This is a genomic window from Desulfonatronum zhilinae (genome assembly GCF_900182865.1).
In the GTDB taxonomy this organism is placed as follows: Bacteria; Desulfobacterota; Desulfovibrionia; order Desulfovibrionales; family Desulfonatronaceae; genus Desulfonatronum; species Desulfonatronum lacustre.
The window spans coordinates 115343-173013 of the sequence record NZ_FXUJ01000001.1; the positions used below are offsets into that span (position 1 = coordinate 115343).

Below are 57671 nucleotides of genomic sequence, written 5' to 3' on the forward strand. Positions count from 1 at the left end.
TTCAGGCTGGTCCTTTTTGCTCAGGATGTAGGATTCCAGCACGAGATAGTCCATTTCCGTGCGCATGAAGCAGCGGTAGGCGTCCTCCGGGGTGCAGACGATGGGTTCGCCTCGGACATTGAACGAGGTGTTGATGATGATCCCGTATCCGGTCAGATCCTCGAAGGCCTTGATGATGGCGTGGTAGGCCGGGTTGGTCTCCTTGTTCACGGTCTGGACCCGTGCCGAGTGGTCCACATGGGTGATGGCCGGAACGTCGGAGCGGGTCTGGTTGATCTGGTCGTGCAGGTTCAGGGTCGTTTCCTTGGGTGTCTGGACCTGACGGTGCTTCTGGACCTGGGCCACCAGGAGCATGTACGGCGAGGGGCGATCCAGCTCGAAAAAGTCGCTGACCCGCTCTTCCAGACAGGACGGGGCGAAGGGGCGGAAGGACTCCCGGTACTTGATTTTCAGGTTCATGATGGATTGCATTTTGGGAGAGCGGGCGTCGCCGATGATGGAGCGGTTGCCCAGGGCCCGCGGGCCGAACTCCATTCGACCTTGGAGCAGGCCGACGACGTTTTCATCGGCGACCAGCTCAGCGATCCGCTTGGCCCGTTGCTCCGGGTCCGGAACGTGTTCCGCGGGATAGCCGTTGTCGGCGAGGAATTTTTCGACCACCGGGTCAGGGAACGACGGGCCGAAATACGAGCCGCGCATGGCGTCCCTGCCGGGCATCACCCGGCGCTTCCCGTTTTGGCCCATGTGCCAGACGGCCAGGGCCGCGCCCAGGGCCCCCCCCGCGTCGCCGGCGGCCGGCTGAATCCAGATGTCCTCGAAAATCCCTTCCCGCAGCAATCTGCCGTTGGCCACGCAGTTCAGGGCCACTCCCCCGGCCATGCAGGCGTACTTGCATCCCGTCGCCTCCCGGGCGTACCGGGCCATGCGCAGGACGATCTCCTCGGTGACCATCTGGATGGAGCTGGCCAGGTCCATTTCCCGCTTGGTGATCTCGCTTTCCGGACTGCGCGGCGGGCCGCCGAACAGGACGTCGAAGCGCTTGTTGGTCATGGTCAGGCCGTCCAGGTAGCCGAAGTAGTCCAGATTCAGGCGAAAGGAGCCGTCTTCCTTGAGATCCAGCAGGTTGTCCAGAATTTTGTCCCGATAGACCGGCTCCCCGTAGGGAGCCAGACCCATCAGCTTGTACTCCCCGGAGTTGACCTTGAACCCGGTGTAGTAGGTGAAGGCCGAGTAGAGCAGCCCCAGGGAGTGAGGGAAGCTGAGTTCCTTGAGAATTTCGAGCCGGTTGCCGCTGCCCTTGCCAATGGTGCTGGTGGCCCACTCGCCCACCCCGTCCAGGGTGAGCACGGCGGCCTCTTCATAGGGCGACGGGAAAAAAGCGCTGGCCGCGTGGGATTCGTGGTGTTCCGGAAAGAAGATATTCTGACAGTCGCAGCCCAGGCGCTTTAACGCGGACTCGATCTGCATGGGGATCCAGAGCTTTTGCTTCAGCCACAATGGAATGGCCATCACGAAGGATTGGACGCCCTTGGGCGCGACGCCGAAGTAGGTCTCCAAAATACGCGAAAATTTGGTCACGGGTTTGTCGTAAAACGCCACCCCGTCCAGACCGCAGCCTCGAATACCTGCCTCTTCCAGGCAGTACTTGACCGCGTTGAACGGAAAATCAGAGTCATGCTTGATCCGGGTGAAGCGCTCTTCCTGAGCCGCGGCGATGATCTCGCCGTCCCGAATCAGGGCCGCGGCGGAATCGTGGTAAAAGGCGCTGATGCCGAGAATCGCAGCCATTAGTATTGCCTCTTGAAGTGGGTTGCGTCGAAGGGGGCCTTCCGGTCTTCCCAATAGCTTTCGGCCTCGGGTTTCCATTTGCGCTGGAGGGGGTCGCGCCCCAGGAACGTGATCACCAGGCGTCCGAAGGTAAAAACGATGTAAAACATGGGTACCAAGAGGATATACGTCAGGGCGGTGCCGACGAACTGACCCAGCCAGGCCCCGAAGCGCTCGAAGCCGTTGACGATGGTCGGAGAAAACAGGAATCCGAACAGCAGGAGACAGGCCAGAAACCAGATGATCCCGGCGATGATCCGATGGCCGAAGAGAAAATAGACGATGGTTCCGGCCAGGGTCATGATCAGAATTTGAATCAGGACGCGGACCCGGCGGTGACTTGCCGGGGCGTTGGGGTCAGCGGTTTTGCACGCCGCGCCGTGCCGTGCCGGGTCGTGTCGGGTGTCATTGGTCATGGTGGGCCTTGTGGCTCATCTCCCGGATGAGCGGAGTGAGGATGGTTGCGATTTCACGGGCATAGAACCGAGAGCCCGTGTCGGAAGCATGGATACCGTCGTACAGGTAGGTCAATGGATTGGCGGTATAATCGGCGTGCTCCTCAAGGCGTCGTTCCAAGTCCACGAGCGGAACATTCATGGACTCGGCAACGGTACGGATGACCTCGTTAAACCGTTTCTGGTTGAGACTGTCCGCCCAGTCGGGAGTCAACTCGGTGGTCGCCTCGGCCAGGGGCTGGGTCATCAGGACCGGCTGGGCACCGAAGCTTTGAACCATGGTCACGAAGACCTTCAGCCTGTCGGCGAACGGTTCCGTATCCACCGATGCCCCGGCGGAAGAGGTGACCATGCCCACCTGCCGGTGTCGCGGGACCAGCCAATATTCGACTTCGCGCAGCAAACCGAAAATATGCGACCTGGTGCTCAAGTTCAGCAGGAGCCACTTGGCTTGTCTGGGTGTGGTGACCACTTCGCCGCTTCGGGTGGCGTAGTTCGGGTCCTTGGCCAGCAGCCCATGATCGTTGATGGCGTGCATCAGCACCACGATTTCCGGCTTGTCCTGCACGACGTGGTTGAAATAGTTGTTGATGCTGTCATGGGACGTGTTCCCGGAACGGGAGGCGTTCAGGATGTTCGCGGATATGCCTTGTTCTTGCAGCACGTTGGAAACCAGCGCCGGAAAGCGCAGTTCGGGACGGACGTACCGGCATTCCGTGGTGGAGCCGCCGAGAAAGGCGATGGTGACGTCAGGGGCGGTAAACTGGTCCACGGGGAGGATGTAGCCGCGCTCGTCAGTCCGGAAGTCCACAAAGGGATCGTCGGGATCAAGCCATGCCCGATTCAACGTCCGATCAAGCAGGGGCGTCAGCAGTCTCAGGTCGACCACCTCCGCAGTATAGGTCTTCTGGTAGGGGTTCTTCCAGATAAGCCGCAGGGCGATTTCCATCACGCAGACGGCGATCAAAAAGGTGACCAGGCTCAACAACAGTTTTTTGGAAAATGCATGCATGAGGAAAGCTTTGACGGTTCAAGGATGTCAAACGTGAAGGAAATGATGGAGATCACTCCTGGTGTCCCGGTTTGGGGCGGTAGCGGACGATCCTGGCCGGGACTCCCATGGCCACGGCATAGTCGGGCAGGTCCTTGGAAACCACGGCCCCGGCGCCGATGACGCAGCCAGTGCCAACGCGGACCCCATCCGGAATGACCACCCCCGCTCCCATCCAGACGTCGTCTCCCACCTTTACGGGCCCCCGCGACGCCCAGCCCAGATCCATCATCGGAATGTCCGTTCTGTCTGTTTTGTAGTTTCCTCCGCCGATGAGGCAATGCGGGCCGATCAGACCGAATTTTCCCATTTCAACCCTGGAGATGGATGAAATGATCGTGTTGGCACCAATTTCCGTGCGCGAACCAATGGTGGTGGAGCCGATCTTGGCCTGGACCATGCAGTTGCGGGAAACGATCACCTCGTCACCAATGAAGATTCCTTCGCTATCCAAACCGGATGCGTCCAGCAGGGCGTTGTCGTCCACGGCGACCCTGTGGCCCAGGGTAATTTTACCGGGGTGGCGAATACTCACGCCACGCCCGATGATCAGGCCGCGGCCGACGGATCGAAACAAGCGGCGGTAAAACGTTCGGCGCAGGAAAAAACCCAGGCTGGATGGCATGTTGCAAAACAGCAGGTTGACGAGTTCGTAATAGGCCAGGGACAACGGACCCGCGTCGCCGAGAACCTTTCTGGCGTAGCAGCGCAGGGGGGAGGAAGACGCGTCGTTGAGCTGGGCCGCCAGGGTGGGCCGGACGGGAGGAGTCTGGGGAGTTGGGTTGGTCATTCTTTTTTGTGGTTGTTCATGCCGCAGAGGTGTCTTTCCTAAGCTTCGCTCGTGGCGAGGCGGTGGAGGGCGGACATGATACGAATTGATGAACCAAATGGAGATTCAGGGAGTGCTTCCGGGCACCTTGGGGCGGGTTGCCTGGAGCGTTCGCTTCGGGTAAGGAGCCGTGACTCAGACCGCCGCAAAGCGCCGTTACGTCGCCTTCCGTCTTCGCGGTGCATACCGGCGCACTTGTTTCGCCGCGCAAAGCAGAACGACATGCCAGAAAACGAATCAGAATACAAGATTCACGGCGGTCGTTTCCCGGAAACGCTGGATCATGCCTTCACCCCTCGCCCACCTTGCCGCCGGAGCGGCCGTCGCCTCCGTTTGCACTCGCAATGTCGGCGATCCGTTCTCCCGGCGATGGATCTGGGGATCTTCTCTTTTCTTTTCCCTTGCGCCGGACATGGACGCCATCCCCGGATTCCTTGCCGGAAACATGGCTCTTTATCATAATCAGATCACCCACAGTTTGTTTTTCGGGGTCGTCGCCTGCCTGCTCACGTCAGGAGTTTTTTGGTTGTTTTTCAGGCGGTTTCTTGACTGGTGGAGCTATCGGCGTATAGCTTCGTTGGCTTTGGTTTCCTACGGCCTGCACCTGGTCATGGACGCCGCGACCCACGGGCCCGGGGTGAAACTGCTGTGGCCGTTCACGGACGAGCGCTTTTCCGCGCCCGTGGCTATATTCTACGGAGTACGGCATTCCGATGGCCTTTTCTCCCTGCACCACCTGATAACCATCGGCACTGAATTGGCGATTATCGCGGGCTTTCTGCTTTTGGCCCATTTTCGCTTCCGACTGCTCCGTCGGGTTCTTGAGCCTATTTCCTTAAAATCATGACCAACTTCCAGGGTGTATCGGCCGCCGTGCAGGCTTGGCGGAAGGCCGTGAACATTAACGCACCGATTTATTTTCTTCCCGGTCCGAACCGGATCAACCTTTAAGATCGCGGACATCGCGGTCCCTGTTCACCGGGGTGCTTCCTCGCGCCGTGGTCGTCACACTGGAACCGCGTTACGTCGCTCAACGGGTGTTTGATATGAAATGCTTGTTCATTTACCGCACGGCGTCCCTGGACATCACCGATCCCATGGGCATCATGTGTTTGATCGCCAGCGTGAAACAGGGCGGCCACGAAGCGGACCTGATGCTGACCAACCTGGAAAAGGACCTGTTCAAGGCGGTCAAGGAATACCGGCCGGACGTGATCGGCTTTTCGCTGACCAGCGGCTCGGAAGACTATTACCTCGAACTGATCCGACGGCTGCGCAAGCACGTTTCCTTTCTGTCCATCGTCGGCGGCCCGCATCCGACCTTCTTTCCCGAAATCATCGAGAAACCCGAGGTGGACATAATCTGTCGGGGCGAGGGGGACGAGGCCATCGTGGATCTGCTGGACTGCCTTCAGAAGGGCGAGGACTACTCCGGAATCCGCAACCTGTGGGTCAAGAAGGGCGGCCAGGTGGTCAAGAACCCAATGCGTCCGCTGATTCAGGACTTGGACTCGCTACCTTATCCGGACCGGGACTCCTTTTTGAAGTACTACGCCTACGCCAACAGCAGCACGAAACACTTTCTCTCCAGTCGCGGATGCCCCTACGACTGCACCTACTGCTTCAACCACATGCTCAAACGGCTGTACAAGGAAGAGGCCGGGCCGGGGAAGTACTGCCGGCTGCGCAGCGTGGAAAACGTGATCCGCGAAGTGGAACATGTCCGGGACAACTATCCCTTGAAAATCGTCTACTTCCATGACGACCTGTTCATCATGAACAAGGGATGGCTCAAAGAGTTCTCCGCGGCCTACAAGGCCCGGATCGGCCTGCCCATGATCTGTTATGTCCGGGCCAATCTGGTGACCGAAGAAGTGGTCCGGTACTTGAGCGAGGCCAACTGCATCACCATCGCCATGGGCGTGGAAAGCGGCAACGAGACGATCCGCAAGAACGTGCTCAAGCGGAACATGACCGACGGGCAGATCCTCAACGCGGCCCGCCTGTTCCACAAGTACGGCATCTCCATCATGACCCAGAACATGGTCGGCTTGCCGGACGAGACCCTTGAAAATGCCTACGAGACCATTCAACTGAATATTCTGGTCAAACCTTCCTATGCCTGGGTCTCCATTTTTCAGCCCTACCCTCGTACGGAGATGCACGCCTATTGCATCGAAAAGGGCTATCTCGACCCGGCGCATCAACAGCACGCGTCCTATCAGGTGGAATCGCCCATCAACACAGGGATGACGAAACGAGAGTTCGAGAACCTGCACAAGTTTTTCGCCCTGGTCATCGAATTTCCCTTCCTGATGAACCTGTCCCGCAAGCTGATTCGCTGGCCCGGGAATATCGCTTTCAACGTGATCTACCGGGCGTTCAAAGGATATACGCACATTTTCCGCCTGAAGATGAGTAGCGGCGAGATCGGCTTTTTGGGATACCTTTGGGATCTCATGGGCTATAAAGTTCGGCGCATGCTCGGAAAAACGTATTAGCCCGCCAATCCACCCGGCAGCGTGCGTCGCTTCCTGTCTAAAACAACCAGCGAGCTTTTTGCCATGCACATTACCGCCCATCAGACGGATATGCTGACGCTTTCCTGCCGCCGCTACTGGTTCAAGCCCATGGCGGCTTTTTTTAATGCCCTGCAGTTGCGCGCCTATCAAGCGGCCAGCGTGGAACTCGCCTCCCCCGTGCTGGACGTGGGATGCAGTGACGGCGGGTTCGGCGTTTTGTTGAGCGATGCGTTCGGCAGGCCTGATCACCTGGTGGGCATCGAATTGCTCAAAGGCGCTCTGGACGCGGCCGGACCCGAGGCCCTATCCCTGTATCGAGAAATGCTCCACGGGAGCGCCACCAGCCTGCCGTTCCCGGACGATTCCTTCCAGACCGTCACGGCCAACGCCAGCCTGTTCGCCGTTCATCCTGGACTGGACGAGGCCATCGCCGAGTTCCATCGCGTCCTGCGGCCGGGAGGAACCTTCTACGCCTCGGTCTGCACGGATCGTTACGACCAACATTATTGGCTGACGCGTCTTTTCCGACGCGCCGGATCGGACTGTCTGGCCCGCCGCTACGCCGATTCCATGAACACCCGGATGATGCAGACCCACATGTTCAGCCCCAAGGAGTGGCAGTCGCAACTCGTCCGGGGGGGATTCGTCATTCGTCAATGCCACGGGTTTCTCTCCCTGGCCGATACACCGTTCTGGAGCTTTCTGGCCTGGACCCCACTGCGCGTCAACGGGGTGCTGCGATACATTTCGTATCCAACCTGGCGCAATCGCGTCGCGGCGTGTTACGAGCATCTGTTTCGCAAGCGTTTCGAGTCGACCCGGGCGCTGCTTCCTGCTGATGAAAGCGGGTATATTTTCATTGAGGCCAAGAAGCTCTGAATTTGAAATGTCATTGTAATCCATCTTGAAATGCGGCGATTGTTTTTTTAACTGAAGAGTGTTGCCGTTTGCCACCACTGAAGAAACGAAGAATGAGATTGTTCATGGACAACATTTGTCAAATACCACCGGGTACCCCGGTTCTCGTCACCGGTGCGACGGGGTTTACCGGGATCGTGCTCACTCGCAAGCTGGTCGAGGCTGGCGCGAAGGTCAGCGCGGTGGCCAGGAGCAGTTCCAATCTGGAACCGCTCAAGGATTTGGACGTTTCGTGGTTCAGGGGCGAGGTGTTCGATGAACGGATCATCGCCCAGGCCATGGCCGGGCAAGAGTATGTCTTTCATGTCGCGGCCGCTTTTCGACAGGCCCGCAGCTCATACCAGGATTATTGGAACGTCCATGTCGGGTCCACCCAAGTCCTGGCCCGCGAGGCTCTAAAAAATCCGCATTTCAAGCGCTTTGTCCATTTTTCCACCATCGGTGTCCATGGGCATATTGCCGAACCTCCAGCCACCGAGGACGCTCCGTTCGATCCGGACGACGAGTACCAGCAGACCAAGCTGGAGGCCGAACTGTGGCTCCGGGCCCATGCCGCGGAGCATAAACTGCCGTATACGGTGATCAGGCCCGCGGCCATTTACGGCCCCGGCGACCGCCGCTTGCTCAAGCTGTTCCGGATGGCCCTCAAGCCCGTGTTTCTTCTCCTGGGTAAGGGCAAGTGCATGTACCATCTGGTGCATGTGGATGACCTGACCAACGTGTCCCTGGTCTCGGCCACCCATCCGGACGCACTGGGCCAGGCCTTCATTGCCGGGGCCGAAGAACCCATCGCCGTGGCGGATATCGCCAGGATCGTCGCTGAACATTTCGGCAGAAAGCTGAGAGTTGTTCGCCTGCCCATCAGCCCCTTTTTCCTTGCCGCGGACATTTGCGAGCGCATCTGCCGCCCCCTGGGCATAGAGCCCCCGCTGTACCGCCGCCGGGTGGCTTTCTACTCCAAGGACAGACATTTCGACGTGACCAAGATTAAAACCATGCTCGGCTATGTGCCTCGACACGCCAATAAGGACGGCATTCTGGAAACGGCTCGCTGGTATGCGGAGCAGGGCTGGTTGAAGGCTTGAGTTGTTTCGGCATTGACTCTCCGTTCCTGGGGCATACTCCTGTGTCATCCAAGGAGGGTTTCGCACCATGACCAAATACATTTCTTTCACAATGCCATCGACCATTGTCGGGTTACTGATTCTGATACTTGTCGTGTCCTTCGGCTGTACACGGGAGGACCAGTCTGCCAATGCGAACAGTACCTCGGATGCACGTATTGACCGGATCGAGGATTTGACCGGCGCCCACACACGGGTCGTCTGGGTTCAGGATCTCGGCCAAGGTGGGAACCCTGGGGCCCAGGGCGACAACCTGCGCCTGATGGGTTTCGATTCACGGGACGGCCATGGTCAGCGGGTTATCCTGGATGGGCCGGCTAATTTCGCCAAGCCGTACATCACCCCGCGCGGCGATCGGGTGGTTTATACCGATCGTACCCGGGACGTCGTGATGATCGTCAACTGGGACGGCTCAGGGCTGCGCGAAGTGACTTCCGGCACGGGCTTGGCCGTGTGGATGGACCCCTTTACCGGTCACGAATGGCTGTACGTCGGAATCGGACAGGATGGGAACCGGGCCCCTACCAGGCAACGCATGGAGCGGGTCCGCCTGGATGATCCCGGAGTCCGGGATCTTGTCTGGGACCAGACCCCGGTGACCGAGGACCAGGTTCAGCTTTCCATCGACGGCAAGATGGCCGGAGGCACCTTTCCCTGGCCCCACGCCGGTGTGGCGCGACTGACCGAGGGGACCTGGGACAGGCTGGCCCAAGGCTGCTGGCCGTCCATCTCACCGGACGACCAGTACCTGTTCTGGGTCTTCGACGGATCGCACCGCAACCTGACCATGCAGCGATACGGCACAGAACTCCGCTGGCAGATGCCCATCAACACCGCTCCCGGCATCGACGGCTACGAGGTCTATCATCCGCGCTGGTCCAACCATCCCCGGTTTCTGGTGGTCACCGGGCCGTATATCAGCGGGGGCGGCGGCAACCGGATTCGTACCGGCGGGCCGGAGGTTTCCCTGCATATCGGCCGCTTCAGCGAGGATTTCACTACCGTGGAGGCTTGGCACCGTCTGACTGACGATACCTTGACGGACTACTACCCGGACGTCTGGGTGGCCTCCGGCCTGGAGATGATCCAGGCCTGGGCCGCCGGAGCCGAATCAACAGATGCTCCAATTGATGCTCCAACTGAAGCTCCAACAGATGCTCCGGCTCGAACCAATATCTCAGAGCACAGCGCTGCCGCATCCTCGCCAGCTCCAGACAACGGCCTTGTCTTTTGGTGGGAGAACGCCGCTCGTTCCAGCGTCCTCGACTCCAAAAGCAACCGGTACCGCGACGCCCACCTCGAACCGCGCGGCACGGCCAGGCTGACCAGGTATTTCGCCATGGACACGTCCCGGGGAGGGCACTTTATCCTGGAGCAGACAGACGACATTCTCTCAGCCCTTCGGAATACCAATCAACTGACCATTGAGGCCGTTATCACGCCGTCCTTGCCGGACCAGTCCGGACCGGCGAGGATCATCACCTTTTCCTCGGGACCAAGTGCTCGCAACGTCACCCTCGGCCAATCCGGAGACCGGCTGGTCCTGCGGCTCCGCACGGAACGGACCGGACCCAACGCCGTTCCGCCGGAGTTGGATTTGCTGCCGCTGACTGCCGGAGAACCGACCCACGTCGTCGTGACCTACGCGGACGGACTGGTAACCGCGTATGCCGACGGCCAACATGTCTTTTCCTCTGATGCCGTTCATGGCGGATTCGGCACATGGTCGCCGCAACATCTGTTGTTCGGAGACGAGTGGAGGGGAGGGCGGTTCTGGGCCGGACAACTGGAAGGCGTGGCCATTTACAATCAGGTCTTGACCCCGGAGAAAGCGGCCCAGCGTTACTCGGAAGCCCAAGCCCGCGTCGCGGATCGAGCTCCTGCCGAGGTGTTGGTTGCCCGGGTTCGACTCCTGGAAGCGCTGCCCGTGCCTACGGTGGAGGCGGTCGCGCCCTATCAACGGGCCTTGCTGGTGAACCGTTATGCCGTGGAGGAGGTTCTGGAAGGGGAGGCGCACGGACAGGAGATCCTCATCGCCCATTGGGTGATCATGGATGGCCGGGTCCTGGAAACCGCCCCCCGGCGGCAAGGCGATGTTTTCCAGCTCCGTCTGGAGTTTTTCGATGACCGGCCCGAGCTGGAAGGCGAGAAGATTTCCTTGGAAGGGCACGATTTTCTTTTGCCCCTGTATTACGATGTTCAGAGTTGAGGCACGGATGTCCCGTCACATCTCCCATTCACAACGGACGGCATTTTGAACAGTCCTTATCGGGATCATCTGAAACTCTTTTTCCGGGTTGCGTTAAGTCTGGGCCTCCTGGCGGCCTTGGCCTACACCATCGATCTTTCCGAAATGGCCCGGTTGATGGTCGGTTTGCGCTGGGAGATGTTCGCCGTATTGCTGCTCCTGGTACTTGGGGAGCGCCTGCTGAGCACCTGGAAATGGCAGGTTCTGCTCATCGCCCACGGCAGTGACCTCACCCTGTGGCAACTGTTCCGCATCCAGATGACTTCCGGCTGTTTCGGCTTGTTTTTGCCGTCTTCCGTCGGTGTCGACGTCCTGCGCATGGTGGCCATTTCCAAGTGCAGCACCAAGCCGGTGCAGGCCGTGGCCGCTTCGGCGGCGGACCGGGCCATTTCCGTCTTCATCCACCTCTTCCTGGGGGCAGTCGTTGCTCTTGTGGCCGCCGGCGAGTATCTGCCCTGGCCCATGGCCGTTGTCTTTCCCATCCTGTTTCTCGGTGTTACCGGCGTGGTCCTGATTCTTGCGCTCCCCACCTTGAACAAGTGGGTCGCGCCTTTGCTGCGCCGAACCGTCGGGGAGAAGATCACCGGCAAACTCAAGGAGTTCTATACCAGCCTTCTGGCTTACCAGGATCATAAACGGGCGCTCATCACCAACGTTGCCATCTTTGGGCTGATGATCGTTCTGCGCATCATTATCGTTTATACACAGGCCGTGGCCCTGGGCATTTCCGTCGATCCATTCCTCCTGGCGATGGTCCTTCCGTTGGTCTGGGTGGCCCTGATGCTGCCCATTTCCATCGGTGGGCTGGGTCTCCAGGAAGGGGCGTATTTTTTCTTTCTTCGCGGCATCGGCGTTGGCGGCCCTGCCGCCCTGGCCATTTCCATCCTGGAGCACGTCGTTGTCCGTGTCGCAAGCCTGCCCGGACTCTATTTCTATCTTCGCGGAGGATTGGTGGGTGGGAAAGTCGGGCGACCCATCCAGCGCTGAAACGTCCGTCCGTACCGGGCGCGCAGAATGCTCCCCAACGAAATTCGTCCCTCTCCAGGCAGTCTGCGCAGGAACTCGGCACTGATCCGCACGATGTGATCCGTGGGATCATTCATCCGGTTGCCGGTGGAAAGCGCCGGACAATTGGTCGGTCGGCCCGGCAGGACGCCCCACCAGAAGGATTGATACCCGACCTCTCGTCCGATTCTGAGCGCTTCTCCGGTCCCATCGTACATGGGGAAGGCCAGGTGTCTGACCCCGCTGCCCAGCCGCGCTTCCAGGATTTCCCTGGCCAGGCGTAAATCCTCGTCCATGTTCCGCGCGGGTCCGCGAGCCACGGTCTCGTTCATCCGCGCATCCGCTCCACACAGAGGCACCGGCTCCGGCCAGCGCGGAAAATACCGATGCTCCAGGCTGTGCGACTGGACGTCCACGAATCCGGAACGCCGCATCACCCGCAACTCCTTCCAGGTGCAAGGCCGGTGTTCATCGCCCACGACCTCTTCGGCCAGATCGTGAAATTTGGGCGCGGCAAAGGCCACGGCGCGACAGCCGTGACGCTCCAGGAGGGGCAGGGCGACCTGGAACAAGCTGCGCGAGCAGTCGTCAAACGTGAGCACCACGCTGGGACCGCTGAGGCTGAATTCTCCGCGCAGAAACGCGACAAGTTCGTCGGCGATCAGTGTCGCGTAGCCGTTTTGACGGAGATATTCGAGGTCTTGACGCAGCTCCGGGCCGACCACGTCGTGATAGCAGAAAACCGGGACCGCATCCGTTCTCTGCTTGGGGACGCGAGCCAGGACGAAATCCGGGACCGATCCCGTGGCGGCGCAGCGGATTTCCGGCCAGTTTTTTTCCCAGGTGGAACGAAGGCGGCGCAGCATGTCATCGGCCTCGGTGCGCGGACTTCAAGACCTGTCCGTAGACGGCGATCAAGTCCTGAACATGAGACTGGATTGAAAAGCGCTGGACGAACGTCCGCGCCTCCGCGACAACGGATGATCGCAAACCCTCGTCATCCAGAAGACGCCGGATTTGGCTCACCAGGGCCGCACCGTCCCGCTCCGGTGCCAGGACTCCGGTCCGGTCATGGCTGATCAGCTCCGGTATGCCGCCGACCCGGAACGCGGCCACCGGTCGCCCGGCGGCCATGGCCTCCAGGGCGCAGAAGGACAGCCCCTCCATCAAGGACGGAATCACCAACACGTCCACGGCCGCCAGGATGTCCGGGATGTCCGACCGCTGTCCCGTGAACCGCACGGACGCCGATGTGCCGCTCTTGTTCAGAATGGCCTCGCATTCCGCTTTGGTGGGTCCTTCACCGACGATCAGGACCTGGGCCTCGGGATGCGTTCGCAACAGTTCCGGCAGCCAGGGTAGAAAAAACGCCTGCCCCTTTTCCGGTGAAAGGCGGCCGATGACGGCCAGCACCGGAGCGGTTGTCGGCAGTCTGAACTCCATGCGGATGCGCTCCCGTGCGTCCGAGGCGGTATTTCGGTATTTTTCCAGATCGATCCCGTTGTAGAGCACCGTCACCCGATCCGGGGAAATACCGAACCGCTCCCGCGCCAGCTTGCCCACGGCTTCCGATATCACCAGGCACCGGTCCGTCCATTCGGCCATGGCTTGGTGGAGCAGTCGAAACATGGTCCCGGGTATGCTGGTATCGTGCAGGTGGGTAATGACCTTGCGTCCGCGGATGCGTCCGGCCGCCCGGCCCAGAAGAATCCCCTTCATTCCGGCAGCATGTACGATATCGCTTTGATCCCGGTTGATCATCCGCAGCAGGTCGAACAGAGCACAGGGGTCCCATTTGCCGCGGTTCAGGAAAACCGGCTGGACGCCCTTGTTTTCGAGAGCCTCGGCCACGGAGTGCCGTTCCCGCAAAAAACAGGCCTGGACATCGATTCCCTGGGCTGTGAGTTCAGGCAGCACCGTCAGGAAATACGTCGTCGCACCAGTTGTTATACCGTCGGCGTATCCAAGGTGGTCGCTCAAAAACAGCAGCCGCATGGGTGATCCTTTTCCTGTGGCGTTTAACCCAGACCTACCGCTTCCGGGTAAATTCGACATGGTCCACGGTCATGTCCGCGTTGCCGAAGTAGTCGAACAAGAGATTAACGGGGAGGTTGTTCGTCACGTCCAGATGAACGTATAGAGGTCGACCGGCGACCACAGGGTAGACCGGGCCCTGTTTCGCGTTCCAATCCGTTTCCACATGCAGCATGCCGAGTACAACGCCTTCGTCAGCCGAAGAATCAAAGGAAAAGCGCACATCGTATTCTCCTGGTGCAAAAGGCATTTTAGGCCCATAGAAAATAACCCGCCGCGGCTCGTACTCGCGGCGGAAAACCAAGTGCCCCGATCCTAGGTCAGTGAATCCGGCATGGAAAAAACTGGGCGCGGGTATCTTAAGGGACTCTCCCGGCTTCAGAAACAGCCACTTTCCAGCAGTCAACAAGGCAGAGTCAAGGTTCACCGCGCCCGCAACATGCTCCAGGCGAAGGCCAATTTCCGCATATGACGAGACCGGAGCGTAAATCGGAATCCATACCCAGTCGGATGATTGCACCGCCACAGTTTGAATGAACATTGTCTCGTCGTTTTCATGGACCTGTGCCTGAAGCTCTCCCTCTCCTCTGGCCCGGATCAACCAGCGTAGTTCAGGGGCAGGCGGCACCCCGGTCGGTGACAGATTCACCACCGCATCCGGTCGGTTCATAGCCAAATAAGCGCCTCCACTGGCGGCGAAGTCCTCAACATGTTCGGCGTTTTCTATCCTGGAGCGCTCCATCTCCCAATGTCGGGCCGATAAAAAGGCATTCCACGTCTTCACGAACGGGAATCGCACCAACGAGTCAGCGCTGTCCGAGCGTGGCTTTTCCAGCATTCTGAAGGCCCAAACAGCCCCATCCTGTTTCAGAAATTGTAGCCTGGGATGCTCCAAAAAGCCCCGGATGGCAAAGGTCACGGGAAATGGTGCCACCTTTTCCGGGTACATGTCTTCATGCAGGATTAAATGGCCGACGCCCCAGGACAAAAACGTGTCAATCTGCTCATCCTCGAGGTATCCTTGGTTGATATTGTAAAAGCGCAGGAATACGTTCTCGAAATAGGCACTGGAGAAGGCCGGACTGTATCCGTTGACGAGCCTCACGTGATGGGCCAAGGCGAAGTGTTGGTAAACCGAGGCTAAATGGCTGTCTCCAGGCCACAGGGTCACCACCACTGCGCGAGGCACCATGCCCTGGGCTTGGGCGTCCTCAACCACTGCCAAGTAGGCCCCTTGAGTTTCTTGAAGCCGAGTCAAAACGGGCGAACTGAGAACCGTATATCCTATTATTAATACGGCACTGAATGCGCACAGGCAAAACGTCCGCCACCATGGACCAAGCGGTGCGACGCGAATCAGGGCACTTAGGGATAGTGCACCGGCCACTGCCATGAACGTCGGCATCAGACAGAAAATTTTTCCGGCTTGGCGGATCATGGCGTACGGCGGAATCAATTCCCGAACGAGCCCGAAAAGGCCGCCATGTCTTAATCCATGCGGGCCTAAGGCTAGAATTGCCGCCAAGGCCGCTCCTGCCATCAACAGGCTCCAATAAAACAGCCTTTGTGACTCATGCCGCGGTCGTCGTGCCGCCAACACGAATGCTGCCAAGCCTCCAGCCGCCAACAGGCCAGCCAAGGGCCAGCCCAGATAGACCTGGGCGGAGGCAGTACTCGGTTTCCACTCGAAAAAACCATCCTTGGTTGGAGAAAACAGCCTTACCTCGCCGAGGCTTCTCCCTCCGGCCATATGCGTTTCTTCCAGCATCGCCGACTGGAACCGAACCACGAAGACGACCAGCACCGCCCCAACCGCCACGGGTAGCAATGCTTTGAACAGTGTCAGGAAACGGTGCGACCATCTCCCCGGAATGGACGATTTCATGGTCAGAGCCAGCAAGCACCAGGCGGGCGTGGCTAGAACGCTAAAGAAAAAGACGTGTACGTCGCCAACGTAAGCCAGCATGAGTGTCGCGGCGCTGAGCAAACCGCCTCGGATACTGCCGTCCCGGACGGCTTTGTCCAATCCCAGGAAAATGAACGGAACCCACATCATGGCAAAGCCGGTGGGGCTGGCGTCGAACTGGGTGATCCAGCGGTACGGGAGCACGATGGCGAAGACTCCGAATAGCGCCGCGATCCATTCGTCCTCCACGTAGCGGCGTACCAGCAGCCAAGTCCCCAGGACGGTGAACCATAGTGAAACAATTACCGCCAGATTCATCCCGAAGGCCTGTCCCAACAAAGAAGCCCCCAGGGCGTAAATCAGCGAGAAGGGCAGATAGTATCCGCCTGGGAAGTAACGCTCCTCGTCGTTCCCGACATTGAACTCATAGAGGTTGTAGAATATCGGCGTGGCTCCAGTGACCCATTCCTTGACCAGTTGGTAGTAGTAGAGCAACTGCAATGCGTCACTGGGCATCATGGGCTGGATATCACCGTCTCCGCCGTGGGAGGAAACGGTCACCGCGGAAGTCACATGGAGCGGCAAAGGCCAAGAGAGGGCCGCCCAGGCCAGTAAGGCCAGCATCAGGCTCAAGGGAAGCAATAGTCGTATCTTCATGATCTCCTCTCAACCATGTTTCACGGCTTTGCGGGGATCGCCCCCGTCCAGGTCTCGACGAGAAATCCCGTCCAGAGATTTCCCGCCGAATTGTCTGGAAAATTGATCTCGAATCCGATTCGTTGACCGGCACTGATTGACGGTGTGACCTTGCCCGTTTTATTGACAAGTTTTGCATCGAACACTTTGCCACCGTATATGCTAAAAATGACAGCGTACAGTCACGCAACTATTAATTGATAGCGCTGTAGCTTTTATATTTTTTTACTCTATATATGCTGTTAGCATTCGGAATAAGCGTCATTAAATCTAACAACAAGCAAAGAAAAATTATGATTTTTACTGCAAAAATTGTACAGCATCGTGATCTTCTTTTAAATCTTGTAAAAAGAGAGCTAAAAGGTCGATACAAGGATTCCGTGTTAGGTTTTTTGTGGAGTATCCTTAATCCTCTTTTTCTGGCAATAATTTACATGTTTTTTTTAAGGCTGCTTGTAGGTCGTGGAGTTCCAACTGAGGACGTGATCATCGGTGTTTTTGCTTGGCAATTTACCGCACAGAGCATATCCGGAGGCATGTCATGCATCACCGGAAATGCAACTCTCATAAAAAAAGTCTATTTCCCACGCGTTATTCTGCCGCTATCCGTTATTGCCGGAAATTTGATAAATTATGTACTGACAATATTTGTCCAATTATTTCTTTTGATTTTTGTGCTAGCTTGGAAAGGAAGTATGCTTGGGATAGGCTTGTTTGCAATGCCTCTAGTTGTCTTGTATCAAACATTGTTTATCTTAGGCATGGTTTTAGTTGTTTCATCGGCCAACGTATATTTCAGAGACATCCAACATCTCGTCAATCTACTTTTGACGGCTTGGTTCTTTATGACACCGGCAATTTATAATCTCACCTTCATTCAGCCTATTCTTGAACAGTTTCCTTTTTTGGGTAATCTCTATTTCTTAAATCCAATGGCTTCCATCATTACGATGTATCGGGCCCTGCTTTTGCCGGAAAGTGTTTTCTTCTGGTCCTGGGGGGTCGTTCTTGGTTTAGTTTGGCCAATAATTTTCCTCTATTTCGCGTACCGGATTTTTCAGTCCGCGCAACGTAATTTTGCTGATTACGTTTAATTTGAACATGTTGCCGCATTGGTAAGCATTTGTCACCGCAACTTCGTTCCATTGCAGCCGATACCTCGGAAGCTTTAGTGAGAGCGGTATACCTCGTCATGTGAGAACGGAATGCAAAAAACCTCTTGTTTGCCGAAGTTGTTCGCAGACTGTCTGGAGTTCAAGGTTGTCCGCTATTTTTTCGTCGGCGGTGCGGCAGCCGTCGTTGATCTTTCCTTGTTCTTCATTTTCGCGTGGCTTCTGGGATTTAACTACCTGCTCGTGGGGGCAGGCGCGTTCACTGTGGCCGCCATTTTCAACTATCTCTTATCCATTCGTTATGTCTTCGTAAGCGGTGTTCGGTTTCGTGGAAAAAAGGAGTTCGCCTGGGTTTACCTGGTCAGCGTCTTCGGTCTTCTGCTGAACCAGATCATCCTTTACATCGGCGTGGACATCTTGCACCGGGACATGATGTTGGCCAAAATCGCCGCCATTGGGCTTGTTTTCGGCTGGAACTATCTGGCCCGAAAACATTTCGTTTTCAAGACCGTTTGTCTGTAAAATCCGCTCTCCCCCCTAGCTATCGACGTTACCTCATTGATATTTCACGAATAGTTGACAGTGGCCATGAATTTACGGCTTCTCGGAGCTGTTCCGGTAGAACCGCCGTGGCCCCGATCTGTCCGACCACGACTCCGGCCGCGTAGTTGGCCAGGAGGCAAGCTTCCAGGGATTTCAGTCCTGCTGCCAAGGCCAATCCCAGCACGGCGATGACCGTATCCCCGGCGCCCGTCACGTCATAGACCTTCCTGGCGGCCGTGGGGATGTGGACGGCTTGAGAGGGAGAGCGGAACAGCAACATTCCCTTGGCTCCCAACGTGATCAGCAGCTCCCGGCTTTCCAGCTCCCGCATCAGACGTTTTCCCGCCGCGAAAACATCATCCAGACTGTCGCCCCCCGCGCCGTCGTGACGCACAAGGCTTTCGACCCCGGCTTCCCTGGTGTTCGGCGTGAGCAGGTCGACTCCGCGGTACACGGGATAATTCTTTGGTTTCGGATCGACGATGATCAGAGGCTTGTGGGCCATCGACTCACGGATCGTTCGCAGCCTGTCCATGACCGGCCCGGAAACCAAGCCTTTTCCATAATCGGAAACGATCAGCACCCTGCTCTTTTCGAGCGCCTCGTCGACGCCGTGCAGGAGGTCGTCCAAACCCTCCGTCGAAGGGAGGCAGACGGATTCCCGGTCAACCCGGACGATCTGTTGCTGTTGGGCGATGATCCGGGTCTTGCGGGTCGTGGGACGCTGACACTCTTGAATGCACTTGTCCTGGATTCCGTGTTCCCGAAACATCTCGCGCATCCGCTCACCGGAACCGTCGCTTCCCAAAAAACCGAACAGCTGGGCCTGCCCTCCCAAGGCGGTAATGTTTTTCGCGACGTTTCCAGCTCCGCCAAGCCGATATTCCTCGCTTTCAATCCGGACGACGGGCACCGGGGCCTCCGGCGAAATCCGCTCGACGGCGCCGAATATGTACTCATCCAGCATAACGTCGCCGACAATGACCACCGTGTTCCCGGCTAAGCGGTCGATGTTCGCGAGCAAGTCTTCCGGGTTGTAAAATGTGTTTGAAAACGACGCATTCATGGCAAGACACTCATAATGCCTCAACTCCCAGTTTTCCCAGTAACCTGACCAGTTCTTCCTTGGATCCATAGCGCATGGTCATGCTTCCCTTTTCTTCCGTTCCACGGAGCTTCACCCCTTTCAGCCCGATTTCACGGACGATCATCTCCTCGAATCTGGCCATTTGTTCGTTCTTTTCGCTCAGCGGTTTTGTTGGCGCTTGCCGGGCCTGGAACCCGAAGCGACCATGCTGTTTCCAGTAGGCGGCGTGACGTTCGCACTCGCGAACACTGAGGTCGTCGGCGACAATTTTGTCCCGTAGCGTTATTTGACTCTCCGGATTCGTGATCCCCGCCAGTACCCGCCCGTGTCCAGCCGTGTAGAATTTCTCTTGAATGTCCTTTTGGATATGTTCCGGGAGTTGCAATAAGCGGAGTAAGTTCGCGATATGGGGCCGACTGAGCCCTGTTCGCTCGGCGAGCTCGTTTTGCGTGGCTTGAAATTCAACTTGAAGCTGCTGGAGGGCTTGGGCTTGTTCCAACGCATTGAGGTCTTCGCGCTGGACGTTCTCGATCAGAGCCAGGGCCAGACTTTCCTTGTCCCCAAGCTCCCTGATGATCACCGGTATGTGTCGCAGCCCGGCGAGCTTGCTCGCTCTCCACCGCCGCTCCCCGGCCACCAGTTCATATTCGTCCGGATTTTTCCCAGGCCGAACGAGGATCGGCTGCAAAACCCCTTGCGCCTTGATTGATGCAGCCAGTTCCTCCAGGGATTCGGTTGAAAAGTATTTGCGCGGTTGATATCGGTTCGGCCTCAGGCTATCCACGTTGATCAACATCACGTCGCGTCCGTTCTGGTTTTCATTCCGCCCCGTGTCGCCCAGCAGCGCACCGAGTCCTTTACCCAACCCCCGTACAGCCATGAACCTCCTCCTTCCACCTTGACATCGCGCGAACAAGGATCATTTCATAAGCGCGGACATATTGCGCAACCTTGAACTGCATGAAACCATTAATAGATTCTTACCAAAAACAGGAGACAGCATGCCCTCTAACGACATTGTTCACGCCTTCGACGCCCAAGGCAAACCGCTTGGTGTCTTTATCCCGTTTGCCCTGTGGGAGCAACTGGACGAGAAGATACGAAGCACATTGGATCGCCCGGCTTCCAAACTTCAGGGATTCAAGGAGCCCATCAGCGACTGGGAGATGCTCGTCTCATGCTGGGATTTCCCCTATCCCGTTGATATGGACGTCCATTGTCGACTCTGCGACAATCAAACGCTGGACTGGAGACAGGATGCTCCACGGAAATTCTTGCTCAAGGCGGCCAACCTCGGAGGCTTGGTATCTTTTGAATGTTGCCAATGCCAAGCCCGGATACGCAAAAATCACTTCAAGGATGCCATTGACGTAAGCTGCACCCCGCCGGGCGCAAGATAATCCCCCTTGTCGCATTCAATCCGTACGGCAATGCCAACGGCCCGACACCCTGGCCCTCATCTTGAGGACCAGGGTGTCGGGCCGTTTTTCGTTTCCACGAAAAAAAATCGTAATATTTAGCAAAATTCTGATGAAAGGCAGAAACTGGCCAGGCCTGGCTTGCTTTGATTTTGCGGCCTCGCAAACCTGACTGAGCCAGGATTCGGTCTTCGTACCATTGCCGGAATTTGAAGCGCCGCATGCTGTTTATTCACGCAATGGCTCGATCTGCGAAGTCGGCGAAGGAGCTTACGAGACCGTAAATCAAGAAAGCAGGGCCTTGGCTGAGTAGTTACAGAGAGTTTTTCCTTAACCGTGCCCTGCGCCGTGTTTTCTTTTCTCTTCGAGCCGACCGAAGCATTCTTCCGAGAACTTGAGATATGCCTGCGAACCTTTGGACTTGATATCGTAACTGATCACCGGAAGGCCATGGCTGGGGGCTTCGGAGAGCCGAACATTACGAGGGATCGTCGTCGAGAACACCAAATCGGGAAAGTGGGTACACACCTCGCTTTCCACATCCTTGGTCAGATTACTGCGAGGGTCGTGCATGGTCAGCACAACGCCCAACAACTCCAATTCCGCGTTCAATCGCTGACGGACCAACGTATAAGTCCGCATCAGCTGGGCCATTCCCTCCAGAGCGTAGAATTCGCACTGCATCGGCACCACCAAGTGACGACCCGCGCAGAGTGCGTTCACCGTCAGCAGGCCCAGCGACGGGGGGCAGTCAATAACGATAAAGTCAAAATCGTGCCTCAGGGAATTAATCCCGTCACGCAAAAAAAATTCACGATTTTCTTTTTCAACCAGCTCCAGCTCCGCGCCCACGAGGTCCGATGTGGCGGGGAGCACGGATAAATATGGGAAGTTCGTTGCATGAACGGCCTTATGAAAATCCTGAGCGGAGAAATAGACGGAATAGAGATCGTCCCGACCCGCCTGCTTGTCCCAGCCTACTCCACTGGTGGCATTCCCTTGAGGATCGCAGTCAATCAGCAAGGTTTTTTTTTCCATCACGGCCAGGCATGCCGCCAAGTTCACAGCGGTGGTCGTCTTTCCCACCCCACCTTTCTGATTCGCAAGCACTATGACTTCAGCCACGTCATACCTACTAAATGTTTACCATATGCCATTCCCAGCGCGGACGGCCGACCAGCCCCCGGCATGACGTATCGACTTCGAACCGCGAGACGACAGGGCCGGAGAATGAGGGCACCCAAAAACGCAAAACTGCTGAACAGCTATGGATAGTTGGCAACTCTTGGTGTGCATGGAGCACGGAGGGTTAATGTTTCACGTGAAACATTAACCCTCCGGCTTGAAGGACCGATGACAGAATTCTTGAGCATCTCGAAGAGCGTCAAGAAGAAGAACGGCTTCTTGAACGTTGTGTTTCTTGACGACCATGTGCAATTGGCGAGTCAAGTGGAGAAAGTCTTCCGCTTCGGAATGCCACGATTCATTCGCGTTCATGGCCATTTTCTCAGTTGCTTGCAAAAAGGAGGTGACTTCTTTTAATGCAGGCAATTCACCGGAATCCGCGGCCTGCATAATCACTGAAAACAGATCGTGCATTTGGGATTTTAGCGCTGGAAAATTCATCGGATGAACAAAGTGTTGAGGTTAATCGGAAATACTTGCTCTGACTACTGACGATTCAATCTCAGAAAGTCAAGGGGAATAGGCAAGATCGTCGCTTGTCCGGAAGCTGCCATCTCTCGCATTGTCTGAAGGTATCGCAACGAAAGCGCTTCTGGGTTGCGGGAAATGATCTCGGCGGCCTGGGTCAATTTTTCAGCAGCCTGGTACTCACCCTCGGCATTGATGATCTTGGCGCGACGCTCACGCTCAGCCTCGGCTTGCTTGGCCATGGCTCGTTGCATTTCGGTTGGCAGGTCGACATGTTTCAGTTCAACGCCGGAAACCTTGATGCCCCATGCATCTGTCTGGGCATCCAAAATCGACTGAATTTGCATATTCACTTCTTCGCGTTGGGACAAAATCTGGTCCAGTTCAACGGAGCCGCAGACGCTGCGCAAGGTCGTCTGAGAGAGCTGAGAGGTCGCGAACAGAAAGTCCTCAATGGCCAAAACGGATTTGGACGGTTCGATGACACGGAAATAGATGACGGCATTGACTTTGATGCTGACGTTGTCCTTGGTGATGACGTCTTGGTGGGGGACGTCCATGGCAACAGTTCGCAGACTTGTTTTGACCATCTTATCTAAAAGAGGAATCAAAATGATCAAACCGGGGCCCTTTGTCGCGACATACCGACCTAATCGAAAAATGACGCCACGCTCGTATTCGTTGAGAATTCGAATCGCTGAAAAAAGAAAAAAAGCGACAATAAGCAGTAACGGGAGAAAAGAAGAAAAAGCACCCATGAAATCATCCTCCTGACATGTTGTGTGTTGACGTTGGGATAATGTGGAGAACAAGCCCGTCGACTTCGGAAACAGAAACCAAGTCGTCGGGTTGCAAGGACAAAGGGGTTTCACTGACAGCCGTCCAGGTTTCTCCTTGCAGGTGGACGACGCCATGGTCCTTTGACCAGTGTCTGACTTTCGCGGTCTGACCAATCAACTGGTGGGGTCCACTGAACGGTTTGTTGCGATGGGCTTTTGCGACCAGGTACAAACAGAAGCCGACAAACGCGGAAATACCGATGGTCGTAACGATAATGCTGGGCATGGGGACTCCTCCAATCCCGTACTCAAACCGAAACAAGATTACCGATCCGAAGAAGATGGAAATCACGGCGGCCAGGCTGAGGAGTCCGAAGCTTGAGATCATCAATTCGAGTCCAAAAAGCATCAGACCAAAAAGGATCAGCAGGAGACCGGCGACATTGGTCGGTAAAATGGATAAAGCGTATAGACCCAGGAGCAGGCAAAGGCCGCCGAGGACGCCGGGGAAAATCGCGCCTGGATTGGTCAACTCGAAAAAAATCCCCGCCAACCCGCCCATCAACAAAAAATAGGCGATCTGGGGATCCAGCATCCAAGCTAGAATGGAATACCAAAGACCTGGCTCGAAGTCGACAAACGCGACATCGTCGATACTGAAATAGACTCGCTCATTGTGCCACTCAAAGCCGCGAATGCCGATCTGCTCGACGTAGTCAGGAACACTGACCGCAACGAGGTCCACCACGCGAAGCATGGCTGCCTCGGTTCCCGTCAGGTTGGCGCTTTCCTTCACCGCGCTGACGTACCAGTCGACGTTTCTCCCGCGACTCTGGGCGGATGCGCGAACTAAGCTTAGGAAATCATTGAGTATTTTGTCGGCCATGGCCTCTGGGATATCCTCTCCTCCGACACCAACGGGGCGGGCGGACCCGATGTTGGAGTTGGGGCTCATCCCGGCAATGGCTGACGCGGCGACGAGGAAGACTCCGGCCGAGGCCGCGCGTGAGCCGTCGGGACCGACCCAGATGGCCACCGGCAAGGGAGCGTTCAGAATCTGTTTGACCATGTTTCTGGTGGTCTCTCCAAGACCTCCCGGCGTATCCAGTTGAAGAACGAACAGTTGGGCTTGCTCCTTGAAGGCATGGTTTATCGCCTCCTCAAGAAGATCTTGCTGCGCGGGATTGATGGAACCCTGAATCTTCAGAACATGGACCGGAAAGCGGTCATTGGCCGAAACAGGAGCGCCGGGAAACAATAAAAGCGAAACAAGGAATAAAGAGAATAAGAGCGCATGTCTCATAAGGGGGCTCGCTTGGGTAAGAAAATCGATGTCGAATCCATGTATGGGAGTAAATATTCGGGCTCAGGGGGTCAAGCCGCGGATGATGTCCCAAGCCGCTTTTTTGATCAGCTTGTTGTCGGGCAGCATATCGTCGAGGCTCGGCAGGACGACATGCCTGGCCCGCGACGAGTTGGAGGCGTCGTGAAGCCCAGACTGGGAACGGCCAGCGAAAAGTGCGTCGACGCAGCCGCCGAAATCAAAGATATATTTGGGGTTGACTTCATTAATGACGCGGAAAAAACTGGCCTGCATGACCTCACCAGGAACTGGTATGGGAGCATACACGGCCGACGGCCAAAAAGCCACATCCTCCAGGCTCCAGGGCATGGCTTTGTCGATGATGGCGTGGATCAACCGCATCCGTGCATCGTTGGGCCGTCCTCGAAAGTCATGGTCCAGGTGCGTATAGGTAATGATCGCGGCGATGGGTGGTTGGAGCCGTCGCCTGTAGAACATGAGAGGTTCAGGATAGTCGAAATCAGGGACGGTGCTATTCGGTGCTGAGGGCTGGGGCGGTGCAGATGCGGCATCGCCCGCTATTTTCTCGACCGGCTCAGAAGCGACACGCGGTATCCGCAGCACGAATCGCAAACCGATTTCTCGCCAAACACGGGTTCGCTCGTCCATGGGCGATCAGTCGGAATGGTCGAGGAACCATTCAATTACGCGCATCGCGACTTCAGTTTTCGCCAGGACCGGCCAGGACTCTCTTCGTCCGCAACGGCTGATGACGTGCACTTGATTGGTGGCGGTTCCGAATCCGCTGTCGGGACGAGACACGGAATTGGCCACGATCAGGTCGAGGTGCTTTTCATGCAGCTTCAGCTGCGCGTGACGAAGAATGTCGTCCGTCTCTGCCGCGAAGCCGATGATGTACTGGGAGTCCTTACGCATTCTTCCGATGTCCGCCAAAATGTCGGGATTTTGTTCGAAGTCGAGGGTGATGCGCTCGCCTAGAGAGGACTTCTTGGCCTTGCTTTGTTGCTCGGCGACGGGGCGATAATCGGACACCGCCGCGGTCAGACAAATGATGTCCATGCCCGTCGCAAGGTCGAGGCAAGCTTCGTGCATTTGCCTGGCGGAGGTAACGTCCGTTGTCGGCAAAAAGCGAGGCAACCAAAGGGACGGCGTCGGGCCTCGGACTACGGAGACCTCGGCTCCGTGCAGCCAAGCGGCCAGGGCGATGGATGCGCCCATGATCCCGGAAGAGTCGTTCGTCACAACCCGGACCGGATCTAAATATTCCCGGGTTGGTCCAAGGTTGACGAGGAACCGCCGTCCGGCAAGCTCTTGCGGCAACAGCGCCTTCAAGGCATATAAAAAAATTTCCTCGACTTCAGCCAAGCGTCCTTCACCGATTTCTCCACAAGCCATCAGTCCTGTTTCCGGGGGAACAATACCGGTTCCTCGCCCTTCCAGTTTGGAAATATTGGCCTGAACGGCGGGGGAAGACCAAATTCGTGGATTCATGGCCGGGGCATGGATGATGGGCCCCTTGAAGGAGAACAGCTGTGAGCTGAGCAGGTCGTCGCCGATGCCACCGGCGTGTTTCGCCAGGGTATTGGCCGTGGATGGGGCGACGAGAAACAGGTGGGCGTTCTGAGCCGGTTCCAGGTGGGCGTACTCGGCTTGATTCGAATCGAAAAGTCCTTCATAGACCGGTCCCGAGGTTAAGGACCGAAACTGCAAGGGCCTGACGAACTCCTGGGCTGCCGCGGTCAGAGTAACCCCGACTTGGATGTCGGCTCGTTGGAGCCGACGCATGACGTCCACGGCTCGAAATGCGGAGACGCTGCCGGTGACGCCCAACTGCAGGCGCTTTCCGGAAAAGCCGGTGAAATCAGTCTGAGGGAGAGTCATTGGGTCAGCGTGCGTTCCTGGCGCATGGTTGGCGCGGGCGCGTTGGAGGCCGTTTTGGGGGCGATCCAGATTTCCATCTGAGTGGAAAAACGTCCGTCGTGAATGTTGATGATGCAGTCACGATCCGGCTTGGTGAAAACCATGATGGTCCGTTGGTATCGGAAGGAACTGCTCATGTGCCATCCGTCCTTGAGCATGTTATTGGTAAAAAAGGTCGTCAGGGAAACCGGGTCGACACGCCCCTTGAAAACGAGCATTCCGGCTTTTACTCCCGGGGTTTCCAGGACGAAAGAAGAGCGTGGGACCAGTTTCATGTCCCGAGGCACGAGGATGTCGTCGAAATCGTAATAATAGTTTGCCGGGCCGGACGGCGTGACGGTCGGATCTGTAGTGTCGCCGTTCCCTCCGGGCTGTTTGGAAGCGCAGGAAGCGACAAACAACAACAGACAGGCTAGAAGTATACGGGTGGCGATGTTCATTGTGGGTCTCCCTTAACTAAGTGTTGAAAAAGTTGTCGGCAGTTCGTTCAAAAATCCCAAGTGCAAGGAGCAAGAAAAGTTCAAGGTTGAAGCGTATTTTTTGATACGTGAGAGGTTGAACTTTTTGCAGCGACGCAGCAATTGGGAGTTTTTCAACGGACTGTTAAGGTGTTGGTAGAGCGAGGATAACATGCCAGAAGCGGAGTATGCATCAATGGCAACAGGATCATGGCTCGCACGAGTCAAAGATGATTTTCCCAGAAACAGCGTTTCCGACAATCTTTGCCGACAATGTTTGAAAAGTGCCCGATGCACATGGAGCGTTTCGGGTTCGACAATACCGGTTTTTTTTTTGATTTTTATCGTAGACCAAGTAAACCTGGGACTCAAGAGCTAATGACTCCTGGACTGAAATCGCAAGACATCCGACCAACGTTTTGCCTCGACGCATACGACTATGACCTGCCGGAGTCATTGATCGCCCAAAATCCTCCGCAAACCCGCGATTTGTCGCGTCTTTTGATCATGGGAAAGGGCGACGAGTCGCAAGCGGTGGGGGTGTTCGACGATATCCTGGACCATCTTCCGCGACGATCACTGATCGTGGTCAATAATTCTCGCGTGGTACCGGGGCGGCTTCGAACAGTCGGGGAGCACGGAGGCGGCATGGAAATGCTCCTTCTGACGCCGCTCAATCTGTTGCGTCGCGCCCAACGCACTGAAGGGCGGAACGTCGTGGTGACGGGGGACGTGCTGCTTCGTCCGGCCAAGAAGGCCAAGGTCGGCAAGGAGTTTCAATTCAGTGAGATCCAGGCAAAAGTTCTGGAAAAAGGTGCGTTCGGGCAGACCAAAGTGGAATTGAGTTGGCCGTCCGAGTCGTCCCTGGAAAAGATTCTACGAGCTTCCGGAGAAATCCCGCTTCCTCCCTACATTCGCCGTCCTTCGGATCAACGAGATCTGGAGCGATACCAAACCGTCTATGCCGATGAGAAGGAGGCCGGGTCCATCGCCGCGCCGACGGCCGGGTTGCATTTCACCCCGTTGCTCCGCGACAAGCTGGTCCAAGCCGGGCATGAATGGGCCGAAGTGACGCTCTATGTCGGGTACGGCACGTTCAGCCCAATCCGATGCGACGATATTCGTGATCATCGAATGCACGGCGAGTACGTGAAGCTCTCCACGCATACAGTGGATGCCGTACGCCGGGCAAAGCAGGAAGGCCGGACGGTTATCGCCGTGGGGACGACCAGCATGCGCACCCTGGAGGGCGTTGCAGCCATCCGGGGCGGGGCGGAGCCGTTTGAAGGGTGGTTGGACACGTATATTTATCCGGGTTTCGAGTTTCAGATCGTGGACGGGCTGATCACCAATTTCCACCTTCCAAAATCCAGCCTGTTGGTCCTGGTCAGCGCCTTTGCCGGTCGGGAACGAATTCTCGCCGCCTACCGAAGGGCCGTGGCCGAAGGGTTTCGTTTTTTTTCATACGGTGACGCGATGTTCATCCGTCCATAATGCTTTGCGGCGAAGAAAGTTTTCAGGGTGACTTTTCAAAACACCTCGGTTCGCGTACATGCTGACAAGCCGTCCATACCGACGGAATTTATTCAGAGTTCCGACCTGGAGGAAAAATGATGAGACCAATCGAGTTTCGGGAAGACCGGTGCAAGGGCTGCGCCCTGTGCATGACGGTTTGTCCCAAGGAAATCATCACCATGTCGTCACGATTCAACACGTCCGGTTACAAGGTCGTCGAGGTTCGTGACGAAGTGGTGGAAGAGTGCACGAGTTGCGCGGCATGCGCGTTGATCTGTCCGGACTACGCCATATCCGTATGGCGCAAGCCGGCAAAAGACAGGAAAGGAGAGATCGCCGATGTCCACGCCGGGTGAACGAGTCTTGATCAAAGGCAATGAGGCTATTTGTCGCGGTGCCGTGGATGCCGGGTGTCAGTGCTTTTTCGGCTACCCCATCACGCCGCAGAACGATATTCCCGAATACATGTCCAAGGTCATGCCCAACCTCGGGCGCGTCTTCGTCCAGGCGGAAAGCGAGGTGGCCGCTGCCAACATGCTCTTGGGCGCGGCAGCCTGCGGGGTGCGGGCCATGACCTCGTCGTCGAGTCCGGGAATCTCCCTGAAGCAGGAGGCGATTTCCTACATGGGCGGTACGGAACTGCCCGCCGTGATCGTGAACATCAGCCGCGGCGGACCAGGGTTGGGCGATATCGGCCCGTCCCAGGGCGATTATTATCAGGCCGTCAAAGGCGGGGGACACGGTGATTACCGGCAGCTCGTCCTGGCGCCCGGCACGGTGCAGGAAGCCTATGACCTGATCGGCAAGGCCTTTGATTTGGCTTTTGCCTACCGGAATCCCGTGATGCTCCTCGGTGACGCGATTATCGGTCAAATGATGGAACCCGTGACCTTGGGCAGCCCCAAGGAAGCGCAAAAAGTCGATCCTGACCTGGGTTGGAACCTGACGGGCAAGGGACGACGCGATCCACGGCTGTTGAAGTCCCTGCATCTGACCGACGGCGCCCTGGCAGGCCACAATATTCGCTTGCGGGACAAATATGCGTCCATGGAACGCGATGTGCTTTTTGAAAATTTTCTCGTGGACGACGCCGAACTGATCGTAGTCGCCTTCGGATCCATCGGGCGGATCGCCAAGAGCACCATTCGCAAGCTGCGGGCGTCCGGCAAAAAGGTCGGCCTGCATCGGCCCATCACCCTGTTTCCCTTTCCCAGCCAGGAGTTGAACAAACTGGCCGCGGAGGGCAGGCGTTTTCTGACCATCGAGCACAACCTGGGGCAGATGGTGGACGATGTTCGTTTGGCCGTCAGAAAGCACGCGGATTCGGATTTTTATGGCCATATGCCCGGCAATCTGCCGACTCCGGAAGACTTTGAACAACCCATCCTTGCGGCATTGGGGGTGAACTCATGAAAAACGGTAAGGCGGCTTTCACCTTGCCCGGCGTGCTGGCGGACGTTCCGACCCACTATTGCCCGGGCTGTCAACACGGCGTGGCCCAACGCCTGGTCGCGGAATGTCTGGATGAACTGGCGCTGTCCGAAAAAGCCATCTGCATCGGCTCCATCGGGTGTTCGGTGTTCATCTACAACTACCTGATGGTGGACTGCGTGGAAGCGCCCCATGGGCGTGCCCCGGCCGTGGCCACCGGCGTCAAGCGAGCCCGGCCTGAGGCCGCGGTATTTACCTATCAGGGGGACGGCGACCTGGCTTCCATCGGCATGGCCGAAACCATGCACTGCGCCAACCGCGGGGAACGGGTGACCATCATCTTCGTGAACAATACGGTGTACGGGATGACCGGCGGCCAAATGGCTCCCACCACCATGATCGGGCAGCGGACTACCACTTGTCCGGGGGGGCGATGCGCGGACAACGAGGGCGAGCCCATCAAAATGACGGAGATCATCGCCTCTCTCGGTGGGACCGCTTACGCGGCCCGGGTGGCGGTGGACTCGGTCAAGCACGTTCGGGCGGCCAGGAAGGCCGTGCGCAAGGCTTTTGAAGCGCCTTTGAACAACCTCGGCCTGGGGTTCGTGGAAATCCTGGCCACCTGCCCCACCAATTGGAAGATGACTCCGGTACAGGCCAACAAGCGCATCTCCGAAGAGTTGATCCCCTATTTCCCATTGGGTACATACAAGGACCTAATGGGGGAGCAAGCCGCTGAAGGAACGGAGGTGGAGCGATGAGCGGATATCAAGATGTCATCGTGGCCGGATTCGGCGGTCAGGGGGTCATGCTGATCGGAACGCTTCTGGCCTACGCGGCCATGGAAGACGGGCTCAACGTGACCTACCTGCCGGTCTACGGCCCGGAAATGCGCGGCGGTACGGCGAACTGCACCGTTGTCGTCTCCAAGGAGGACATCGGTTCGCCGATCATCCACCTGCCCAAGTCGTTGATCGCCATGAACCGTCCGTCACTGGACAAGTTTCAGCCTCGGGTCCAGGACGGGGGCGTCGTGGTGGTCAATTCCTCCCTGGTGGACATGGAGCTGGCCGACACGGCGCGGGTTCGGGCCGTGGGCGTTCCGGCCAATGAGATCGCCGACAGCCTCGGCAACACCAAGATGGCCAACATGGTGGCCATCGGGGCGTACGTTCAACTGACCGGCGTCGTGCCGCTGGACGTGCTCAAAGCCAGCCTGAAGAAGGTCATTTCTCCGAATTACGCGAAAATGATTCCCGCCAATGAACAGGCAATTCAGGCCGGAGCCGACGCGGTCCGTGCCTAAGCCTTCGTGATGACCGTAGGGGCGGGTTTGAAACCCGCCCTTACCCTTCTTCGCCATGACTACAAGCAATCCAGTTTTCATCCCTGAGCGACTCTACGGAATCATCGGACATCCGTTGGGGCACAGCTTGAGCCCGCTGCTCCACAACTGGGGCTTCCAACACTACAATTTGGGGGCCGTGTATTGTCGGTGGCCGATGCCGACGGACCGACTGCCGGAGTTTATCACGGCCCTGCGGACCCTGCCGATCCAGGGCGTGAGCGTGACCATTCCCCACAAGCGAATGGTCATGCCCTACCTGGACGGCCTGACCGCGGACGCTCTTCACGCCGGAGCCGTGAACACGCTGTTTTGGAGCGGTGAGGAACTCTGGGGCGATAATACCGACGTCCAGGGTTTTTTGGCTCCGCTGACGGCTCGGCGGAGTCAGATCAGGACGGCGCTGGTCCTTGGCGTTGGGGGGGCTTCCAGAGCCGTGGTATGGGGCTTGAAGCGGATCGGTGCCGAACGGATCGCAGTCTGCGGACGCAGCCCGGAAAACGCGGAATCCCTGGCTCGGGAAGCGGGATGCGAACAGCTTTCCTGGGAAGAACGCGGGCAATGGAGCGGAGACCTGCTGGTCAACGCCACTCCGTTGGGCATGTCCGGAAAATTGGGGGGAATAAGCCCTTGGCCCGGCAAAATGTTCAATATTCGAATCGCCTACGACCTGATCTACAATCCCCAGGATACCTGTTTTCTCCGTCAAGCCGAGGAAAGCGGCATCCAGACCATCGGCGGGTTGGAGATGTTCATCGCCCAGGCCCAGGGTCAGTTTCGCCTCTGGACCAAAAAAGAACTCCCGAACGGAACCGTTCGGGAGTTGCTTGTGTCCGCTTTGAGCGGAACCGGATAAATTCGGAGCAAATGCCGCGACGTGCGCTAGCGGGTGACGTAAATCTTGAGATTGTCCCCGGGGCGGATCAAACCGTTGCGAGGCAATTTGTTCCACGCGACCAGATTGCTGGTGGTCACGCCGTAGCGCTGGGCGATGCGCCACAAGGTGTCGCCGCTGCGGACCCGGTATTGGACCACATTGGTCGCGGCAGACGCTGTCCGTGTACCTGAGCGTTCGATCTGGGGGATGTACAAGCGTTGCCCGACGCGTAAGGTAGAGCCGGTCGTTATGCCGTTGGCCTGGGCCAGGGTTTGAACGGTGACGCCGTGTCGCCTGGACAGGCTCCACAAGGTGTCTCCGGACTGGACCACGTGATTGGCCCGTTGGCTGGCCCGTTCCCGGGTTGCGGAGGCTCCCCCGGTTTGCTGCGCAGCGGCCACTGCTGCTGGGGATGCCGGGACCATGACCGATTCACCGATTCGTAAGGTATTGCTGGTTCGGTTATTGATTCGTTTCAATACATCAATTGGCGTGTCGAAGCGGGAGGCGAGGACATACCACGAATCACCACGACGTACCTGGTAACGATGAAACCCTGAAAACGGAGCAGCTGCGGGTTTTTTAAGGTAGGCCTGCACGGTTGCCTGCTTGTCCTCGGGTACGAAGATGGACAGGTTCATTCCCGGAGGGCTGACCTGACGGCGAAACGCGGGGTTGAGTTGGCGAAAGGTGTCCCAGTTCATGCCGCAGGAGTTGGCCAGGGCTACGAGGTCGGTCCCGCCCTTGATCTCAATTTCCGCCAGTTTCGGGGTGTTGTCCCAGTCGATGGGATCAAAACCCAGTTCTTCCAGGTTTTGGATAATTTTCAAAATGGCCATGAACTTGGGGACGTAGTGCCGAGTTTCCAAAGCCAGCAGGTTGTTGATGGCGGCTAGGTCGAAGTAGTTGTCCGTCCCGCTGCGCTGCATGGCCCTGGAAATACGTCCCTCCCCGGCGTTGTAGGCGGCCAGGGCCAGGTTCCAGTCCCCGAACATGTCATACAGCCGGGAGAGGTAGGCGGCGGCGGCATGGGTGGACATTCGGGGGTCGCGGCGTTGATCGAGCCACCAATCAAAGGTCATGCCGAAGGATTGACCGGTCCTGGGCATGAATTGCCACATGCCTCCGGCGCCGGCACGGGAATAGGCCATGGGATTGTAGCCGCTTTCCAGGAACGGAAGATAAATCAAATCATGAGGCAAGCCGTATTCGGCGAAGATGTCGCGGACCTCGGGAAGAAACCGCTCGGACCGCTTCAACCACATATCGAAACGATCCCGCCCTTCATGGGTGAAGTAGCGAAAAAAACGTTCGACTTCCTTGGTCTCCTGAATATCCAGGACGAATTCGAACTCCAGAGGCGACTCCAGGGCCTTTTGCTCCGCTTCCGTCAGCGGAGTGTCGGTATCCACGTCGATCCGACCGTACGCATCAAGAGGAGGGTCCAGGAGAGAACGGTGTTCTTCCCCATCAAGCAGGATCGAAGCGCCGGGTTGTCCTTCGGCGACGATTCGAGCATCCTTGACCCCATCGGGCAACGCGCTCTGGGGAGACGGTTTTTGATGGCCCGCACAGGCGGACAGCAGTAATACCGTCACCAAGGCGAGGAAAGACAGTCGGATGTTCATGTGGTCTCCATGGGCATGGGGGCTCATGAGGGATATGGGTGAGCGATCCCATTGATATTTCAAAAAGATTTCCTGATTAAGTCGTTACCAGCGTGGTCATTTAACGGAAAACATACTGAAATGCAAGATAAAATTCTGAAAAGAGCACAGAGCGACAACATGAAGCAAGATATTGACGAAGATCGAGGCTGTTGGACCGTGGGACGCAAACCGGTTCAAGAGGTCTTGTTTTCCAAACCGGAACAGGTGGACCTGGTCTATATCCAGGACGGGGTCAGGTCGCATGCCCTGGAACGCATCGTGGACGTCTGCAAGAGCCAGAAAGTCCGCTACCGCAAGGTCTCTGATGCGGAGATGCGGCGTATTCATTCCGGGAACCATCAGGGCGTGCTGGCCCGGATATTTCAACCGGGCTTCACGAACATGGCCGCTGTCCTGGAACGGGCCGCGACGGCTCCCCTGCCACTGGTCCTGGCCTTGGATCAGGTCCAGGATCCCGGGAACCTGGGGACTCTGGCCAGGACCATGGTCGCCCTGGGTGGAGCGGGAATCATCCTGCCCAAAAATCGAACGGCGTTCCCAGGTGCCGTGGCTGCCAAAGCCAGCGCCGGAGCATTGAACCGACTGCCCATCGCCCATGTGACCAACCTGGCCAGAAGCCTGGAATACTGCGCGGATCAGGGCTTTACGGTGTACGGAACGGTGGTCGGTGTCGGCGCGGAAAATCTGTTCTCGTTCACCCCGACCTTTCCGGCCGTGCTGGTGCTGGGCAACGAGGACAAGGGCATTCGGCCCAATGTCCTCAAACGATGCGACCGCAAACTGTTCATCCCCATGCCGGGGGAGATGCAATCCCTGAATGTGGCCCAGGCCGGCGCCATGGCCCTGGCCATGTTCGCCCGGGCCAAGACGTTGGGCTGATCGGGTATTGAGCTGATTGGGTGTTGAGCTGATCGGGTGAAGATCGTGATGGGGTGAGATCACCCCCGGGACTCGAAGTCGATCCGCGGGTCGATCAGGGTGTACATCAGGTCGCCTGCCAGGTTGAGCAGGAGTCCCAGGAGGGTGAAGATGTACAGGGTTCCGAACATCACCGGATAGTCCCGGTTGATGGCCGCCTCGAAGCCCAGCAGGCCAAGCCCGTCCAGGGAGAAAATCACCTCGATGAGCAGGGCGCTGGTGAACAGGATGCCGATGAAGGCGCTGGGGAAACCGGCGACCACGATGAGCATGGCGTTGCGGAACACGTGGCCGTAGAGCACCCGCCGTTCCGCGAGGCCCTTGGAGCGGGCCGTGATCACGTATTGCTTGTTGATCTCTTCCAGGAAGGAGTTTTTGGTGAGCATGGTCAGGCTGGCGAATCCGCCGATGACCATGGCCGCCACGGGCAGGGTCAGATGCCAGAAATAATCCAGAACACGCATGGGCCAGTTCAGTTCGTGCCAGTTCTCCGACGTCAGGCCGCGCAAGGGAAACAGGTCCAGAAAACTGCCTCCGGCAAACAACACGATCAGGAGGACGGCGAACAAAAAACCGGGAATGGCGTAGCCTACGACGACCACGGCGCTGGTGGCCACGTCGAAGGCGGACCCGTCCCGAACCGCCTTGCGAATCCCCAGGGGAATGGAAATGGCGTAAACCAACAGGGTCGTCCACAGCCCCAGGGATATGGAAACGGGCATTTTCTGGAGAATCAGCGAAACCACGGTTTGGTCGCGGTAAAAGCTCTGACCGAAGTCGAACCGCAGGTAATTCCCTATCATTTGGACGAATCGGGTCACCGGGGGCTGGTCGAACCCATACATCCGCTCCAGTTCCGCGATCAGCTCCGGATCGATGCCTTGGGCTCCGCGATATCGGGACTGGTCCGCTTCCGAAAGGTGGAGGGCCTGCATCTCGCCCCGGTCCGTGCCGGCAATGCGCCCCGTGGCCGCGACGTCATGGCCGCGCAGTTGCGCGATCACCCGCTCCACCGGACCGCCGGGCGCGGCCTGGATAATGATGAAGTTCAGGACCATGATCCCCAGCAGCGTGGGAATCATCAGCAGCAGGCGGCGCAGGATGTAGGCGGTCACGGCGGGTTTCTCGGCGAACGACGGGTTCGACTGTTCTGGCTGGTTGAAGGAATCTTGGGCCTGAAGGCGGCTACTTCACCCACCAGGAGTCCAGGGCCAGGCCGTACCTGGGGGTGATCTCCGGCCGGGCGAGTTTGTCCCAATATGCCACGCGGAATTCTCTGGAATGCCAGTGCGGGACGACATAGTGGCCCCGGAGCAGCACTCTGTCCAGAGCCCGGGTGCGGGTGATCAGGTTGTCCCGATCCGGAGCGCCGATGACCAGATCCACCAGCTCGTCCACAACCGGATCACGGATTCCGGCGATGTTCCGGGAGCCCGGAGTAGCCGCCGCCTCGGAGGTCCAAAAGTCGCGTTGCTCGTTGCCCGGAGACAAAGATTGGGGGAACAGACCCACGGTCATGTCGAAGTCGAAGTCATTCATCCGGTTCTGGTATTGAGTGGCGTCCACGGTGCGCACCCGGGCGGTGATGCCCAGCCGTTCCAGGTTGCGGGCATAGGGCAGGCAAACCCGCTCAAAGACCGAATCGTTGAGCAGAATTTCGAATTCCATGGCCTCCCCTCCGGAAGCGTGGCGCAGCTTGCGGTCTCTGCCTGAAATGGTCCAACCGGCCTGCTCCAAGAGAGCCAAGGCCCGACGGAGGTTTTCGCGGATATTGCCGGACCCGTCCGTGGCCGAGGGCTGAAATTTCGCGGTGAAGATCTCTTCCGGCAAAATGTCCCGGCGAGGCTCCAGCAGGGCCAGTTCCTCCGGGGAAGGCAGGCCGGAAGAGGCCAGTTCAGAGTTGGAGAAGTAGCTTCTGGTCCGGGTGTAGGCACCGTGAAAGAGATTGGCGTTGGACCATTCGAAGTCGAAGACCTCGGCCAGAGCCTCCCGGACCAGGGGGTCGCGGAACATCGGTCGGCGGGTGTTGAAGACGAAGCCCTGCATGCCCGTGGGCAATTCGTGGGCAATCTCCTCCATCACGATCCGGCCCTGGCGCAGGGCCGGCCCGTCATACCCCGTGGCCCAATTCCGGGCCACATTTTCCTGTCGGAAGTCGTATTGCCCGGCCTTGAACGCTTCCAGGGCCACGTTCACATCCCGGTAATAGTCGTAACGCATGACGTCGAAGTTGTACCGACCACGGTTCACGGGCAGGTCCGCGGCCCAGTGGTCCTGCACCCGCTCGTAGGTGATGGACCGTCCGGGTTCCACACGAACGATGCGGTACGGGCCGCTGCCCAAGGGGATGTCCAGGGTCGTGCGTTCAAAATCCCGGTTTTCCCAATACGCTTTGGACAGAACGGGCATCTGGCCGATGATCAGAGGCAGTTCGCGGTTCACTGCTTCCCCGAAAGAAAAGCGGACTTGGCGGGGGCCGATTTCTTCCGCGGAGGCCACGTTGGCGTAATAGGCCCGGTAGAACGGATGGCCTTTGGTCTGAAGCAGGTGCAGGGTGAAAATGACATCCTCCACCGTGATGGGCGAGCCGTCATGGAACCGGGCCTCCTCCCGCAAAGTGAACGCCACCCAGGAGTGATCCTCCGGGATTCGCATGCTTTCGGCGATCAGGCCGTATTCTGAAAACGGCTCGTCCTGGGACCGCTCCGTCAAGGTCTCGAAGATCATCCCGATTCCCAAAGGGGGCGTGCCGCGCAGGATAAAGGGATTCAGGCTGTCGAAGGTCCCGATGCCGGCGAGCCGCAACTCTCCGCCCTTGGGCGCTTCCGGATCGACATATTCGAAATGGGAAAAATCAGGCGGATATTTCAGGTCATAATGCAAGGCCAGCCCATGTCGCCAGGGCGGTTCAGCGCCGGATGACGCGGGCGCGGCCAGGAACAGGGTGAAAACCAGAAGCAGGGCAAATCGGAAATGAAGCTGGAGTGCGGGCATGGGTCCTCGCTTTGCATGATCGATGGGCGAAGTTGAGATGGAGCTCTTTCGCCTAAGGCTTTCCAGGAGAATACGGAACCATGAATGGCGAAGCAAGGGGATTCGAAAAGGAATCGAGGTAAGCGGGACTGCTCGTTCCGCGGCCCCTGCCCTTCCGCGATGACACCTGGGGTGGACTGGGCTATGATGGGAAGCATGCAGCGCGTTGAACTGGCCGACGGGCGGTCCTGTCCTTACCGGATTCAGGAGTCCGGTCGCGCCCGAAGAATCCGGCTCAGGCTGTCCGCGGCCGAGGGCATGGTGGTGATCGTGCCCGCCGGGGCGGTTCCGCCTCGCGAGGATCTGGAGCGACTGATCCAAACCAAATCCCGCTGGATCACCCGCCATCTGCTCCGGTTCGCACAACAGGAACGCACGGAGTGGGCCGGGGATCTCGCGTTGCCGGGGTGTATCCATCTTCCAGCCATTAATGAACACTGGGATGTCCGGTATGCCGATCCTGACCCGAACCAAGCGTCTTCGTCGACCCGGGTGCGCGTCGCGACCCAAGGTGTGCTCCAGGTTTGCGGGCCGGAGTCGGGCCGACACGAAGACCGCGCCCAAGCGCTTCGGGCCTGGGTCCGTGCCAAAGCCGCCGCCGTGTTGCCGGGTTGGCTGGACGAACTGGCGCGTGACCTGCGAATGCCCTTTTCCCGGGTCACCATCCGCGACCAGCGCACGCGGTGGGGAAGCTGCTCCCGCCACGGGCGCATCAGCCTGAACTGCAAGCTGCTCTTCCTGCCCCGCCCCTGGGCCCGCTACGTCCTGATCCACGAACTCTGCCACACCCGAATCATGAACCACGGCCCGGACTTCTGGAGCTTGGTGGCCATGCACGAGCCGCAAGCGCTGCGTATCCGCGCTGAAATGCGTACGGCTTGGCGGAAACTGCCGGCCTGGTTGACCATGTCGTTGAACTGAAGACAAAAAATCTTCCGTCGTTCCCGCCCTTCGGAGGTCTCGTGCTATCCACTCCGACTGCCTGGTCGCCCTGCCGATGCATTCATTTATTGCGCTTGGCCAGTGAAAACCTCGGCGCTTTTCGCCGGGCAAGTATTTCGACCACGTCGGCCAAGGAAGAAAAGCACGGACAGGGCCGCCAGCAGGATCAACCAATCTCCGGTGAGTCGGTCATGAGCGGCAATGGTGCAGCCGCCGCCACCGCCACCGCCGTTTTCGTTCTCCGCTTCAAGAATTTTTTCGTAAAAGGTTTGAGCGATGATTTCCATTCCGGCGCTGTTGGGGTGCAGTCCGTCGGGGAGGAGGTACTGGCCTTCCCAGCCAAGGACCGGGGCCACGTCGGCCACGAGATAGCCGAACTCAGCGGCTCTGGCTTTGATGACTTCGTTCAGGTTGAGGATGGCGTTTTTTCTGCCGATTTTTGGTCCGTCCACCGGGGTGATCGTAGACATGACGGGTATGGATTTGTTCTCCGTTGCCTTCCGGGCAATGGTTAACAAATCGTTGGCAATAGTGTGAGCGGATCGTTCCATGACGTCGTTGGCACCGTACATGATCAGTACGTAACCGGGTTTGAAGCGCCGCAGAAAATAGTCGGTGACTTGCACGCCATGATAGGCGCGTGCGCCCCCGGAGCCCCCATTGACCACTGTTCTTCCGATCAGTGCCTGCAATTGGGCCGGGTACGTCTCTTCCTGCGTTACGAAGGGGTATCCGGCGGTGATGCTGTCACCCAGGGCCACGATGACGTTGGGGTCGTTGTCGCCGAAATCATGAGCTGGAACCGACTCTCGCTGCGGAGTGGTCGCTCTTTTTGAAAGGAGGTCCTCGAACGCGAAGGCTGGCTGTACCGCCAGGGCGAGCAGCAGGGTGAAAATCCCCAGGACGGCGATGATCATTCGATGCATGACGGTGTTCTCCGTTGAACAATAGAGTGGCGCGGAAAAGGGGCTTTCTGGATACATTGCCGACGCCGTGCCGGGGTTTTGACCCTTGGCGAAGGGCCCCCTCGGCACGGAAACCGCGGTCATGACGACCTCAGTTTCGAGGTTGTTCATGAATAGCTGGCAGTTGTTAGTCGCTGCCAGCCAGCCATGTCAACCACCGTTTCGCGACGGCAAGATGAGGATCGTGTTCAAGCAAAGATGTGGAGTCCGTACGTCAGGAACACGTCGAATGGCGTGAAAAATGCGGGCGAGGATGGAGCGATCCTTCGCGAGGTGCCCCGGCTTGGGGAGGGCCCTGTGGGGAGTGGGTGTCGAAGATGTGGTGGACGGTGATCAGCTACTCAAACTTGTCGTAGAAAATGTTCGGTTCCTGAAGGCCGCGCTGTTTCATGGCGTCGACGCAGGCGTCGATGAGGTTGGAGGAGCCGCAAAGGTAGGCTTCGTAGGCCGTGGCGTCCGAAATGTACTTGGGCAGGACCGCGGGGATGCGGCCGCGTTCACCCTTCCAGTCGGAATCGGGATCTTCCCTGGTCAGGCAAGGCACGTAGCGGAAGTTGGGCAGCTCCTTTTCCAGGGCGAAGAGTTCCTCGGTGAAGAACAGGTCGTCCTGATTGCGGCCGCTGAAAAAGTAGATCGCCTCACGGTCGTCTCCGCGTTCGCGCATGTCTCGCAGAATACTCCAGATCGGGGCCATGCCGCTGCCTCCGGCCAGAAATACCGCCGGGGCCTTGGTGTCGGAGAGCTTGAAGTCGCCGAAGGGACCGCTCAAGAAAACCTCCTCCCCTTCCTCAAGAAGGTCGAAGACCCAGGTGGTGCAGATACCATCGGGCACCTTGCGGATGATCACTTCCACATGGCGGTTGTCCGAGGGCATGGAGGAGATGGAGTAGGCGCGCATGACCGCGTCGTTGCCGGCGTAGTCCCGGGATTCGAGCTGGATGTATTGGCCGGCGACAAATTCGATGAATTCCGGTTGGTTCAAGGCAATGCGCAGTTCCACCACATCGTAGGTCAGCTTGCGCTTGTGGACCAGCTTGCCCTGGAAGCGCTTGGCCAGGAACAGTTCGTCCGGGATGGCCAGCTTGATGTCTCCGCGGACCTTGACCTGGCAGGACAGCCGGACGTTGGCCTTGAGATCCTCGGGTGTCAGGTAGGGTTCTTCCACGGGGCTGACCATCCCCCCGCCGTCCAGGACCTGGACCTTGCAGTAAGCGCAACTGCCCCGTCCGCCGCAGGCCGAGGGAATGAAGATGTCGTTGTCGGCCAGACTGGAGAGCAGGGAGGAACCGCCGGTGACGACCAGGGACTTCTTGCCGTCGTTGATGTCCAGGGTGCAGGGGCCGTAGTTCAGGATGCGGCGTTCGGCGAAAACGAGCAGGATGGCCAGCAGGAGGGTCATGCCGGACAGAAAGCCGACGGCGAGACCGATGGAAGCGAACATAAAACGTCGTGTGGATGGAGGTTGGGAGGAAGCGCCGTGTTCGTGGCGTCGTTTCGGTTCTGGACGTCGTCGTTAAATCCGGATCATGCCGGAAAATCCGACAAAGGCCAGGGACATGATCCCGATGACGATCAGGGTGATCCCCGGCCCGGCCAGTCCGCGGGGCAGGGCTTGCTCGTTGATCTTCTCGCGGATGCCGCCGATGATGGCGATGGCCAGGGCCCAGCCCGTGCCGGCTCCGGCCCCGTAGGCCAAGGTCTGGAGCAGGTTGTAGGGCGTGCCCAACATGAACAGCGAGACGCCGAGGATGGCGCAGTTGACCGTGATCAACGGCAGGAATATCCCCAGGGCGTTGTAGAGCCCCTCGGAGATGCGTTCCACGACCATTTCCACGAACTGGACGAAAGCGGCGATGACCACGATGAACACGATCAGCCGCAAATACTCCAGCTCCAGAGGCACCAGCAGATACCTGTAGACGAGATAATTCAGCCCCGAGGTGCAGGTGGTCACGAAAATCACCGCCGCCCCCAGTCCCAGACTGGTGTCCACTTTCTTGGACACGCCCAGGACCGAGCACATGCCCAGGAAACGGGTCAGAAGAATATTGTCCGTAAAGGCCGCGGAAATAAAAATGAGCATGACCGAGGCAAAGCTGGTCAGGTTGGCGGCGTCTTCCATGCGTCCCTCCTCAGGGGAAAACCGGTTCGGGAACTCTTAGACCGGCTCAATTCGTCTGGCAAGCACCCGGGGGCGATGCACCGGGCCGATGGGGTTTCGGCCGCGGACCACGTTCTACTTCCCATCTTCATACGTCCGTTCATCCACCAAAGGCGGAGCATTTTCATCCAGCCTTTCACCGTCGCCGAGAATTCTTACTTCCGGGCGCAGCTTCAACCCTTCCTGGAACACGGCCTGGATTTTTTCCGGTTCCACGGCCTCGCTGAGCTCCACCCGCAGTTCCAGGCGGTCCTTGCCCTTGGGGTTGGACACCACCACCTGCCACCGGGCCACGGGCGGGATACGGCACATGGCCTGGGCCACCTGGTGCGGATAGATGAACTGTCCCTTGACCTTGGCCGTGTCGTCGGCCCGGCCCAGGATGCCGGCCAGTTTGGGGGCGGTGCGTCCGCAAGCGCAAGGTTCGGTGACCAGCCGGGAAAGGTCCCCGGTGGCGAAGCGAATCAGCGGATACACGGGATTGAACGGGGTGACCACCACCTCGCCGATCTCGCCGGCTGGAAGCGGCTCGCCGGTTTTTGGGTCGCAGATTTCCACCAGGCAGCGCGAGGACAGGTGCATCCCACCAAGGGCCGGGCACTCGTAGGCGATGCAGCCCAAATCCGCGGTGCCGTACCCCTGACGGACCAGCATGTCGAAACTGCTTTCCAGGTCCTGGCGCACGGACTCGGTCAGCCGCTCCGCGGCCACGAAGGCGGTTTTGAGCTGGAAGTCCCGACGCGGCTCCTTGCCCTGCCCCACTGCCTTGTCCCGGATGACTCTCAAAAAGCTGGCCATGCCCACGAACCCGGTCACCGGCCAAGCGGTCATGATCTCCACCTGCTGCATGGTATTGCCCGGTCCGGCCGGGATTACGGCGCAGCCAAGTTCGCGGAGCGGCTCCTCCAGCATCAGTCCGGCCGGAGTAAGATGATAGCCGAAAGTCATCTGCACCAGGTCGGACTTGCGAAAACCCGCGGCGTAAAACGCCTCGGTCCAACCCCAAAAATCCCGGCCAGGGCCTTCGGGGTCGGCGATGGGTCCGGGGGAAAAGTAGAGTCGGCGCAGATCGCCCAGGTCCGTGGTCAGCAGCCCGCCCAGACGCGGACCGGAGCATTGCAGGTCGATCAACTGCTTCTTGCGCAGCACCGGAATACGGGACCAGTCTTGCGGAGAATCGATGTCCTCCGGCGTCAGCCCAACGCCCTCCAGCCTGGCCTTGAACGCGGGCGCCTCAATCCAGGCGCGGCGAACCAGATCCCTGGCCGCCCGCCATTTACCGTCTCGGCGTTGTTCCTCGGGTTCCCGCTCCATTTCGTGAAACATGCCGTCCTTGCGCGATGCGTCGTCCATGGATAGCTCCTTTCTTCTGGTTCTGATGTCGATGCGGTGGGAGGCCCTGTGAAAGGCTCGGGCGGCGCGCCCATGTCCGGCTTTCCTACCGTCCCCGGCATGGTTAACCCGAACAAGGCGAATGTTCAACATCGTGGCCGATGAAAACGTGCCCCGAACCGTTATCTGATCCGTTGTCCGAACCGTCAATTGGGCCGCAGAAACCCGCGGACGAGCACCAGGACGATCAGGCCGGTCATGGCCGAGGCCGCCGCGATGGCGGAGAAGCCGAAAGACACGTAGAGCAAGCCGGCCAAGGCGCTGCCCGCGGCGTATCCGATGTTTTCCAGGGACGCGGACAGGCTCAGGTAGCGGCCCAGTTCTCCGGCGGGAACCAGTTCGGTTTGCAGGGCCCGAAAGGCGCTGCCCCGGGCCGCGGCGCAACCCATGATCAGGGCGAAGAGCAGGTACGCACCGCCGGGCCAATGGAGCAGCAACGGACTGACGAGCATGAACAGCCCCACTCCCAGGGAGCCGAAGATGATCAAGCCGTAGCGCCCGATCCGGTCCGAGAGCCGGCCCATGACCACGCTGCTGATCACCACGGCCACGCCGCCGATGGAAAAGACCCAGGCTACTTGCTGGCTGGTCAGCAGCAGGGAGCGCTCCATCCATAATGGAAAGAACGGGACGAACAACCCCATGCCGCCGAAAAGACAGACTCCAACCCCGCACCCGGCCAGCAACCGGGGAGTCGTCAGATGCCGGCGCATGTCCCTGAGCATTGCCGGCCAGGAGATGGACGGGGTGGGCGGCAGGGTCGGCATCCAGCGCCAGGCCAGCCAGCCCGCTGCGGTCATGAGCAGCCCCAGCAAGACGAAGGGCAGGCGGTCGTCCATGACCCCGGAGAGAAAGGCCCCGGCCGGGACCCCGAAGATCTGTCCGGCGGCGAAGCCGCTAATGATCCAGCCCGTGGCCCATCCGCGATGGGACGGAGGGATGTAGTCCCCAACCGCGGCCAGAGTCCCGGTGGTCAGGGCGCCGCCGACGGTTCCGGCCAGGACCCGCATCAGGAGCATGGCCGAATAGGAGTGGGCCCACCAATGGGCGAAGAGCACCAGGGCCATCAGGCCGCTGGCCAGCATCAACAGGCGCTTGCGCCCGAGGCGGTCGGAAATGGGCCCCCAAAACAGGGTGCAGACGCCCATGGAGATGGCGTACCCGGAAATCAGCCAGCCCAGATGGACCTCCGGAACAGCAAGGCGGACACTGATCTGGGGCAGCAACGGAGCCACGATCATGAATTGGCTCCAGGTGGCGAAGAGCAGCACCCACAATACCGCGAGGATCTTGCGGGAGGAGGCCGGGTCGTAAGTTGCCGTCGGATCAGCCGGTCCGCTTGGAGGGCTTCCTGGCGGGCCTGGCGAGGGATTGTTCTCGGTGGCGCGCGCGGGAAGCGGGACGGAAGGATCGCTGACGGGTGACATGAGGGTGCGAAAGCGGCGGTGCGCCGCTACGGAAGGCTCCCGGCGGTCGGATCAGGACTTTCCAGAGGCTTCGGGCGCTTCGGCGCAACACCGCAGCATTTTCAAGCCGTCCTCGAACAGCACTTCGATCATGTTCGGCTTGATGAACCGCTGAACGTACCCCGGGCCGAAAACCGAGTGGCTGATGACGTCGCCGTCCTCAAAGGCCGCGGTCATGGCGTAGGGCTTGACGTCCGCCGGGGCAGTTGCGGCGATCTTGCCTTCCCAAAGGGCCAGGGCCTCGGGAGAGGGCTTTTTGGGCCCCGCGGGTTTCTTGGTCGCTGAAGCCCTGGGCTTTTTTTCAGCCGGTGCTTTGGGCTGGGCGGCGGCTTTGGGAGCAGGGGGCGCCTTGGGGGGGCGGTGAGCGTGTTGCCCTCCACACACCTTGCATTGCACCTTGCCGATTTTTTCATCGATCATGACCACCACATGGTGGTCCGTGACGGTTTTGCATTTGCGACATGCCGATTCGACCGAACTGCCGGCCTGGATGGTTTCGGTGTTCATAACGATCCTTCTGAGGGGCACGTCGCTCCGAAGAGTCCGTGACCGCTGTTCCGGGTAAAAAAAGCCACAAGGAGCGTTTCCCCTTGTGGCGCGCCAAACTTGAAATCTTATCCGTTTCCCATCAAACAGGCAATGGCCGCGAAAATCGTCCTCGTGCTCAGCCGGTCCAGCTGGTTGACAACCACTTCCCCGACCCCGCGGTAATCGTGGAATGCACCTCCACCCTGTTGGTTCCGCCTCTTTGCCGAGGCCTGGGTGGATGATTTCGAGGCCTTGGTGCTGGATACCAGCAGCTGAATCCGTCGATTCCGATTCGGCCTCCAGGCGATCACAAATAAACGGGCCGGACTGAAAAGTCCGGCCCGTTTATTTTTTCACTGGTGATGGAATCCATCAAATCGGCGGAGCGATGGTCACCAAGGTCCGCATGTCCGTGGTCGCCTTGATGCCGTGGGGCACGCTGATGTCGCAGACCAGGGCGTCGCCGGGCTTGGCCGGGAGGGTTCCGTCCTTGGCCAGGAATTCCCCTTCGCCTTCAACGATCAGGATCGAAAGCTGACCTTCAATGTCGTGGGAATGGATGGGCAGTTGCTGCCCGGCCTTGAAGTTGAAGTTCAGGATTTTGAAGTAGGGGGAATCGTGCACCAGAAACTTGCTCAGCCCCAGGTCGTTGAAGCCATTGGCTTCGAACAGATTGATCTTCTTCATGACGGTACTCCTTGGTTTAAAGGTGTTGTATCTCCTCAGCACATCTTGTGTCCCCTCTTGCTCCGGCAATCGGGGTCGGGGTCGCTATCGGTATCGGAGTCGGAATCGAAACAGGAAGAATTTGGAACGCATCCCGGCGTTTTCGATTCCGATTCCGATTCCGACCCCGGCAATAGAATTACTTCGTGCTGAGTAGCTGCACTCGCTCTTACAAAGGCTGCATGCCCTTGAACTCCGCCCTGCCTTGAGGAGCTATTCGGCCTTGGCGGGTGATCACGATTTCCTGGTACGGAATGTGTTTGCCGGAGACGAGCAGGGCCCGGCGGACGATTTCGGCCAGCCCGGCGCAGCAGGGCACTTCCATGGACAACACGGTGATGCTGTTGATCCCGGCCTGGTTGAAGATGTCGACGAAGCGCTCGACATAGCTCTGGGCGTCGTCGAACTTGGGGCAGCCGAGCATGATCACCTTGCCGGGCAGCAGTTCCTGGTGCAGGGCCGGGTAGGCGGCCGGAGCGCAATCCGCGGCCACCAGCAGGTTCGCGCCCTTCAAAAACGGTGCGTGCGGGGGGATCAACCGAATCTGGACCGGCCAGTGGGTCAGGGCCGAGACCGGTTGATCCGTGGAACGCGGGCCTGAAGCGGCCGCGGAAACGCTGGGCGCGGGCTTGGCCGGGGCAAAGGTGGCCATGGCCGAGCCGGGGCATCCACAGCCCAGGGTTGGGGCCGCTTTCGGCTTCGGGTCGGCTTGCGCCTGCTCCGCGGCCTTGAGTTCGTGCAGCCGCTCCTCCACGGCTTCCTCGTCAAACGCGTCGGCCTCGCGTTTGACGACCGTGATGGCGTCCTTGGGGCAGGTGCCCAGACAGGCGCCCAGTCCGTCGCAGTATTTCTCGGCCACCAATCTGGCCTTGCCGTCAATGATTTCAATGGCCCCTTCGGCGCAGCCGGGCACGCAGATGCCGCAGCCGTCGCACAGGTCTTCGTCGATGCGTACGATATCTCTCATTTCTTTCAGGTGCGTAGTCATGGTTCGGCTCTCCTTGTTGTCGCGGTTGGCGATCGCGCCGGACGTGCTTCCCGTGCGCGTGCGTCCTGTATGCCGCATTGAGGATTCGGCCGCCTTGACCTGGGTCAAGTTTGGAAAAAGGAATTGTTTTCTCTGGATGCCCAAAACGTAACCAAAAACAAAAAAGGGGGCGTTGCGCCCCCCTTTCACTCAGTTTCCTCGCCCCCCAGCTAGCCGAGAATGGCCTTCAGGTCTTCGTCCGGGGTGGTGATGGGTTTGATGTTGAAGGTGTCCACCAGGACCTGGAGCACGTTGGGCGAGGTGAAGGCCGGCAGTGAGGGTCCGAGGCGGATGTCCTGGATGCCCAGGTGCAGCAGGGTCAGCAGGATGGCCACGGCCTTTTGCTCGTACCAGGACAGGACCAGGGACAGGGGCAGCTCGTTCACGCCCACGCCGAAGGCCTTGGACAGGGCCACGGCCACCTGGATGGCCGAGTAGGCGTCGTTGCACTGACCCATGTCCAACAGCCGGGGCAGCCCGTCGATGGCGCCCAGATCCTTGTCGAAGAAACGGAACTTGCCGCAGGCCAGGGTCAGGACCACGCAGTCCGAAGGGACCTTTTCCACGAACTCGGTGTAGTAGTTGCGTCCGGGCTTGGCCCCGTCGCAGCCGGCCACCAGGAAGAAGTGCCGGATCTTCTTGTTCTTGACCAGGTCGATGACCTTGTCCGCCGCGGAGAGCACCGCGTTGCGGGCAAAGCCGGTCAGCACGGTCTTGCCGGGAACGTCCTCGGTGAAGCCGGGCATTTCCAGGGCCTTGGCGATCACCGGGCCGAACTCGCCGTTTTTGACGTGTTGGACACCGGGAAAGCCCACCAGACCGGTGGTGAAGATGTTGCCCTTGTAGCTTTCCTGCGGGCGCTGGATGCAGTTGGTGGTCATCAGGATGGCCCCGGGGAAGGCGCTGAATTCCTTCTGCTGGTTCTGCCAGGCCGTGCCGTAGTGGCCGTAAAAATGCGAATAGGCCTTCAGCTTGGGATAGCCGTGGGCCGGCAGCATTTCCCCGTGGGTGTAGATGGTGATGCCCTTGCCTTCGGTCTGCTTGAGCAACTCTTCCAGATCCTTCAGGTCGTGACCCGAAACCAGGATGGCCTTGCCCTTTTTCGGACCCAGGGGCACGGACGTGGGGACCGGGTCGCCGTAGGCGCCGGTATTGGCCGCATCCAAAATTTCCATGGTTTTCAGGTTGACTTCGCCGCAGCGCAGCACCAGACCCAGCCAGTCCTGCAGCTCCAGATCCGTGCGGGTCATGGTGGCCAGGGCTTCATGAATGAAGGCGTAGACGGAGTCGTCCGTTTGCCCGAGAATGCGGGCATGATCCGCGTACGCCGAGACTCCCTTGATGCCGAACAACAGGGTGTGCTTCAGGGAGCGCTTGTCCGGGTCGGTCACCTTGTCGTTGTGCAGCCCGTGCTCTTCGCCCTGGTGGACCAGTCCGTCCATGCTCGGGGCGGGTTCAAACGCGGATTCGGGTGAATCGAATTCCGCGACGCCGCCCGCGGCCTTGACCTTGGCCCGCAGCTCCTCGCGATAGGCCACGGCCTGCTTGATCAGGGGCACGAACCGCTCCGGATCGAAGTCCACGTTGGTCAATGTGGAAAACAGCGCCTCACAGGCAAAGGCATCGGCCTCGGCGCTCTTCACGCCCACCTTGCGGCCCTCATGGGCCACCAGTCCCAGCCCTTGCAGCGCATACACCAGCAAGTCCTGCAACGCGGCAACGTCCGGCTGTTTGCCGCACACGCCGACCTTTTCGCATCCCTGTCCCTTGGCCGTCTGTTCACACTGGTAACAAAACATGGTCATGATCCGCCTCCTCTGAATCTATGGTTGGTGAAAGGGTCTTTCGTCGAACACGATTCCAGTTATACAGTAGTTCGTACGTCGCGCCTTGATCTATGTCAAAAAGCTCCAAAGCCGCTTGAGAGCGCTGGATTTTTTTGACAAAATCACCAACGATATCGAATAGTTGAGTCATATGCCGAACCGTGGCAAACATGGCCGGGATGCCCGCCTTCTTCGGGCTTGATATGGGGCACCGCGTTATCACGCCGTTCATTTTTGGGAATCTCTTTTCTCCAGAGCCACGAACAAGGTCGGGATGACGATCAGGGTGAGGACCGTGGAGGCGGTGACGCCGCCGATGATCACGGTGGCGATGGGAGAAAACCGCTCCGCGCCCACGGCCATTTCCAAGGCCAGGGGGAGCATGCCCGCGATGGTGGACAGACTGGTCATCATGATCGGCCGAAATCGGGTACTCACTGCCTCGATGACGGCTTCCTCAGGTTCCAGGCCGTCCTGAATTCTGCCGCGGGCCAGGTCCAGCAGGATGATGGCGTTGTTCACCACGATGCCCACCAGCAAGATGATGCCCAAAAGCGCGGGCATGGACACGTATTTTCCGGCAATGATCAAGGCCGCGCCGACCCCTGTGAACTGCAGGGGAATGGCGGACATCACGGTCAGGGGGTGCTTGAAGCTGGAAAACTGGATCACCAGGATCAGATACACGGCCAATCCGGCCAGGGCCAAGGCGCGCAGCATGCGTGCGCGGGCTTCCGCGAAATCGCTCTGCTCACCAGCCAGAACCGTCTGATACCCGGGTGGGGGAGTGAACTCCCGCAACCGGGCGGAGACGTCTGCGACCACTTCGGAAAGCGGGCGTCCGAAATGAAATCCATGCACCTCCACGGTGCGTTGTCCGTTTTCCCGGGTCAGGATGCGCGGCCCCAAACCGTGCTCCAGCCGCGCGATTTCACGCAGCGGAACCGGGCCGCGGGGCGTGTTCAGCAGGATGTTTTCCAGGTCTTCCAGGTGTTGCCGATTCGCATGGGCATAGCGCACCACGATGTCCAGGTCACGGCGCGGGGATTGGCGCAGGTTCGTGGCCACCTGTCCGTCCAGGGCCTGATGCGCGATGCGGGCGGCCTGGCTTCCGGTCAGGCCCAGTTCCGCGACCCGTTGATGGTCCAGATGGACCTTGATTTGCGGCGTGTCCAGGCTCCAGTTCGCGTACAGGTCGGTAATTCCGGGGATGCCGCCCAGGTGGCGCAGCAGTTCTTTCGCGGTTCGATCCAGCAGGACCGGATCGTTGCCCGAAACGCGCACGACGATGGAGGCGCTGGTGGAGGCCCTGGCCGTGCCGCCCATTTCCTTGGGCACCCCGAGGGTCACGCCGGGGGTGCGTTCCAGAATGCGGCGGACCTGGTCCATGATCTGCCACTGGCTTTCCAGACGCTCGGTGCGTGGGGTCAGGTCCACGGCGAATTCGGCCTGGTTCACGCCCATGGCCCCGCGATCCCCCATGGCCCGGGCGCCGACTTCGTGTCCGGCGCGCAGCGTGGTGCGCAGGACGACGGGATTGTCCACCAGAAACCGTTCCGCCACGTTCACGGCCCGTAGAGTGTCTTCCAGTGGAGTGCCCGGCGCGAGATCCACCAGCACCCGGAAACTGCCCGAGTCGAACCGAGGCAGCATCTCGCTGCCGGACAGGCGCAGCATGGCCAGCCCGGCGATCAGCAAGGCCGCGGCCAGGATCAGGGTCAGCCGGGGATGGCGCAGGGAGGACCGCAGACCGGCCAGGTACAGGACGCGCACGCCGGAAAACCAGCGGGTCAAAATCGCGCCCAGCCCGGCCTGAAAGCCCGTTTCGCGGGGCGGCTTGAGCCAGTACGCGCCCAGCAGGGGGATCAGGGTCACGGATATGAAAAAAGACGAGGCCAGGGCAAAGGCCAGGGTCATGGACAACGGGCCGAACATCTTGCCGATGAAGCCGCCCAGAAACATCAACGGCAGGAGCACGCCCAGAGTGGTCAGGGTTCCTCCCAGCTTGGCGGCGAACAACTCCGACACGCCGTCCACGGCCGCGGTTCGCGGGGCCTTGCCCAGCACGGCCATTTGGCGGTGAATATTCTCCAGGATCACGATGCCGTCGTCCACCAGCAGCCCGATGGCCAGAACCAGGGCGGACATGGTGACCATGTTCAGATCCAGCCCGGCCAGCTGCATCAGGGAGAACGTGGCCAGGAAGGCAGCGGGGATGGACAGAGCGATGATCGCTGCCTGGCGCAGATTGGCCAGAAACAGGAACACGATGAGCACGGTCAGGAGCACGGCGAAGAACACCGTGCGGGTCATGTCCGTGATGACCCGTTCCGTGAACTCCGAATCATCCCCGGCAACGGCCATGTCCACCCCGGGGTGGCCCAGGCGTAACTCGGCCAGGGCCTCGCGCACCAGCCGGGCCGTTTCCACGGTGTTGGCCTCGTCGCGCTTGATCACCTGCACGGCGATGGCCGGTCGGCCGTCATGGCGAAAGGCGGAGCGATCCTCTCCGGGCCGAAACCGCACGTCGGCCACGTCGCCCAGATAAACCCGCTGATCGCCCTTGGCGACAAGAACCAGACCGCGGGCGTCCTCGGGGCCGCGGATCGGCTCCTCGAACCGGATCACGCTTTCCAGCCCGCCGTGCTCGATGCGTCCGCCCGGAGCGGAAATGTTCCAGTTTCGCAGAGTGCGGACAACGTGGTCGAAATCCAGCCCCAGGGACTCCAGCCGGTCCCGATGCACGGCCACGTGCAGCTCGCGTTTGGACCCGCCGAAGACGTCCACCGCGGCGATGCCGGGAAGACGCTGGATGCGTTCCCGGATTTCGTTGTCCGCGAGTTCCCGCACCTCGTCCAATGGTCTTTCAGGGGGCGTGCCCGGCGAGCTCAGGGCCACGGTGATGATGGGCTTGTCCGATGTGGAAAATTCCAGCACCTGGGGCTCGCCCACGGCGGCGGGCAGGTCGCGACGCACGCGGCCGACCGCGTTCTGGACATCCACCGCGGCCAGGGCCGAGACCCTGTCGTACTGGAATTCCAGGCGGATCACGGACAGATTGGTCTGGCTGGTGGAACTGATCCGCGTCACGCCGTCCAGTCCGGTGAATTCCTCCTCCAGCAACTTGGTCAGGTCTAGGTCAACGTCTTCGGCGGCCATGCCGGGGTATTCGGTGATCACGGTCACCGTGGGCGGGTTGGTGTCCGGAAACAATTGGACCGGAAGCTGGAACCGCGCCTGGACGCCCAGGATCATCACGGCCGCGAGCAGGGCGAGGACAGCGTGTTTGTGCCGCAAGACCAGCTCCGGCCAACGCATGGTCACCTTCCTCCCTCGGGCTCCTGGGGCGCTTTCGGCTCTCGAGCTTCTCCGGGTTCTGAAGCAACAAAGACCGCCTCTCCCGTGACCAATCGAGGATCAAAGGTGGTGATCAACCTCTCGCCGGGAGCCAGACCGGACAGCACCTGAACCCAGCCCTGCCGGGATGGACCCAGCTCAAGATCCCGGCGCACGGCGACCCCGCCTTCCACGACAAAGGCCCTGGCCGAAGTCTGCCCTCGGTGGATGGCCCTAGCCGGGATCAGGATCACCTCCTCTTCGTCCGTGTGCTCCAGCACGGCGCGCACGGCCATGCCGGGACGCACGGTCCCGCCGGGGTGACCGGTCGATGCGTCCGGAGGAAAAAAAGCGCTCAGGGTCAGATTACGTGTGGCCGGGTCCAGGGTCGGATGCACCAGCTCTACCCGGCTGGGCCAGGTTTGGCCCACTGCCGGAACGCCCAGGGACACGGGTTGCCCGGCATGAATGTCGGACGCATCGCCCTGGGATACAGCCACTACGGCCTTAAGCCGTTCCTGGCTGGTCAACGCGATCAGGGGCGCTCCGATGCCGACGAACTCCCCTTCTCGCACGAACACTTCCTGCACGAGTCCGGCAAAAGGGGCCTGCTCACGGGCATAGTCGACCTTGGCCCGAGCAAGATCCAGAGCGGCTCGTGCCTCGCGGGCCTGGGCTTGCAAGGCGTGTACGCGCTGCCGCGCCGCATCCAGGGCCGCCTGGGCGATGCCGCCCTGGCGGTAGAGTTCTTTTTCGCGCAGCAAGGTGGTCTGCGCCAGGTCCAGCTCCCCGGCGATCCGTTCCTCCAAAGCCATCAGGCGCTCCACCTCCCGGCGCGATTCCGTGTCGTCCAGGCGGACGAGCTCCGCGCCCCGGGATACGGCCTGACCTTCCCGCAAGGCGAAGGCAAGCACCTTGCCCGGAACCCTGGCCGAGACCACGGCTCGCGTGTCCGCCTCCACCGTGCCCTGATACTCCCGGGTCAGGACGAAGGGCGCGGTTTGAACGGACATGACCTCCACGGCAATGGGCGGAGGGATTCGGGCCGGTTCCGGATGCAGACGCGCTTGCATCCGCTGCGCAACGCCCAGGCCGATCCATACGACCAAGCCGATAAGGAGCAACGCCACGATCAGGCGCGACGCGACGGATGTCATGCCTCCCGTCGACTCAACGGCGACCCCGTCCGCATGACTCATGTCCACTTGCTTCATGCCGCATCTCTTTGTGATGGTTGCTACACGAGATCATGCCCGCCCTTTTGGCAGCGTAAAAAAAACGGTCGTTCCCTGTCCTGGTTCGCTTTCCATCCAGATTCGACCACCGTGCTTTTCGATGAACTGTTTGCAGATGACCAGGCCGAGGCCGGTACCCTTTTCGCCTTCCGTCCCAAGCTGGCGCTTGTCCCTGGAAATGGTGAAGAGGTTCGACAGCTTTTCCTTGTTTATGCCGATACCGCTATCCTTCACGGCCATCTGAATAACGTCGCCTTCTTGTCGGGCCGTAACGAGAATTTCTCCGCCACGGGGCGTGAATTTCACGGCATTGAAGAGCAGATTGCGAATGACGGTGTTGATCATCGGTTTGTCGATCATGGCCGTCATGTCGCGGGGAATATCAATGATGATGGAGATGTCCTTCTGGTCGGCCACGCCCTGGGTCGAATTCAGGCTGATGCTCGCCAGTTCATGCATACTGGATGGCTCAAGGATAAACTCCATGTTGCCTTGACCCATGCGCGCCCATTGCATCAGATCATCAAGCAGAGCCATCATGTGGTTTGTGTTTTTGTGCAACTCTGAAGCCAGACGGGTTACCTCCTGTTCGGAAAAGACATCAATATCCTCGGCAAGCATCTGTGTTGAGGTCATCAGTCCGGTCAAAGGGGATTTCAGGTCATGGGCGATAATGGAAAAGAGTCTGTCTTTGTCCTCATTGGATATCCGCAACTGCTGGTTGACCAGCCTGATCATCTCTTCGGCCTGTTCGCGTTCAGCCATTTCTCTTCGCAGCTTGGCATTGGACGTTTCAAGTTCCATCGTCCGTCGGCGAACACGATCTTCAAGTTCGTTTCGTTCAATTTGGAGAGCTTTGGACATGCTGTTGAACGTGTTGGCGAGGTCGACCAGTTCCGTGCCTTTTGGCGGCTTGATCTGCTCTCCCAGGTGCGCGGGGTCCGTGGCAATGGCCTGGGCCTTGTCGCGAAGATACCCCAACGGATTGAATATCCAGCGTTTGTTCAGGATCACGGTCACGCAGAAAAGGCCCACGAGTACGGTCCCGAACGCAATGGCCAACTGCAAGGTGAGTTGATTGACGGAGGTGTATGCCGCCTCAAGAGGAATCCGAATGGACACGGCTGAGACGACCTCGTCCTCTGTCCGATGAAAGCTGCGCTCCGAGCCGTACGCTTCCACCATGCCCCGCGGGGCACGCTCCGGTTCGGAGTGGCAACGAAGACATGTTGCTTCCATGGTTTCGCCGCGTTGCAGAACGGTGAAGTAGGGTTCACCGTCGAATATCCGGATTTCAGACAGAAGATCCAGTTCGTCGTCCCGGTTCAGCCTTTTAATGAACTCCCGCTCCAGGGCGTCGGCTTCGTTGTCCGGGTGACGAGCGTCGATCGCCGCCTCCTTGTAATAATAAGGAATGTCATGCAATCCTTTAAAGTACTCTTCCATTTCACGCACGGCATATGATGAGGACATCCATACCGGTTCGAACTGTTCGCCCAGTTCAGGCGCGTTCGTCGCGGCGAAGTCAAACAGGATCGGCTTGAGTTGATGCGAGAAGTAGGTATGTACGGCCAGCCTGGAATCCAGAATCACCTGGGCCTTGTCTTGGGCTTCCCGCAAGGCATGCTCTTTCATTCTGGCATTCACAAAGAGAATCGTGATCAAGGCGGCGACAAGAATGACTCCCCCTATAGTCAAGGCCAGGCGGGAATTTATGCTCATACGTCCTCCTGTCGTTCATCGAAAAGAACCGGTGCTTCATGATTGCCGTCGGTGCACGGTGCAGGTGCATCGTCTCTCTACGCGGTTAGGACATTCAGCGTACGGCACGGAAGAGCCGTGTCAAGCAATAGCCTCTACCCCTTGGCCATGACCTCCACCAGACGTTGCAGTTCCTGAGCCTGTTCAGCCAACTCGTTCACCGCCGAGGCCGACTCGTCCATTCCCGCTGCGGTTTCGTCGGCAACCTGGTTGACCTCGGAAATGGCCCGATTGATTTCCTCGCTGGCCGCGGACTGTTCCTCGCTGGCCGCGGCGATGGAGCTGACCTGATCCGATGTGTCCGCCACCAGTTCGACGATCCGCTCCAGGGTCTTGCCGGAATCGTTGGCCAGGCCCGTGGCGTCCTGGATGATGGTCACGGACTGATCCACGCTCTGGGCGTTGACCTGGGTCACGGACTGGATGCCATGGATGGCCTGTTCCACTTCCTTGGTGGCGACCATGGTCTTTTCGGCCAGTTTGCGCACCTCGTCGGCCACCACGGCGAAGCCGCGTCCGGCGTCCCCGGCCCGGGCCGCCTCAATGGCAGCGTTCAGGGCCAGAAGGTTGGTCTGGTCCGCGATGTCGTTGATCACGCCGATGATCCGTCCGATGCCGTCCGCGGCCTTGGCCAGCTCGCCCATGTTCGTCTTGAGTTCCGTGGCTTGATTCTGGACCCGGCCGATGGCGCCCACCACCTTGCGCACCGCGTCCGCTCCGGCCAGGGCGTCCTGGCGGGCCGAATCCGCGGACTGGGCCGCGTTGGAGGCGTTTCTGGCCACTTCGAGAACCGTGGCGTTCATTTCCTCCATGGCCGTGGCCGTTTCGGTGATCCGCTCCTTCTGTGTTTTGGCTCCCTGGGACGAATGCTCCACTTGGGCGCTGAGTTCCTGGGAAGCGGAGCTGAGCCGCTCCACCACGTGTTCGATCTTGGCCGCGGCCTGGATCATGCCTTCCTTCTTGGCTCGCTCGGCCTGGGCCCGGGCCGCCTCGGCCTCGGATGTGGCCTGCCTGGCCCGTTCGGCCTCCTGGGCCGCTTCCGCGGTCTTGGCCTCGGCCTCGGCGATTTTCTCCTTCAAGGCGTCGACCATGGTCCGCAGCGCGTCGCACAACACGCCGATCTCGTCGCCCTGGCGGATGGTCAGTTTCTGGCTCAGGTCCCCCTGGGCCACGGCCCGGGCGAAGCTCACGGTCCGGCTCACGGGACCGGAAATGCCGCGCATGATGGCCGCGGCCAGCAACCCGGTCACGACCAGGGCCGCCGCGATCAGCGCGGACACCAGCGCAAAGGCGCTCCTGGCCTGTCTGGCCAAGTCCTCGGCCATGGCTTCCATGTCCCGAGCCGAGGTGTCCTCAATACGCTTCAACCCCTCAATGCGCGACGTGGAGTCACGGAACCATTGCCCCGCGTCTCCGGCCAACGTCCCTCCCTCCATGCTGGAGAAGACGCGATCCCGCCACGGCGCCACCCGCGGGCCGTGTTCGTTCATGACGTTCGTTAAGGCTGTTCGCTGGGTCGGCGGCGCGTAGGCGAGGAACACGTCGAACAGTTCATCCTGACGGACCAACACGTTCAGCCAGCGCCGTAACTGTTCTCCGGTCATCCTTTGCGCGGTGAAGATATTGGACAGAATAGCCCGTTCCTGGCCGGCATATTCCTTGGCTTGCAACAGGGCCGCGTAGGCCACGGCGAACCGAGTGGCGTCGCTGTCGTCGGTTGCGTTGGGCATGGCCCGGATCGAGGCCATCAGGCTTTCAATCAATCCGGTATACTTGTCCACGGTTTGAATACCGGTGATGTCGCGCGCGGAAACCTCGGCGCGGAACTCCCGCAGTCGCCCCAGTTCACGGGACTGCGCCTGGGCCTGGGACCGCACGTTCTCCAGCCCTGCCAGCCCGGTGTCCACGAAATCCTGAAAAGCCGCCAAGCTCTGGTCCGTGCGACGAAGCTGCGCGTTCAGCTCAGCGCCGAACTCGCGGCCCTGGGAACTGACGAATCCGGCGGAAAGCCCCCGCTCCACCTGCATGTCGTGGATCAGGTTGCCGATTCTGACCGAAAGCAGGATCAATTGCTCCAGCCGCTGCATGTCCGCCATGGTTTGCCGACGCTCCTTGAGCACTACGCCGGATATGATCAGCATGGCCGCGATGGGCACGATAATCAACAGCATCAGTTTGACGCTGATCCGCAAGTCGCCCAATATTCTTTGCATTCCGCACCTCCGTCGCTTGATTGTCGGCCTGATTATCGGCTTGGTCGTCCGCCCCGTCGCCCGGAGCAGTTCATGATCGCATTTATCTTCCCGTCTGAACCACTTTCCTGGAAATCCGTCAACACGTCGGGTTAGTATCGAAGATTTGGCACAAGCTCTTTCGAGTCTCTCCCCGGCACGTCACCGAAGACGAATCGTCCAACGAGCTTGTCTCGACTCTGGCCCTCGCGGCAATCCCGCGCCTTGATCTGAATCAAATTGTGTAACGTTGAAGAGCAAAAAGGGACGAGATCAAAAATTGATCCAGATCAAGGCCGGCGCGAAGATTTTCGGCCTATCAATGAGTCTCTCTTCCCTCGGACCACGGAGCCCGTATGACCTCGCCCACATCTCCA

51 protein-coding genes (2 of these 51 running past the window's edge) are annotated in these 57671 nt (G+C 59.1%); 18 read left to right on the forward strand and 33 right to left on the reverse strand.

What is annotated here, in order from left to right; genetic code table 11:
- The 4 genes in view from AC559A_RS00525 to AC559A_RS00540 are tightly spaced (at most 52 nt apart) and all read right to left on the reverse strand, a layout consistent with a single transcriptional unit that may run on beyond the window.
- Positions 1–1788: the 5' portion of a carbamoyltransferase family protein gene (locus AC559A_RS00525; protein WP_498815538.1), read on the reverse strand. It extends 45 nt beyond the left edge of the window; the window shows 1788 of its 1833 coding nt (coding positions 1–1788); the start codon lies at positions 1786–1788; its stop codon lies beyond the left edge, outside the window.
- Positions 1788–2243 carry a hypothetical protein gene (locus AC559A_RS00530; RefSeq protein ID WP_028572940.1) on the reverse strand — a complete coding sequence of 152 codons (456 nt, stop codon included), beginning with the start codon at positions 2241–2243 and terminating at the stop codon, positions 1788–1790. The genes AC559A_RS00525 and AC559A_RS00530 overlap by 1 nt, the downstream gene beginning before the upstream one ends.
- Complete coding sequence (locus tag AC559A_RS00535; RefSeq protein WP_498815540.1) at positions 2233–3294, reverse strand: SGNH/GDSL hydrolase family protein; 1062 nt, start codon at positions 3292–3294, stop codon at positions 2233–2235. The genes AC559A_RS00530 and AC559A_RS00535 overlap by 11 nt, the downstream gene beginning before the upstream one ends.
- Before the next feature lie 52 nt (positions 3295–3346).
- The gene (locus AC559A_RS00540; protein ID WP_035261860.1) at positions 3347–4123 is read right to left on the reverse strand and encodes an acyltransferase; all 777 of its coding nucleotides are present in this window, start codon (positions 4121–4123) and stop codon (positions 3347–3349) included.
- A 322-nt stretch (positions 4124–4445) separates the two neighbouring features.
- Here AC559A_RS00540 and AC559A_RS00545 point away from each other — a divergent pair, with 322 nt between their 5' ends.
- The 6 genes from AC559A_RS00545 (at position 4446) to AC559A_RS00570 (ending at position 11961) form a co-directional block, all read left to right on the forward strand.
- Positions 4446–5009, forward strand: coding sequence for a metal-dependent hydrolase (locus AC559A_RS00545; RefSeq protein WP_028572942.1), 564 nt, complete (start codon positions 4446–4448; stop codon positions 5007–5009).
- A gap of 199 nt (positions 5010–5208) precedes the next feature.
- Positions 5209–6663, forward strand: a complete 1455-nt coding sequence (locus tag AC559A_RS00550) for a B12-binding domain-containing radical SAM protein (protein WP_498815541.1) — start codon at positions 5209–5211, stop codon at positions 6661–6663.
- A 63-nt stretch (positions 6664–6726) separates the two neighbouring features.
- Entirely contained in the window at positions 6727–7563 is an 837-nt protein-coding gene (locus AC559A_RS00555; protein ID WP_498815543.1) for a class I SAM-dependent methyltransferase, read from the forward strand.
- Between the two features lie 104 nt (positions 7564–7667).
- Entirely contained in the window at positions 7668–8687 is a 1020-nt protein-coding gene (locus tag AC559A_RS00560; RefSeq protein ID WP_498815545.1) for an NAD-dependent epimerase/dehydratase family protein, read from the forward strand.
- 67 nt (positions 8688–8754) lie between these two features.
- Positions 8755–10935 (forward strand): LamG-like jellyroll fold domain-containing protein, encoded by a 2181-nt coding sequence (locus tag AC559A_RS00565; RefSeq protein ID WP_498815546.1) that lies wholly within the window; start codon positions 8755–8757, stop codon positions 10933–10935.
- Positions 10936–10980: 45 nt separating this feature from the next.
- A complete protein-coding gene (locus tag AC559A_RS00570; protein ID WP_498815547.1) occupies positions 10981–11961 on the forward strand; it encodes a lysylphosphatidylglycerol synthase transmembrane domain-containing protein in 981 nt (326 codons plus the stop codon).
- Here the strand turns inward: AC559A_RS00570 and AC559A_RS00575 are convergent.
- Genes AC559A_RS00575 through AC559A_RS00585 form a run of 3 tightly spaced genes read right to left on the reverse strand, consistent with a single transcriptional unit; the run spans position 11907 to position 16576 of the window.
- Entirely contained in the window at positions 11907–12845 is a 939-nt protein-coding gene (locus AC559A_RS00575) for a polysaccharide deacetylase family protein (RefSeq protein WP_028572948.1), read from the reverse strand. The genes AC559A_RS00570 and AC559A_RS00575 overlap by 55 nt on opposite strands.
- Before the next feature lies 1 nt (position 12846).
- The gene (locus AC559A_RS00580) at positions 12847–13974 is read right to left on the reverse strand and encodes a glycosyltransferase family 4 protein (RefSeq protein ID WP_498815549.1); all 1128 of its coding nucleotides are present in this window, start codon (positions 13972–13974) and stop codon (positions 12847–12849) included.
- A 34-nt stretch (positions 13975–14008) separates the two neighbouring features.
- Positions 14009–16576, reverse strand: a complete 2568-nt coding sequence (locus tag AC559A_RS00585; protein WP_498815551.1) for a hypothetical protein — start codon at positions 16574–16576, stop codon at positions 14009–14011.
- Positions 16577–16908: 332 nt separating this feature from the next.
- On the opposite strand from AC559A_RS00585, the gene AC559A_RS00590 reads away from it, so the two are divergent.
- Positions 16909–17709: an ABC transporter permease gene (locus AC559A_RS00590; protein WP_028572951.1), complete on the forward strand. Its 801-nt coding sequence runs from the start codon at positions 16909–16911 to the stop codon at positions 17707–17709.
- 111 nt (positions 17710–17820) lie between these two features.
- Positions 17821–18249 (forward strand): GtrA family protein, encoded by a 429-nt coding sequence (locus tag AC559A_RS00595; RefSeq protein WP_498815553.1) that lies wholly within the window; start codon positions 17821–17823, stop codon positions 18247–18249.
- Between the two features lie 28 nt (positions 18250–18277).
- On the opposite strand, the gene rfaE1 is transcribed toward AC559A_RS00595, so the two are convergent.
- Complete coding sequence (rfaE1, locus tag AC559A_RS00600; RefSeq protein WP_498815555.1) at positions 18278–19336, reverse strand: D-glycero-beta-D-manno-heptose-7-phosphate kinase; 1059 nt, start codon at positions 19334–19336, stop codon at positions 18278–18280.
- A gap of 10 nt (positions 19337–19346) precedes the next feature.
- A complete protein-coding gene (locus AC559A_RS00605; protein WP_028572954.1) occupies positions 19347–20237 on the reverse strand; it encodes a ParB/RepB/Spo0J family partition protein in 891 nt (296 codons plus the stop codon).
- Positions 20238–20298: 61 nt separating this feature from the next.
- Between AC559A_RS00605 and AC559A_RS00610 the strand changes: the two genes are divergently transcribed.
- Positions 20299–20757, forward strand: coding sequence for a hypothetical protein (locus AC559A_RS00610; RefSeq protein ID WP_245590066.1), 459 nt, complete (start codon positions 20299–20301; stop codon positions 20755–20757).
- Positions 20758–21105: 348 nt separating this feature from the next.
- Here AC559A_RS00610 and AC559A_RS00615 read toward each other — a convergent pair whose 3' ends face one another.
- The 7 genes from AC559A_RS00615 to AC559A_RS00645 form a co-directional block, all read right to left on the reverse strand.
- The gene (locus AC559A_RS00615; RefSeq protein ID WP_028572956.1) at positions 21106–21900 is read right to left on the reverse strand and encodes a ParA family protein; all 795 of its coding nucleotides are present in this window, start codon (positions 21898–21900) and stop codon (positions 21106–21108) included.
- Between the two features lie 204 nt (positions 21901–22104).
- Positions 22105–22401 (reverse strand): GAK system XXXCH domain-containing protein, encoded by a 297-nt coding sequence (locus AC559A_RS00620; RefSeq protein WP_028572957.1) that lies wholly within the window; start codon positions 22399–22401, stop codon positions 22105–22107.
- 44 nt (positions 22402–22445) lie between these two features.
- Positions 22446–23186: a slipin family protein gene (locus tag AC559A_RS00625; RefSeq protein WP_035261866.1), complete on the reverse strand. Its 741-nt coding sequence runs from the start codon at positions 23184–23186 to the stop codon at positions 22446–22448.
- A gap of 4 nt (positions 23187–23190) precedes the next feature.
- On the reverse strand, positions 23191–24510 hold the full coding sequence (locus AC559A_RS00630) for an NfeD family protein (RefSeq protein WP_498815558.1): 1320 nt from the start codon (positions 24508–24510) through the stop codon (positions 23191–23193).
- A 63-nt stretch (positions 24511–24573) separates the two neighbouring features.
- Positions 24574–25179 (reverse strand): hypothetical protein, encoded by a 606-nt coding sequence (locus AC559A_RS00635; protein WP_498815560.1) that lies wholly within the window; start codon positions 25177–25179, stop codon positions 24574–24576.
- 6 nt (positions 25180–25185) lie between these two features.
- A complete protein-coding gene (coaBC, locus tag AC559A_RS00640) occupies positions 25186–26412 on the reverse strand; it encodes a bifunctional phosphopantothenoylcysteine decarboxylase/phosphopantothenate--cysteine ligase CoaBC (protein ID WP_498815561.1) in 1227 nt (408 codons plus the stop codon).
- Positions 26409–26891 (reverse strand): hypothetical protein, encoded by a 483-nt coding sequence (locus tag AC559A_RS00645; RefSeq protein ID WP_051434702.1) that lies wholly within the window; start codon positions 26889–26891, stop codon positions 26409–26411. The genes coaBC and AC559A_RS00645 overlap by 4 nt, the downstream gene beginning before the upstream one ends.
- Before the next feature lie 408 nt (positions 26892–27299).
- On the opposite strand from AC559A_RS00645, the gene queA reads away from it, so the two are divergent.
- From queA to aroE, 6 genes are all read left to right on the forward strand, one after another.
- Entirely contained in the window at positions 27300–28403 is a 1104-nt protein-coding gene (gene queA, locus AC559A_RS00650) for a tRNA preQ1(34) S-adenosylmethionine ribosyltransferase-isomerase QueA (protein WP_498816046.1), read from the forward strand.
- 116 nt (positions 28404–28519) lie between these two features.
- Complete coding sequence (locus AC559A_RS00655; RefSeq protein ID WP_435050751.1) at positions 28520–28780, forward strand: 4Fe-4S dicluster domain-containing protein; 261 nt, start codon at positions 28520–28522, stop codon at positions 28778–28780.
- A complete protein-coding gene (locus AC559A_RS00660; RefSeq protein ID WP_498815564.1) occupies positions 28764–29837 on the forward strand; it encodes a 3-methyl-2-oxobutanoate dehydrogenase subunit VorB in 1074 nt (357 codons plus the stop codon). Before AC559A_RS00655 ends, AC559A_RS00660 begins: the two co-directional genes overlap by 17 nt.
- Positions 29834–30616 carry a thiamine pyrophosphate-dependent enzyme gene (locus AC559A_RS00665; protein ID WP_028572964.1) on the forward strand — a complete coding sequence of 261 codons (783 nt, stop codon included), beginning with the start codon at positions 29834–29836 and terminating at the stop codon, positions 30614–30616. Before AC559A_RS00660 ends, AC559A_RS00665 begins: the two co-directional genes overlap by 4 nt.
- Entirely contained in the window at positions 30613–31161 is a 549-nt protein-coding gene (locus tag AC559A_RS00670; RefSeq protein WP_028572965.1) for a 2-oxoacid:ferredoxin oxidoreductase subunit gamma family protein, read from the forward strand. Before AC559A_RS00665 ends, AC559A_RS00670 begins: the two co-directional genes overlap by 4 nt.
- Before the next feature lie 55 nt (positions 31162–31216).
- On the forward strand, positions 31217–32056 hold the full coding sequence (gene aroE / locus AC559A_RS00675) for a shikimate dehydrogenase (RefSeq protein ID WP_498815566.1): 840 nt from the start codon (positions 31217–31219) through the stop codon (positions 32054–32056).
- Between the two features lie 26 nt (positions 32057–32082).
- Here aroE and AC559A_RS00680 read toward each other — a convergent pair whose 3' ends face one another.
- On the reverse strand, positions 32083–33705 hold the full coding sequence (locus AC559A_RS00680) for a lytic transglycosylase domain-containing protein (protein ID WP_498815568.1): 1623 nt from the start codon (positions 33703–33705) through the stop codon (positions 32083–32085).
- A 159-nt stretch (positions 33706–33864) separates the two neighbouring features.
- On the opposite strand from AC559A_RS00680, the gene AC559A_RS00685 reads away from it, so the two are divergent.
- Positions 33865–34626 carry a TrmH family RNA methyltransferase gene (locus AC559A_RS00685; protein WP_498815570.1) on the forward strand — a complete coding sequence of 254 codons (762 nt, stop codon included), beginning with the start codon at positions 33865–33867 and terminating at the stop codon, positions 34624–34626.
- Between the two features lie 59 nt (positions 34627–34685).
- Here AC559A_RS00685 and AC559A_RS00690 read toward each other — a convergent pair whose 3' ends face one another.
- Complete coding sequence (locus AC559A_RS00690; protein WP_498815572.1) at positions 34686–35780, reverse strand: microcin C ABC transporter permease YejB; 1095 nt, start codon at positions 35778–35780, stop codon at positions 34686–34688.
- Between the two features lie 70 nt (positions 35781–35850).
- A complete protein-coding gene (locus AC559A_RS00695) occupies positions 35851–37659 on the reverse strand; it encodes an extracellular solute-binding protein (protein ID WP_498815574.1) in 1809 nt (602 codons plus the stop codon).
- A 195-nt stretch (positions 37660–37854) separates the two neighbouring features.
- Between AC559A_RS00695 and AC559A_RS00700 the strand changes: the two genes are divergently transcribed.
- Complete coding sequence (locus tag AC559A_RS00700) at positions 37855–38619, forward strand: M48 family metallopeptidase (protein WP_498815576.1); 765 nt, start codon at positions 37855–37857, stop codon at positions 38617–38619.
- Positions 38620–38705: 86 nt separating this feature from the next.
- Here AC559A_RS00700 and AC559A_RS00705 read toward each other — a convergent pair whose 3' ends face one another.
- The 14 genes from AC559A_RS00705 to AC559A_RS00770 form a co-directional block, all read right to left on the reverse strand.
- Entirely contained in the window at positions 38706–39557 is an 852-nt protein-coding gene (locus tag AC559A_RS00705) for an SGNH/GDSL hydrolase family protein (RefSeq protein WP_498815578.1), read from the reverse strand.
- Between the two features lie 385 nt (positions 39558–39942).
- Positions 39943–41046, reverse strand: a complete 1104-nt coding sequence (locus AC559A_RS00710) for an NADH:ubiquinone reductase (Na(+)-transporting) subunit F (protein WP_498815580.1) — start codon at positions 41044–41046, stop codon at positions 39943–39945.
- A gap of 72 nt (positions 41047–41118) precedes the next feature.
- The gene (locus AC559A_RS00715) at positions 41119–41727 is read right to left on the reverse strand and encodes an electron transport complex protein RnfA (RefSeq protein ID WP_051434705.1); all 609 of its coding nucleotides are present in this window, start codon (positions 41725–41727) and stop codon (positions 41119–41121) included.
- Positions 41728–41841: 114 nt separating this feature from the next.
- Positions 41842–43119, reverse strand: coding sequence for a phenylacetate--CoA ligase family protein (locus tag AC559A_RS00720; RefSeq protein ID WP_498815582.1), 1278 nt, complete (start codon positions 43117–43119; stop codon positions 41842–41844).
- A 185-nt stretch (positions 43120–43304) separates the two neighbouring features.
- On the reverse strand, positions 43305–44585 hold the full coding sequence (locus AC559A_RS00725; protein WP_498815584.1) for an MFS transporter: 1281 nt from the start codon (positions 44583–44585) through the stop codon (positions 43305–43307).
- A 51-nt stretch (positions 44586–44636) separates the two neighbouring features.
- Complete coding sequence (locus AC559A_RS00730; protein WP_035261870.1) at positions 44637–45131, reverse strand: hypothetical protein; 495 nt, start codon at positions 45129–45131, stop codon at positions 44637–44639.
- A gap of 393 nt (positions 45132–45524) precedes the next feature.
- The gene (locus AC559A_RS00735) at positions 45525–45839 is read right to left on the reverse strand and encodes a cupin domain-containing protein (RefSeq protein ID WP_498815586.1); all 315 of its coding nucleotides are present in this window, start codon (positions 45837–45839) and stop codon (positions 45525–45527) included.
- A gap of 208 nt (positions 45840–46047) precedes the next feature.
- On the reverse strand, positions 46048–46866 hold the full coding sequence (locus AC559A_RS00740; RefSeq protein ID WP_498815588.1) for an ATP-binding protein: 819 nt from the start codon (positions 46864–46866) through the stop codon (positions 46048–46050).
- Between the two features lie 209 nt (positions 46867–47075).
- Positions 47076–48704, reverse strand: coding sequence for a hydroxylamine reductase (gene hcp, locus AC559A_RS00745; RefSeq protein WP_498816048.1), 1629 nt, complete (start codon positions 48702–48704; stop codon positions 47076–47078).
- Positions 48685–48963: a hypothetical protein gene (locus AC559A_RS00750; RefSeq protein WP_498815589.1), complete on the reverse strand. Its 279-nt coding sequence runs from the start codon at positions 48961–48963 to the stop codon at positions 48685–48687. Before AC559A_RS00750 ends, hcp begins: the two co-directional genes overlap by 20 nt.
- Complete coding sequence (locus tag AC559A_RS00755; RefSeq protein WP_498815591.1) at positions 48960–52049, reverse strand: efflux RND transporter permease subunit; 3090 nt, start codon at positions 52047–52049, stop codon at positions 48960–48962. Before AC559A_RS00755 ends, AC559A_RS00750 begins: the two co-directional genes overlap by 4 nt.
- A gap of 2 nt (positions 52050–52051) precedes the next feature.
- On the reverse strand, positions 52052–53281 hold the full coding sequence (locus AC559A_RS00760; RefSeq protein ID WP_498815592.1) for an efflux RND transporter periplasmic adaptor subunit: 1230 nt from the start codon (positions 53279–53281) through the stop codon (positions 52052–52054).
- A 33-nt stretch (positions 53282–53314) separates the two neighbouring features.
- Complete coding sequence (locus AC559A_RS00765) at positions 53315–55024, reverse strand: sensor histidine kinase (RefSeq protein ID WP_498815594.1); 1710 nt, start codon at positions 55022–55024, stop codon at positions 53315–53317.
- 134 nt (positions 55025–55158) lie between these two features.
- Positions 55159–57276 (reverse strand): methyl-accepting chemotaxis protein, encoded by a 2118-nt coding sequence (locus AC559A_RS00770; protein ID WP_498815595.1) that lies wholly within the window; start codon positions 57274–57276, stop codon positions 55159–55161.
- A 374-nt stretch (positions 57277–57650) separates the two neighbouring features.
- On the opposite strand from AC559A_RS00770, the gene AC559A_RS00775 reads away from it, so the two are divergent.
- On the forward strand, positions 57651–57671 hold the start of the coding sequence (locus AC559A_RS00775) for a 4Fe-4S binding protein (RefSeq protein ID WP_498815597.1). 1323 nt of this gene lie beyond the right edge of the window; the window shows 21 of its 1344 coding nt (coding positions 1–21); its start codon is at positions 57651–57653; the stop codon falls past the right edge of the window.

Bases quoted from the DNA above. Each gene is read 5' to 3' on its own strand.
- AC559A_RS00605 (WP_028572954.1), bottom strand. From the start codon at position 20,237: ATGGCTGTACGGGGGTTGGGTAAAGGACTCGGTGCGCTGCTGGGCGAC.
- aroE (WP_498815566.1), top strand. From the start codon at position 31,217: ATGACTACAAGCAATCCAGTTTTCATCCCTGAGCGACTCTACGGAATC.
- AC559A_RS00670 (WP_028572965.1), top strand. From the start codon at position 30,613: ATGAGCGGATATCAAGATGTCATCGTGGCCGGATTCGGCGGTCAGGGG.
- AC559A_RS00580 (WP_498815549.1), bottom strand. From the start codon at position 13,974: ATGCGGCTGCTGTTTTTGAGCGACCACCTTGGATACGCCGACGGTATA.
- AC559A_RS00550 (WP_498815541.1), top strand. From the start codon at position 5,209: ATGAAATGCTTGTTCATTTACCGCACGGCGTCCCTGGACATCACCGAT.
- AC559A_RS00595 (WP_498815553.1), top strand. From the start codon at position 17,821: ATGCAAAAAACCTCTTGTTTGCCGAAGTTGTTCGCAGACTGTCTGGAG.
- AC559A_RS00770 (WP_498815595.1), bottom strand. From the start codon at position 57,276: ATGCAAAGAATATTGGGCGACTTGCGGATCAGCGTCAAACTGATGCTG.
- AC559A_RS00535 (WP_498815540.1), bottom strand. From the start codon at position 3,294: ATGCATGCATTTTCCAAAAAACTGTTGTTGAGCCTGGTCACCTTTTTG.
- hcp (WP_498816048.1), bottom strand. From the start codon at position 48,704: ATGTTTTGTTACCAGTGTGAACAGACGGCCAAGGGACAGGGATGCGAA.
- AC559A_RS00565 (WP_498815546.1), top strand. From the start codon at position 8,755: ATGACCAAATACATTTCTTTCACAATGCCATCGACCATTGTCGGGTTA.
- rfaE1 (WP_498815555.1), bottom strand. From the start codon at position 19,336: ATGAATGCGTCGTTTTCAAACACATTTTACAACCCGGAAGACTTGCTC.
- AC559A_RS00590 (WP_028572951.1), top strand. From the start codon at position 16,909: ATGATTTTTACTGCAAAAATTGTACAGCATCGTGATCTTCTTTTAAAT.
- AC559A_RS00560 (WP_498815545.1), top strand. From the start codon at position 7,668: ATGGACAACATTTGTCAAATACCACCGGGTACCCCGGTTCTCGTCACC.
- AC559A_RS00705 (WP_498815578.1), bottom strand. From the start codon at position 39,557: ATGATCATCGCCGTCCTGGGGATTTTCACCCTGCTGCTCGCCCTGGCG.
- AC559A_RS00760 (WP_498815592.1), bottom strand. From the start codon at position 53,281: ATGAAGCAAGTGGACATGAGTCATGCGGACGGGGTCGCCGTTGAGTCG.
- AC559A_RS00765 (WP_498815594.1), bottom strand. From the start codon at position 55,024: ATGAGCATAAATTCCCGCCTGGCCTTGACTATAGGGGGAGTCATTCTT.
- AC559A_RS00740 (WP_498815588.1), bottom strand. From the start codon at position 46,866: ATGACTACGCACCTGAAAGAAATGAGAGATATCGTACGCATCGACGAA.
- AC559A_RS00555 (WP_498815543.1), top strand. From the start codon at position 6,727: ATGCACATTACCGCCCATCAGACGGATATGCTGACGCTTTCCTGCCGC.
- AC559A_RS00725 (WP_498815584.1), bottom strand. From the start codon at position 44,585: ATGTCACCCGTCAGCGATCCTTCCGTCCCGCTTCCCGCGCGCGCCACC.
- AC559A_RS00630 (WP_498815558.1), bottom strand. From the start codon at position 24,510: ATGAGACATGCGCTCTTATTCTCTTTATTCCTTGTTTCGCTTTTATTG.
- AC559A_RS00645 (WP_051434702.1), bottom strand. From the start codon at position 26,891: ATGAACATCGCCACCCGTATACTTCTAGCCTGTCTGTTGTTGTTTGTC.
- AC559A_RS00660 (WP_498815564.1), top strand. From the start codon at position 28,764: ATGTCCACGCCGGGTGAACGAGTCTTGATCAAAGGCAATGAGGCTATT.
- AC559A_RS00755 (WP_498815591.1), bottom strand. From the start codon at position 52,049: ATGCGTTGGCCGGAGCTGGTCTTGCGGCACAAACACGCTGTCCTCGCC.
- AC559A_RS00665 (WP_028572964.1), top strand. From the start codon at position 29,834: ATGAAAAACGGTAAGGCGGCTTTCACCTTGCCCGGCGTGCTGGCGGAC.
- AC559A_RS00625 (WP_035261866.1), bottom strand. From the start codon at position 23,186: ATGGGTGCTTTTTCTTCTTTTCTCCCGTTACTGCTTATTGTCGCTTTT.
- AC559A_RS00710 (WP_498815580.1), bottom strand. From the start codon at position 41,046: ATGTTCGCTTCCATCGGTCTCGCCGTCGGCTTTCTGTCCGGCATGACC.
- AC559A_RS00575 (WP_028572948.1), bottom strand. From the start codon at position 12,845: ATGCTGCGCCGCCTTCGTTCCACCTGGGAAAAAAACTGGCCGGAAATC.
- coaBC (WP_498815561.1), bottom strand. From the start codon at position 26,412: ATGACTCTCCCTCAGACTGATTTCACCGGCTTTTCCGGAAAGCGCCTG.
- AC559A_RS00735 (WP_498815586.1), bottom strand. From the start codon at position 45,839: ATGAAGAAGATCAATCTGTTCGAAGCCAATGGCTTCAACGACCTGGGG.
- AC559A_RS00680 (WP_498815568.1), bottom strand. From the start codon at position 33,705: ATGAACATCCGACTGTCTTTCCTCGCCTTGGTGACGGTATTACTGCTG.
- AC559A_RS00750 (WP_498815589.1), bottom strand. From the start codon at position 48,963: ATGAACGGCGTGATAACGCGGTGCCCCATATCAAGCCCGAAGAAGGCG.
- AC559A_RS00715 (WP_051434705.1), bottom strand. From the start codon at position 41,727: ATGGAAGACGCCGCCAACCTGACCAGCTTTGCCTCGGTCATGCTCATT.
- AC559A_RS00585 (WP_498815551.1), bottom strand. From the start codon at position 16,576: ATGAAGATACGACTATTGCTTCCCTTGAGCCTGATGCTGGCCTTACTG.
- AC559A_RS00530 (WP_028572940.1), bottom strand. From the start codon at position 2,243: ATGACCAATGACACCCGACACGACCCGGCACGGCACGGCGCGGCGTGC.
- AC559A_RS00700 (WP_498815576.1), top strand. From the start codon at position 37,855: ATGCAGCGCGTTGAACTGGCCGACGGGCGGTCCTGTCCTTACCGGATT.
- AC559A_RS00695 (WP_498815574.1), bottom strand. From the start codon at position 37,659: ATGCCCGCACTCCAGCTTCATTTCCGATTTGCCCTGCTTCTGGTTTTC.
- AC559A_RS00720 (WP_498815582.1), bottom strand. From the start codon at position 43,119: ATGGACGACGCATCGCGCAAGGACGGCATGTTTCACGAAATGGAGCGG.
- AC559A_RS00635 (WP_498815560.1), bottom strand. From the start codon at position 25,179: ATGGACGAGCGAACCCGTGTTTGGCGAGAAATCGGTTTGCGATTCGTG.
- AC559A_RS00540 (WP_035261860.1), bottom strand. From the start codon at position 4,123: ATGACCAACCCAACTCCCCAGACTCCTCCCGTCCGGCCCACCCTGGCG.
- AC559A_RS00685 (WP_498815570.1), top strand. From the start codon at position 33,865: ATGAAGCAAGATATTGACGAAGATCGAGGCTGTTGGACCGTGGGACGC.
- AC559A_RS00730 (WP_035261870.1), bottom strand. From the start codon at position 45,131: ATGAACACCGAAACCATCCAGGCCGGCAGTTCGGTCGAATCGGCATGT.
- AC559A_RS00655 (WP_435050751.1), top strand. From the start codon at position 28,520: ATGATGAGACCAATCGAGTTTCGGGAAGACCGGTGCAAGGGCTGCGCC.
- AC559A_RS00620 (WP_028572957.1), bottom strand. From the start codon at position 22,401: ATGAATTTTCCAGCGCTAAAATCCCAAATGCACGATCTGTTTTCAGTG.
- AC559A_RS00545 (WP_028572942.1), top strand. From the start codon at position 4,446: ATGCCTTCACCCCTCGCCCACCTTGCCGCCGGAGCGGCCGTCGCCTCC.